At 42.8% G+C, this 57,671-nt stretch carries 51 protein-coding genes and 3 pseudogenes (2 of these 54 cut by a window edge); 19 read left to right on the top strand and 35 right to left on the bottom strand.

Annotated features, from left to right (window positions below; translation table 11 throughout):
* Window positions 1-982: the 3' portion of a LacI family DNA-binding transcriptional regulator gene (locus tag IGK14_RS04900; protein ID WP_081116594.1), read on the top strand. Its footprint begins 17 nt before the window's first position; the window shows 982 of its 999 coding nt (coding positions 18-999); its start codon lies beyond the left edge, outside the window; the stop codon is at window positions 980-982.
* A gap of 82 nt (window positions 983-1,064) precedes the next feature.
* On the opposite strand, the gene IGK14_RS04895 is transcribed toward IGK14_RS04900, so the two are convergent.
* The 17 genes and pseudogenes from IGK14_RS04895 to IGK14_RS04815 all read right to left on the bottom strand — a co-directional run bounded on the left by IGK14_RS04895 (window position 1,065) and on the right by IGK14_RS04815 (window position 22,063).
* Window positions 1,065-1,586: a GNAT family N-acetyltransferase gene (locus IGK14_RS04895; RefSeq protein WP_194185460.1), complete on the bottom strand. Its 522-nt coding sequence runs from the start codon at window positions 1,584-1,586 to the stop codon at window positions 1,065-1,067.
* 17 nt (window positions 1,587-1,603) lie between these two features.
* Entirely contained in the window at window positions 1,604-2,365 is a 762-nt protein-coding gene (locus IGK14_RS04890; protein ID WP_194185459.1) for a YibE/F family protein, read from the bottom strand.
* Window positions 2,362-3,393, bottom strand: a pseudogene (locus IGK14_RS04885) (YibE/F family protein). The gene IGK14_RS04890 and the pseudogene IGK14_RS04885 overlap by 4 nt, the downstream one beginning before the upstream one ends.
* 168 nt (window positions 3,394-3,561) lie before the next feature.
* Window positions 3,562-4,521, bottom strand: a complete 960-nt coding sequence (locus tag IGK14_RS04880; RefSeq protein ID WP_015509314.1) for a D-2-hydroxyacid dehydrogenase — start codon at window positions 4,519-4,521, stop codon at window positions 3,562-3,564.
* On the bottom strand, window positions 4,518-5,849 hold the full coding sequence (locus tag IGK14_RS04875) for an APC family permease (protein ID WP_010747783.1): 1,332 nt from the start codon (window positions 5,847-5,849) through the stop codon (window positions 4,518-4,520). Before IGK14_RS04875 ends, IGK14_RS04880 begins: the two co-directional genes overlap by 4 nt.
* A gap of 123 nt (window positions 5,850-5,972) precedes the next feature.
* The gene (locus IGK14_RS04870) at window positions 5,973-7,193 is read right to left on the bottom strand and encodes an MFS transporter (protein WP_010747782.1); all 1,221 of its coding nucleotides are present in this window, start codon (window positions 7,191-7,193) and stop codon (window positions 5,973-5,975) included.
* Window positions 7,194-7,381: 188 nt separating this feature from the next.
* Window positions 7,382-7,981 carry a YczE/YyaS/YitT family protein gene (locus IGK14_RS04865; protein WP_005225521.1) on the bottom strand — a complete coding sequence of 200 codons (600 nt, stop codon included), beginning with the start codon at window positions 7,979-7,981 and terminating at the stop codon, window positions 7,382-7,384.
* Between the two features lie 107 nt (window positions 7,982-8,088).
* A complete protein-coding gene (locus IGK14_RS04860; protein ID WP_438711710.1) occupies window positions 8,089-9,573 on the bottom strand; it encodes a response regulator transcription factor in 1,485 nt (494 codons plus the stop codon).
* Window positions 9,566-11,314 carry a sensor histidine kinase gene (locus tag IGK14_RS04855; RefSeq protein ID WP_074535017.1) on the bottom strand — a complete coding sequence of 583 codons (1,749 nt, stop codon included), beginning with the start codon at window positions 11,312-11,314 and terminating at the stop codon, window positions 9,566-9,568. The genes IGK14_RS04860 and IGK14_RS04855 overlap by 8 nt, the downstream gene beginning before the upstream one ends.
* Window positions 11,307-11,927, bottom strand: coding sequence for a DUF624 domain-containing protein (locus IGK14_RS04850; RefSeq protein WP_154694300.1), 621 nt, complete (start codon window positions 11,925-11,927; stop codon window positions 11,307-11,309). Before IGK14_RS04850 ends, IGK14_RS04855 begins: the two co-directional genes overlap by 8 nt.
* 278 nt (window positions 11,928-12,205) lie before the next feature.
* Window positions 12,206-13,675 carry an ABC transporter substrate-binding protein gene (locus IGK14_RS04845; protein WP_154694299.1) on the bottom strand — a complete coding sequence of 490 codons (1,470 nt, stop codon included), beginning with the start codon at window positions 13,673-13,675 and terminating at the stop codon, window positions 12,206-12,208.
* Window positions 13,676-13,702: 27 nt separating this feature from the next.
* The gene (locus IGK14_RS04840; RefSeq protein WP_005225516.1) at window positions 13,703-14,623 is read right to left on the bottom strand and encodes a carbohydrate ABC transporter permease; all 921 of its coding nucleotides are present in this window, start codon (window positions 14,621-14,623) and stop codon (window positions 13,703-13,705) included.
* 13 nt (window positions 14,624-14,636) lie between these two features.
* On the bottom strand, window positions 14,637-15,518 hold the full coding sequence (locus tag IGK14_RS04835) for an ABC transporter permease (RefSeq protein WP_086294872.1): 882 nt from the start codon (window positions 15,516-15,518) through the stop codon (window positions 14,637-14,639).
* Between the two features lie 240 nt (window positions 15,519-15,758).
* Window positions 15,759-17,150, bottom strand: a complete 1,392-nt coding sequence (locus IGK14_RS04830) for a glycoside hydrolase family 1 protein (RefSeq protein WP_438711706.1) — start codon at window positions 17,148-17,150, stop codon at window positions 15,759-15,761.
* A complete protein-coding gene (locus tag IGK14_RS04825; RefSeq protein WP_154694297.1) occupies window positions 17,143-18,018 on the bottom strand; it encodes an ROK family protein in 876 nt (291 codons plus the stop codon). Before IGK14_RS04825 ends, IGK14_RS04830 begins: the two co-directional genes overlap by 8 nt.
* A 3-nt stretch (window positions 18,019-18,021) precedes the next feature.
* Complete coding sequence (locus IGK14_RS04820) at window positions 18,022-20,700, bottom strand: alpha-mannosidase (protein WP_154694296.1); 2,679 nt, start codon at window positions 20,698-20,700, stop codon at window positions 18,022-18,024.
* Between the two features lie 73 nt (window positions 20,701-20,773).
* On the bottom strand, window positions 20,774-22,063 hold the full coding sequence (locus tag IGK14_RS04815) for a glycoside hydrolase family 125 protein (RefSeq protein WP_154694295.1): 1,290 nt from the start codon (window positions 22,061-22,063) through the stop codon (window positions 20,774-20,776).
* A gap of 155 nt (window positions 22,064-22,218) precedes the next feature.
* Between IGK14_RS04815 and IGK14_RS04810 the strand changes: the two genes are divergently transcribed.
* A complete protein-coding gene (locus tag IGK14_RS04810) occupies window positions 22,219-23,271 on the top strand; it encodes a GntR family transcriptional regulator (protein ID WP_154694294.1) in 1,053 nt (350 codons plus the stop codon).
* A 5-nt stretch (window positions 23,272-23,276) separates the two neighbouring features.
* Window positions 23,277-25,427, top strand: a complete 2,151-nt coding sequence (locus IGK14_RS04805; RefSeq protein WP_154694293.1) for a GH92 family glycosyl hydrolase — start codon at window positions 23,277-23,279, stop codon at window positions 25,425-25,427.
* 85 nt (window positions 25,428-25,512) lie between these two features.
* Here IGK14_RS04805 and IGK14_RS04800 read toward each other — a convergent pair whose 3' ends face one another.
* On the bottom strand, window positions 25,513-26,319 hold the full coding sequence (locus IGK14_RS04800) for an HAD-IIB family hydrolase (protein WP_154694292.1): 807 nt from the start codon (window positions 26,317-26,319) through the stop codon (window positions 25,513-25,515).
* 172 nt (window positions 26,320-26,491) lie between these two features.
* On the opposite strand from IGK14_RS04800, the gene IGK14_RS04795 reads away from it, so the two are divergent.
* The 5 genes from IGK14_RS04795 to IGK14_RS04775 all read left to right on the top strand — a co-directional run bounded on the left by IGK14_RS04795 (window position 26,492) and on the right by IGK14_RS04775 (window position 33,677).
* Window positions 26,492-27,487 (top strand): ROK family protein, encoded by a 996-nt coding sequence (locus IGK14_RS04795; RefSeq protein ID WP_154694291.1) that lies wholly within the window; start codon window positions 26,492-26,494, stop codon window positions 27,485-27,487.
* A 37-nt stretch (window positions 27,488-27,524) separates the two neighbouring features.
* A complete protein-coding gene (locus tag IGK14_RS04790) occupies window positions 27,525-29,366 on the top strand; it encodes an FAD/NAD(P)-binding protein (protein WP_154694290.1) in 1,842 nt (613 codons plus the stop codon).
* A gap of 191 nt (window positions 29,367-29,557) precedes the next feature.
* Complete coding sequence (locus IGK14_RS04785) at window positions 29,558-30,496, top strand: AAA family ATPase (protein WP_005225502.1); 939 nt, start codon at window positions 29,558-29,560, stop codon at window positions 30,494-30,496.
* Between the two features lie 2 nt (window positions 30,497-30,498).
* On the top strand, window positions 30,499-31,542 hold the full coding sequence (locus IGK14_RS04780; RefSeq protein WP_010747771.1) for a DUF58 domain-containing protein: 1,044 nt from the start codon (window positions 30,499-30,501) through the stop codon (window positions 31,540-31,542).
* Window positions 31,539-33,677: a transglutaminase-like domain-containing protein gene (locus tag IGK14_RS04775; RefSeq protein WP_438711702.1), complete on the top strand. Its 2,139-nt coding sequence runs from the start codon at window positions 31,539-31,541 to the stop codon at window positions 33,675-33,677. Before IGK14_RS04780 ends, IGK14_RS04775 begins: the two co-directional genes overlap by 4 nt.
* Window positions 33,678-33,735: 58 nt before the next feature.
* Here IGK14_RS04775 and IGK14_RS04770 read toward each other — a convergent pair whose 3' ends face one another.
* Entirely contained in the window at window positions 33,736-36,387 is a 2,652-nt protein-coding gene (locus IGK14_RS04770) for a cation-translocating P-type ATPase (protein WP_154694643.1), read from the bottom strand.
* A 349-nt stretch (window positions 36,388-36,736) separates the two neighbouring features.
* Between IGK14_RS04770 and IGK14_RS04765 the strand changes: the two genes are divergently transcribed.
* Complete coding sequence (locus tag IGK14_RS04765; RefSeq protein WP_154694288.1) at window positions 36,737-37,480, top strand: NADPH-dependent oxidoreductase; 744 nt, start codon at window positions 36,737-36,739, stop codon at window positions 37,478-37,480.
* Between the two features lie 119 nt (window positions 37,481-37,599).
* Here the strand turns inward: IGK14_RS04765 and IGK14_RS04760 are convergent, their stop codons facing one another.
* Window positions 37,600-37,950, bottom strand: a complete 351-nt coding sequence (locus IGK14_RS04760; RefSeq protein WP_005225497.1) for a hypothetical protein — start codon at window positions 37,948-37,950, stop codon at window positions 37,600-37,602.
* Window positions 37,951-38,110: 160 nt separating this feature from the next.
* On the opposite strand from IGK14_RS04760, the gene IGK14_RS04755 reads away from it, so the two are divergent.
* Window positions 38,111-38,419, top strand: coding sequence for a DUF5960 family protein (locus tag IGK14_RS04755; RefSeq protein ID WP_008378984.1), 309 nt, complete (start codon window positions 38,111-38,113; stop codon window positions 38,417-38,419).
* A gap of 128 nt (window positions 38,420-38,547) precedes the next feature.
* A complete protein-coding gene (locus tag IGK14_RS04750; RefSeq protein WP_438711699.1) occupies window positions 38,548-38,790 on the top strand; it encodes a hypothetical protein in 243 nt (80 codons plus the stop codon).
* 96 nt (window positions 38,791-38,886) lie between these two features.
* On the opposite strand, the gene IGK14_RS04745 is transcribed toward IGK14_RS04750, so the two are convergent.
* Entirely contained in the window at window positions 38,887-39,180 is a 294-nt protein-coding gene (locus tag IGK14_RS04745; protein WP_438711697.1) for a hypothetical protein, read from the bottom strand.
* Between the two features lie 310 nt (window positions 39,181-39,490).
* On the opposite strand from IGK14_RS04745, the gene IGK14_RS04740 reads away from it, so the two are divergent.
* Window positions 39,491-39,946 (top strand): type II toxin-antitoxin system HicB family antitoxin, encoded by a 456-nt coding sequence (locus tag IGK14_RS04740; RefSeq protein ID WP_081116579.1) that lies wholly within the window; start codon window positions 39,491-39,493, stop codon window positions 39,944-39,946.
* Window positions 39,947-40,108: 162 nt separating this feature from the next.
* Here IGK14_RS04740 and pepV read toward each other — a convergent pair whose 3' ends face one another.
* Window positions 40,109-41,533, bottom strand: a complete 1,425-nt coding sequence (gene pepV / locus IGK14_RS04735; protein WP_154694287.1) for a dipeptidase PepV — start codon at window positions 41,531-41,533, stop codon at window positions 40,109-40,111.
* A 159-nt stretch (window positions 41,534-41,692) separates the two neighbouring features.
* Here pepV and IGK14_RS04730 point away from each other — a divergent pair, with 159 nt between their 5' ends.
* The gene (locus tag IGK14_RS04730; protein WP_034857687.1) at window positions 41,693-42,529 is read left to right on the top strand and encodes an NAD(P)H-hydrate dehydratase; all 837 of its coding nucleotides are present in this window, start codon (window positions 41,693-41,695) and stop codon (window positions 42,527-42,529) included.
* Window positions 42,530-42,603: 74 nt separating this feature from the next.
* On the opposite strand, the gene IGK14_RS04725 is transcribed toward IGK14_RS04730, so the two are convergent.
* The gene (locus tag IGK14_RS04725) at window positions 42,604-42,819 is read right to left on the bottom strand and encodes a Beta-galactosidase C-terminal domain (protein WP_267913025.1); all 216 of its coding nucleotides are present in this window, start codon (window positions 42,817-42,819) and stop codon (window positions 42,604-42,606) included.
* Between the two features lie 9 nt (window positions 42,820-42,828).
* Window positions 42,829-44,106 (bottom strand): annotated as a pseudogene (locus IGK14_RS04720) (extracellular solute-binding protein); the annotation flags it as partial.
* A gap of 77 nt (window positions 44,107-44,183) precedes the next feature.
* On the opposite strand from IGK14_RS04720, the gene IGK14_RS04715 reads away from it, so the two are divergent.
* A complete protein-coding gene (locus IGK14_RS04715) occupies window positions 44,184-44,864 on the top strand; it encodes an IS6-like element IS1216 family transposase (protein ID WP_174131310.1) in 681 nt (226 codons plus the stop codon).
* Window positions 44,843-45,349: a transposase gene (locus IGK14_RS04710; RefSeq protein WP_309301521.1), complete on the top strand. Its 507-nt coding sequence runs from the start codon at window positions 44,843-44,845 to the stop codon at window positions 45,347-45,349. The genes IGK14_RS04715 and IGK14_RS04710 overlap by 22 nt, the downstream gene beginning before the upstream one ends.
* A gap of 197 nt (window positions 45,350-45,546) precedes the next feature.
* On the opposite strand, the gene IGK14_RS04705 is transcribed toward IGK14_RS04710, so the two are convergent.
* The 6 genes from IGK14_RS04705 to IGK14_RS04680 are packed head-to-tail and all read right to left on the bottom strand — an operon-like array spanning window position 45,547 to window position 50,305.
* Complete coding sequence (locus IGK14_RS04705; RefSeq protein WP_104866401.1) at window positions 45,547-46,143, bottom strand: YdhK family protein; 597 nt, start codon at window positions 46,141-46,143, stop codon at window positions 45,547-45,549.
* 20 nt (window positions 46,144-46,163) lie between these two features.
* Window positions 46,164-46,370 (bottom strand): hypothetical protein, encoded by a 207-nt coding sequence (locus IGK14_RS04700; protein ID WP_002307659.1) that lies wholly within the window; start codon window positions 46,368-46,370, stop codon window positions 46,164-46,166.
* 14 nt (window positions 46,371-46,384) lie between these two features.
* The gene (locus tag IGK14_RS04695) at window positions 46,385-47,779 is read right to left on the bottom strand and encodes a sensor histidine kinase (RefSeq protein WP_194186270.1); all 1,395 of its coding nucleotides are present in this window, start codon (window positions 47,777-47,779) and stop codon (window positions 46,385-46,387) included.
* On the bottom strand, window positions 47,779-48,459 hold the full coding sequence (locus IGK14_RS04690) for a response regulator transcription factor (RefSeq protein ID WP_002294790.1): 681 nt from the start codon (window positions 48,457-48,459) through the stop codon (window positions 47,779-47,781). Before IGK14_RS04690 ends, IGK14_RS04695 begins: the two co-directional genes overlap by 1 nt.
* 27 nt (window positions 48,460-48,486) lie before the next feature.
* Window positions 48,487-50,070, bottom strand: coding sequence for a multicopper oxidase family protein (locus IGK14_RS04685; RefSeq protein WP_002375819.1), 1,584 nt, complete (start codon window positions 50,068-50,070; stop codon window positions 48,487-48,489).
* 10 nt (window positions 50,071-50,080) lie between these two features.
* Window positions 50,081-50,305: a heavy-metal-associated domain-containing protein gene (locus tag IGK14_RS04680; RefSeq protein ID WP_002294786.1), complete on the bottom strand. Its 225-nt coding sequence runs from the start codon at window positions 50,303-50,305 to the stop codon at window positions 50,081-50,083.
* A 181-nt stretch (window positions 50,306-50,486) separates the two neighbouring features.
* Here IGK14_RS04680 and IGK14_RS04675 point away from each other — a divergent pair.
* Window positions 50,487-50,606: pseudogene (locus tag IGK14_RS04675) on the top strand (transposase); the annotation flags it as partial.
* 340 nt (window positions 50,607-50,946) lie between these two features.
* Here the strand turns inward: IGK14_RS04675 and IGK14_RS04670 are convergent.
* The 4 genes from IGK14_RS04670 to IGK14_RS04655 are packed head-to-tail and all read right to left on the bottom strand — an operon-like array spanning window position 50,947 to window position 54,596.
* Window positions 50,947-51,156, bottom strand: coding sequence for a heavy-metal-associated domain-containing protein (locus IGK14_RS04670; RefSeq protein ID WP_002325575.1), 210 nt, complete (start codon window positions 51,154-51,156; stop codon window positions 50,947-50,949).
* 16 nt (window positions 51,157-51,172) lie between these two features.
* On the bottom strand, window positions 51,173-53,617 hold the full coding sequence (locus IGK14_RS04665) for a heavy metal translocating P-type ATPase (RefSeq protein ID WP_438711691.1): 2,445 nt from the start codon (window positions 53,615-53,617) through the stop codon (window positions 51,173-51,175).
* Window positions 53,601-53,966 (bottom strand): BlaI/MecI/CopY family transcriptional regulator, encoded by a 366-nt coding sequence (locus IGK14_RS04660; RefSeq protein ID WP_104866399.1) that lies wholly within the window; start codon window positions 53,964-53,966, stop codon window positions 53,601-53,603. Before IGK14_RS04660 ends, IGK14_RS04665 begins: the two co-directional genes overlap by 17 nt.
* 15 nt (window positions 53,967-53,981) lie before the next feature.
* Window positions 53,982-54,596 carry a TIGR01906 family membrane protein gene (locus tag IGK14_RS04655; protein ID WP_002319974.1) on the bottom strand — a complete coding sequence of 205 codons (615 nt, stop codon included), beginning with the start codon at window positions 54,594-54,596 and terminating at the stop codon, window positions 53,982-53,984.
* 155 nt (window positions 54,597-54,751) lie between these two features.
* On the opposite strand from IGK14_RS04655, the gene lgt reads away from it, so the two are divergent.
* Genes lgt through IGK14_RS04640 form a run of 3 tightly spaced genes read left to right on the top strand, consistent with a single transcriptional unit; the run spans window position 54,752 to window position 55,945 of the window.
* Window positions 54,752-55,555: a prolipoprotein diacylglyceryl transferase gene (gene lgt, locus IGK14_RS04650; RefSeq protein WP_002294779.1), complete on the top strand. Its 804-nt coding sequence runs from the start codon at window positions 54,752-54,754 to the stop codon at window positions 55,553-55,555.
* Complete coding sequence (locus IGK14_RS04645; protein WP_002307648.1) at window positions 55,539-55,763, top strand: DUF2933 domain-containing protein; 225 nt, start codon at window positions 55,539-55,541, stop codon at window positions 55,761-55,763. Before lgt ends, IGK14_RS04645 begins: the two co-directional genes overlap by 17 nt.
* On the top strand, window positions 55,760-55,945 hold the full coding sequence (locus IGK14_RS04640) for a DUF2933 domain-containing protein (protein WP_002307645.1): 186 nt from the start codon (window positions 55,760-55,762) through the stop codon (window positions 55,943-55,945). The genes IGK14_RS04645 and IGK14_RS04640 overlap by 4 nt, the downstream gene beginning before the upstream one ends.
* A gap of 600 nt (window positions 55,946-56,545) precedes the next feature.
* On the opposite strand, the gene IGK14_RS04635 is transcribed toward IGK14_RS04640, so the two are convergent.
* Window positions 56,546-57,671, bottom strand: partial view of a hypothetical protein gene (locus IGK14_RS04635; RefSeq protein WP_005237611.1) — the 3' portion only. 158 nt of this gene lie beyond the right edge of the window; 1,126 of the gene's 1,284 nt are visible here — the last part of the coding sequence; its start codon lies beyond the right edge, outside the window; its stop codon occupies window positions 56,546-56,548.

Raw genomic sequence — 57,671 nt, 5'->3', positions numbered from 1 at the left:
AATTGCCGAGCAATCAGGCTTTTCACAAGCGACTGTTTCCCGATTATTGAAAGGCGACGAATCGTTGTCGATCGCTGCCGATACGCGTCAAAAAATTATTCATACCGCTTTATCACTAGGTTATGATCGCTCAAAAATAAAAACAACACTAGAAAAAATCGCCGTCCTTTTCTGGCTGACAGAACAAGAAGAGCTGCAAGATGTCTATTTTCGACAATTGCGTATCTCTTTAGAAAAATATGCGAAAATCAACAATTTGGAAATTCAACTGATCACCCATGAAGATGATGTTTTAGAAACACTGCAAGAAGTCGCCGGATTTATTGGGATTGGCTCTTTCACTGAGAAAGAAACGCAGCAGTTCAAATCCGTTTGCCCCTATGGCGTCCTTTTGGAAATCAACCCCTGTCCAGAGTTGTTCGATACGGTCAAACCTGATACTGATCGAATGACGCAACTGGCGATCGATCTATTTTTAACAAAAGGATACCGAAAGATCGGCTTTATTGGTGGTGCTTATCTAAATCCTGATACCCAACGTGCAGAAATGGATAGTCGCGAGGTCATCTTCCGTCAAACGCTGGCTCGTCGAGATGCGCTCGATGAGGCGTTCTTATTTAGTGGTGGCAATTTTTCCGTTGAAACCGGCTATCGTTTGGCGAAAAAAATGGTGGAATCCCTTGGTGACAATTTGCCAGAGGCGCTCTTTGTGGCTTCTGACACCATCGCAGTTGGTGTGCTCCAAGCGTTAAACGAACGATCCATCATCATTCCTGATCGCTTGGAATTAATCAGTATCAACGACAATGAGATCGCAAAATTTGTGGCTCCCCCTCTAACAACCTTTAAAATTGATGTGGAGGAAATCGCCAAAACCGCGATCGATTTATTGGTGGATCAGATCGTTCATCCTCGAGCGATCACCAAAACAGTCCTTTTAGGGGCTGAACTCATCGAACGAAAAAGCTTTACGCAAGCATAAAAAACGCCCCTAGAAAGTTAGAAAAAGCTAACTTTCTAAGGGCGTTTTATTGTCTAAATCGAAAAAAGCACTCTTTCGTTTTTCACATCTCTTTCGCCACAGCATACACAAGATGCGGCATGTCCACTTGCCGATAGTGTTTGACAAAGCGATCCACCAGCTTCATTCCATTGCGCAATGCCACATTTATGGAGGCTTGATTGGTCTCACGAATGATCGAATAAACACTGGCGGCATTCAGCGTTGCAAACGCATAGTCTTTACAAGCCTGGGCGGCTTCTGTGGCAAACCCATGATGCCAGGAGTTCTTTTGAAACAAGTACCCAATTTCTAAAACGGCTTCTCCCTTGACGTCTTGCCATGTCAACCCGCATTGACCGATCGCTTGCCCGGATGCTTTCTCAATCACTAGCCACAAGCCAATGTGATCGTTTTGATAGCGTTGCAGCTGTTTGTCGATCCAACCAGTGACTTCTTGCTCACTGAAGGGTCCTTCATAGGCAATCATAACTTCTGGATCTTGCAAAATCTTTTCAATTGCTGGTCGATCGTCGTGACTCATTTCTCGCAGGACTAATCGCTTAGTTTCAATTAGTGGTTCCATGGTGGTTGCGCTCCTTCCTATTCCATTCGGTTTCTTTTCAAAAAATACCAACTTGCTGCCCATGCGGTGATGGGTAAAATAATCACCGCTGCCAGACCCGTGATCAAACAAACGACCAATTCTGAGACGAACGCCTTCGAATTGATCATTTCACCAAAGGAGATCGACAAATCTTGAAACCACGCAATCAACGCCAGATTACTTCCCATAAAGGCAAACAATAAGGTATTGATCGTTGAAGACAATACGTCTGATACCACGGTCATACTACTTTTACTTAATGCCTTGATCGAGACTTGCGGGTTTGCTTGAAAAAGTTCATAGGTCGCAGTGCTGATCGCCATACTCCCATCTGCCACCGCCCCCGAAAAACTCATCAAAATGATCGCAGTCATCAATGTCTTAAAATCGATGGCTACATCAAAGGAATACATCGCCAACTCATCCAGTTCCTCTGCCGAAAACCCATGCAGATTCATTGCAGAGAGCACAAGCGGAAATAGTAGTAGAAAAATCCCTAGAAAGACCAACACACAGACAAAGGCAATTTTGGTTTTCTGATTGACGCCGTTCACGAAAAACAAGGTGATCGCCGCCACGGTTAAAAAGGCAACACAAGCCGCTGGTAAAATCGGTGTCCCTCGGTCAATCAGGACCAGCAGCGCTAGAAAGACAGCCACATTCATAAACAGACCAGTGACTTGAAACAGCCCTTCGATCCGAAAAACAGCGAAGGTCAGCAAGAGAAAAAGCAAGCTCAACACAAACAAAACATTCATTTTGCTTTCCTCCTTTGTAGTTCAAAGCAAAGGAGCGTCAACGGTACCGATAAAACCAGCGCAAAGCCGCCGCATAATGTACGCACTATTTCTAAAGAAAGATGCATCGGCAATGCTTGCGACAGCAGCCAGCCATTTGCTAGGTAAAACAATAGCGCTGGCATACTCCCACTTAAATAAGCAAACAACAAGACATTGATCATCGAAGAAGTCGTATCTTGCGCGATGGACCGACCGATCGCTAATCGTTCCTTGCGGCTAGTCTGGGGATTGATGCGCTGGATCTCATCTAGACTGGCAATCAGCATGACAATATTGTCCATGCTGGCACCAATCGCGCCAATCAGCAGACTCCCTAGATAGACACTGCGATACGGACGGGTCAGAAACGACATTTCTTCATAGCGCAACCCATGATCTTGCAAAAGATCCATGGCGAACCGACAGAGAAAAAACGCCAAGAGGACGCTGGCTAACGAGGCAATGATTTTACGGCTGTCGATCGTACGAAAGCCATAGGAAATCCCCATCGTCAAAACCAACGAGACGATCGTAAAAACGATCATCAAGAAGACCAATGAAAAGGAGCTGTTGCCTTTGTGAAACCAAAGAAAAAGGAGCAGCAAGCCAGTATTCACAAAGATACTAAGTAAAGCCCGCAAGCCCTTTTTGCCACCAATTGCGACTACTGCCATCAAAAATAAGGCAAGGAAGAAAAAGAGATACCCATCCCGTTTTTGTGCTTGTACCTGCCAGCCATCCCCTTCTTTTTGCAAAAGCAGCTGTTGTCAGGTCTGATACAATGGATGAATCGCACCGTTGGGGGTGTATTGCGTAGTGACTGTCCGTAGTACCCCAGCTTCTTCTCCGTTACGAACGATCCCTTGGATCTGCTGCTGGTCGGAGGTGACTTGAACCGTTTGTACTTCTATGATCGGCTGTGCATAAAAGCGGCTGCTTTGGGTTTGGATCAGCCAGCTCAAGACCAGCACGCTAACAAAGGCCGCTAGATAATAATACTTTTTCAAGATCGTCTCCTTTCATTTTCAGCAAAAAAAGACTTAGACAAACCCCCAGTCCTACGACCGATCACCTTGTGAGGCTGGATGACTGGTCGAAATGGTTACTGTGTCGGCGAGACTAACTGCTTTGCTAGTCGCCTGTTTTGTTAAAGTCCTTTTACTTGCTCGTTTTGCTTACACGACATTTTGCGGTGTACCTGCTTTAAAGCCGCTTAAGTTCGCCACAGCAATCCCCATCAAACGACGCCGCGTTTCGACGGGTGCCCAAGCGATATGCGGTGTCAAATAGCAATTTGGCGCCTGTAATAAGGGATTGTCAGCTGCGATCGGTTCTTTTGAAACGACATCTGCCGCCAAGGCTGCGATCTGCCCTGTTTGCAGCGCTTCAGCAACTGCCGCTTCATCGATCAAGCCGCCACGGGCGGTATTGATCAGGATCGCAGAAGATTTCATTTGTGCCAATGCTGTGCGATCGATCATTTTTTCTGTCTCAGGAAACTGCGGAACATGAAGGCTGATGATATCTGCTTCTTGATACAATTCCGCCAGCGAAACTTGTTTTGCCCAATCCGCTTGTGCTGGTTTTGGTCGATGATTAAAGTAGATCACCTTCAACTGAAACGCATGAGCGATCGTGGCAACTGCTTGAGCAATTGCACCATATCCAATCAGCCCAATCGTTTTGCCTGCCAATTCCATCAATGGTGTCTGCCAATAAGAAAAATCTTTGCTGGTTTGCCAGTCGCCCTGATGCACGGAACGATTATGGTGTCCCACTTGATTCGTCACTTCCAGCAGCAAAGCAAAGGTCGCTTGTGCCACTGCATTTGTACTGTAGCTAGGAATATTGGTCACGGTGATTCCCTGTTCCTTCGCTGCTGCCAAATCAACGACATTGTATCCAGTTGCCAAGACCCCAATGTAGGTCAATTGCGGACATGCTTTGAGCACATCTGCGGTGATCGGCGTTTTATTTGTCAAAATTGCTTCGGCATCGCCGATTCGCTCAATAATTTCTTGTTTATCTGTATACGAGGTACGATCATACACCGTCACCTCTCCTAATTCTTCAAACCCTTGCCAAGACAAATCTCCTGGATTCAACGCATAGCCATCAAGTACAACGATCTTCATTCTTTCGCTCCTCTCGCTTTTCCTTTTGCTTTTCCATAAAAAACGGGAATTCCTAGTAATGTCACGCCAATTCCCACGACTGCTAACCACGTGTCAGTGATCAAGGTCATGATCAAGATAAAACAGCCACCTAAGATCGCAATCAAGGGAATGATTGGATAGAAGGGAACTTTATACGGACGCTTCATCTGCGGTTCTGTTTTTCGCAAACGAAAAACTCCTACAAATAATAATACACTAAAGAACCACATAACAAAAACCAGCATATCGGTCAAGAGATCAAAGGTGCCTAAAAGCATCATGATACACGCGATCCCTAATTGTAAAAAAGCCGCCGCATAGGGTGCATTGGTGGTTTTACTTAAAGTGGCAAAGGTCTTGCTGAAAGGAATCTCATCTTCCAACGCCATGGCATAGGGGACCCGCAAGCCAGTCATTGTATAGCCGTTCAATGCGCCATACACAGAGATCAGGATACCGATCGTGACCAGTTTTCCGCCAAAGCTACCAAACAAGGCCATCGCAGTTTCTGAAGCACTGTTCAAATTACCAGCGATTTGATCGATCGGCAATGTTTTTAAAAAGGCAACATTGATCAACACATACACCAAGGTAACAAAACTCAACCCAAAGATGATGGCTTTTGGTAAATCTTTTTCGGGTCGCTTCATTTCCCCAGCGACATTACCGACTCCCATCCAGCCGTCATAAGCAAAAAGGGTTGCTAAGAGGGCACTACTGATGCCAGCTGCAAGCGATCCTTGAGTATTGGAAGAAAAATCCACCAATGAGACCGATACTTGCCCTGGTGTCAACAGGCCCGCCACGATGATCACCGCAATCGGAATCAGCTTGACTGCTAACGTGACGGACTGGACTTGAGCAGCGGCTTTTGTTCCCAAAAGATTGATCAAGGTCACACTCGTTCCGGTCAAAATCGATAAAGGAAGCAAATAATTGCTGGGTAGATGAAATAAGTTCAAACACTGGGTCGCAAAAATAATACTTAAAGCCGCCACGTTTGCTGGAAAGTAAATGATACTTTGTGCCCAGCCTAATAAAAAGGAGGGTAATTTCCCATAAATTCTTTCAATATATCGAATGGGTCCGCCAGTCTCAGGAATCGCCGTCGCTAACTCCGCCACCGTCAAACCGCCGCAAATCGTTAGAAAGCCGGCAAGCAGCCAGACCAACAATGTCAAACCGGTGGATTGGGTCTGCTGGACCACAGCCGCTGCTTTGAAAAACACGCCGGCGCCGATCACCGTTCCCATTACTGTCGATAATGCCCCAAAAAAACTGATTTCTTTTTTCAATTGACTTTTCACAACATCACTTCCTTTTTAAATGAATAAGTCAAAGTATAGCGGATAGAAACTATCTTGACTAGAGGAATTTCAGAAAACAAAAAGCAAATACCATGAAAAGACGGCATTTGCTTCAAAATTTTTTTATTCTTTTGTGGATTCTTGAAAAACCAGCAACGGAAGCTGTCGTTTTTTGTGCATTTGTTGAACCAAATAAATTCCTGCCAGCAAGATGATCGGGAAAACGATCGCCCCTAGAATCCCAACCTGCAGCTGTTGTCCCGTCCATTCGACGATACTGCCGACGACAGCGGGTCCGATTGAACACCCTAAATCTCCTGCTAATGCCAAATAAGCAAATAGCGCCGTTCCGCCGTTGCGAATGTATTGCGCAGAAAGACTAAAGACCCCTGGCCACATGATCCCTACGGCAAAACCGCTTAAGCCGCAGCCAAGGAACCCGATCAATGGCAATGAAGCAAAGCCGATCATCATATACGCCAGTAGGCAAAGCAAAACACTCAAAAACATAAAGCGTTTCAAATCGATGCGTTCCCCAAACTTGCCGTAAAGCAAGCGGGAGATCCCCATCATCAAGGCAAAAACCATTGGCCCTGCTAAATCGCCTAGCGTCTTACTAACGCCTAAGCCCTGTTCGGCAAAGGTCGATGCCCATTGGCTGACTGCTTGTTCGCTGGCTCCAGCACAGACCATCATCACCAGAAACAGCCAAAAGCTTTTCAAGGAAAAGAGCTGCCGAGTGGTCAACCCTCGTTCTCCTTCGGCAACGATTGGCGCCAACGGGACTTTGGTAAAGAAAAACAAATTGACCAACGGGATCAGTGCCCAGATGATCGCCAAAATCGGCCACTGTTGAATACCGAACACCATGAAGAACGCCGTTGAGAACAAAACGACCCCCACGTACCCCCAGCAATAAAACGAGTGCAGCATGCTCATCGTTTTTTCCTTATGTTCCGTTGGACAGGCTTCAACGATGGGACTGACTAAGACTTCCAGCAAGCCACCGCCAATGGCATACAACAAAACCGCTGCTAACAATCCGCTAAACGGGGTCGGAAACCATAAGGGAAAAACGGCTAGACCAATCAAGCCGATCGCTGCAAAAAAATGCGCGGCTACGATCGACACTCGATAGCCGATGCGGTCTACAAAAAAGATTGCTGCAAAATCGACGGCTAACTGGGTCAAAAAGTTAAAACTAACCAGCAAAGTAATCTGGCTGATCGGTAGCTGGTATTGGCTTTGAAAGGTCAAAAATAATAAGGGGGCAAAATTATTGATGACGGCTTGAACGATGTACCCTACAAAGCAAGCCGCAATCGTCGAACGATAACTTTTCATTTTCACTTCTCCTTTACTCGTCTTATCAGTATACCAAGTCCAATAAGACAGTAACCATGGAGAAAACACTTTTTTTACCCAGAGAATCTTAAGGAAATCAGGATTTTTCTTCCCTCAGATAATTCCCTTAAATGGAAGCAGCAAAAAAGCTGTCCTCACAGACAGCTTTTTCCGACTTATTCTCAAGGCTAGGCGTTTTTCTTCCGAGCAGCGATGGTTTTCATGGTGGCTTCAAAGATTGGGCCAATAAAGACGATACACAAGAGAGTACCTAACCCAACACTGGCGCCTAGCGCAAAACCGATCAAGACCATGGCTGCATCCAAGCCGATACGGATCGTTTTTTGCGTCAATTTGCTTCGTTTGTAGATCAAGGCAGTCAAGGCTTCTAACGCCGCTGATCCCTTGTTGGAAGAAACGTAGATACCAGCGCCGATCCCAAATAAGATCGGTGCTGCGAAAATAGCGATCCAAGGATAAAAAGGCAAATGAATCGATACTTTGTCCATCACTGGTTCAAAGATCCCGATCAACAGGCCTAAGCCGATCCCGTTGATAAAACTGCCAATGCCTAATTCGGCACGATCAAAGACTGCAACAATCAACAAAACAATAATATTAAAACACAAACTGGCAATCCAAAAAGGGACATCGACGAAATTCAAAATTCCTAGTAAAAACGTACTGATCGTATCATATCCTTGATGGGCGGTGATCAATAAGGAAATGGCCAACGCAATCAGCCCGGTACCTATCAAAACTTGTGCAAATTTTTTGGTTTCTTTCACAACATCACGCTCTCTTCTTTATTTTTCCTCTCTTAGTTTACCGTGAAAGCGTCACAATTACTATCATTTAATCACAAAAACCAGATTTTTTTTGAAGAAATCTAAATTCAATCAAGAGATTCATAATGCTGTTCATAGGTATCGCGAAACTCTTTGGGGGTCAGACCATTCAATTTCTTAAACATTTTGGAAAAATAATTGGTATTGTTGTAACCAATACGATCGCCGATCTCACTGATCGTGGCTTTCGAATGAAGCAGCAGCTGCTGGGCTTGCTTGATCCGCACCAGATTGACGTACTGATTAAAACTCATTTCCGTTTCTTTCTTAAAGAGCTGCCCCAAATAAACGACACTGACATGCAGTTCTTCAGCCGCTGATTTGACCGTCAAATCATGGGTATAGCCTTCTTCGATCAACTGGATCGTCTTTTGAACGATCTCTGAATAGCGTTTTTGCGGCGGCTGCGATTTCGCCAACTCCAGCACATCATCAAAGAGCTGCCGCAAATCTGCCAGTGTATTAGACTCACGAATCCGTGCCAAAATCTGTTCATGGTTTTCGTGGGAAAGTACTGGCAGCTGCCGATAAATATCATTGAACAACAAGAACGAAACATAGCGAACATGCTCAGGGTCTGCTTGGGTTTGTTCCAAAATAGCGAACATTTTATCCAGCTCATGTTGGATCGTTTTGACATCCCCAATGGTCAGTGCTTTGTTAAAAGATAGAAACGGGAGTTCTTCGTTTCGCTCTAAAATATCCACGTGGATCGTCTGTTCTTGTAAGAACAGATCTGGGTAGAAGGCTTGCAGTGACTGAACCTGCTTGATTTTTTCATAGGCTTTATACAAATTCTCCCACTCGTTGATGGTCTCGCTCATAATCAACTGCCAGTCAGTACTATTGAGCTGCTGTGCCAGTGCTTTTAGATCAGCGTTGATTTGCTGCCTTGGTCCAGCAGCAGTAATGATCACTTGGTTTTCATCTAATCGCCCTGGTAAGATCAATGGCTGATCGTGTTGCTGAAAAAACGTCGTGATTTTTTGTAAGATCTCAGCAGTCCCATTGAACTGCAAAACGGTAAAGGGTGCTGCTAGTGGCACCCGCTGTTGCGCCAGCAAATGGAGGTACTCGCTTTCGTTCAATTCATCATTCAACCAAAGCAGCAGGCTTGATTCTTGATACAGTTCTTTTTCTGCCAACAGTTTTTGCTGCTCCTCTAACTCAGCTGCAATTGCTTGTACACTGCTGCGTAGTTCTTCTTTGTTAACAGGTTTGACGAGATAATTACGCACACCTAACGCCATGCCTTGTTTGACAAAGGCAAACTCCTGATAGCCTGATAGAATGATCGAGAAAAATCGATTCCCAAACGCTTGTGCTTGGCGGATCATATCGATGCCGTTCATTTCTGGCATCCGAATATCCGTGATCAGCAAATCAACGGAATGCTCTTGCAAGTACTCGAGGGCTTCACTAGCACTTTTCGCTGTATGCACCACCTCAAAGCCCAGTTCTTGCCAAGGCAAGATCATTTGCAGCCCCTGCAAGATCATGTATTCATCATCAACTAACATTGCTTTATACATCTGTCTCATGCCCCCTTTGCAAACGTTTCTCATCTAAGCGGATCTTGACCGTAAACCCAGCACCTGCCTGAGATGTAACGTCCATTTGATAGGCGCTGTTGAACATACCCCGCAACCGTTCGTGAACATTTTTGATCCCGATCGAGGTTTGGGCTCCGATCTCCTGATTTTGCAGTTCTTCTTGGATCATCGCCAACTGCTGTGCATCTGCGCCTTTGCCGTTGTCTTTGACCTCAATCACGATCTGATCGACTTCTTTATAAGCCTTGATACTGATGGCATTATCATTGCGCTGATAATCGATGCCGTGAACAAAATAGTTTTCGACAAGCGGCTGCAGCGTGAACTTCGGCAATTCCAACTGTTCTAATGCCGAATCGATGGTTACATGATAGGCGATCTTATCTGGGTAGCGCATCTGAAACAAGTAGACATATTTTTCACAAAAATCGATTTCTTCTTTTAAGGTCTTCGTCTTTTCTTGCGTCGTATTGTTCCGTAGCAGTGCCGAAAAGGCATAGACGACATCCGCCAGCTCTTCTTGGTTGCGACTCAAGGCATACATTCGAATGTATTCTAACGTGTTATACAGAAAATGCGGATTGATCTGTGCTTGCAGCGCCCGCATATCGGCGTCTCGCTGCTTGATCTCTAACGTGTAGATGTCTTTGATATACTCGTTGATACTGTAAGTCATTTGATTGATGGCTTCTGCGATTTCTTTCAGCTCTTGTTGGACATTGGCGGTATCGATCCGCTTATCAAAATTCCCTTGACTGACTTCTTTCGTCGCATAGACGATCTGCTGTACTTGCGAGGTATAGCGCTTGAAGGTCCGATGGAGCACCCATAGGACTAATAAGAGAATCCCAATCCCAAAGCTAAAGATCCAAATGGCGCTAGAAAAAATATCCCGCCAGATCACACCTTTTGACAACAAGATCAGTGACAACTCTCCGCTGACGGTCGTTTGTTTTTTGATATAAAAGTCTTTCGACAGAGTGTCGTGAATAGTTCCATGAGCCACCGCCTGATCAATTTTCGCTAAGGTCTGCTTGCTAAGGTTCGCGGCATCCTTGTATAGCCGCTGACCATTGGAGGTATACAAAAAACTGTTAATACCATGCGCTTGGTTGTCTTCTTGTCGATTGGCTAAGACATCGTCTGAGTGAAAAATCACGTAGACTTGCCCTAACGGTTGCGCATAATTACTTGGTTGGGCGATCGAACGAACAAAAAACAGACGATTTTTCAAATCGATCTGCTTGCCGCTGCGTTTTTCTCCATAAGGGGTATCTGGGGTTGCCACTAGTGTCTCATTGCTTTCATCCAGTTGAATAATGATCTCTTCGATACTAGGATGATTACGGATCAAGCGATAGAGGATGTTTGGCAAATACACACTTTGACCCGTCTGGCGAAAAATATCATTACTATAGGAAAAATAGTCTGGCAATGAAAGCTGTAAATAATTGCGCAGCGATTCAAAAGCAGTATCCGAACTGGTAAATTCGCCTAATACCGTTGAGACGACCGCGTTTTGATCCTGCACGTATGCATCCAGCTGCATACTGGTGGCTTCCACGAGGCGTTCGCTGCTATTGAAGCGGTCTGCCCCAGTATATGCCGTCAGAACCAGCATGATAATAATCGAGATGATCACCAAAAGGACGCTATACAACTGCATCAACTGATTGATCAAAAAGTCATGTTTAAACAAACGAAAGCGCTGCTTAGTCATGTGCCAAGTCCCGATCAATGACGGTTTTTTCCTGACTGATCGCCACATGGCACCACAAAATCAATAGACTAAAGGTTCCAAAGAGCAAGAGCCCTTTCATCATCCAAGTAAAAGCGAAAATACTGGCAATCCCCACTAACAATTTTAGAAAGGTCGCCATATGAAGAAACAGACACACGAAGGACAATTTCAGGTTATTCCACAAGGAAATCTCATAGGATGTGTCAAAAACCACACTTAGTAAGTACAGTAAGATACTCAATCCGCTGACGACAACTAAAACAAAAGTGATCATCAGCCAAATCAAGCCTTGGATCTGGGTAGCTAAATACAAGTTATACACTAAGAAACCTGTCAGTAGGAAGAAAAGATAAAACTGTTTATTGGCTTTGACAAAGACGCTGCGCCAAATGCGCCATGCGCTGCGAAAGCTTTGATGCTCATAATTTAGTCCGTCTTCATGGATCAAGGTACTAATGGTATGAAACGCTGGACCGATCCCTAAGATTCCGCCACCTGCCAATGTCAATACGACGAAAAACAAATTCAACTTCACGATCGCCCAAATCAAGCGAAAGCCCTTGACCAACCCACTATTTGCTGTTTCTTCCATTTAAAATTCCTCCCTTATTTGTTCCCTATCGAAAATGTAGCATGATTTTAGCTTCCTACTCAAGCTACCTGAGAATCTTTTAATGCTATGTACGTTTTAGAGGCACTATGCTTGCTGCTTGAAGGTTAAAAAACAAAAGTAACGTTATTTTTTCATCAAAGATTTCGCTACTTACTTTAAAGAAAAAGCAGCCAGAAGCTAGACGTGGGAACCATTGGTCCTGATGCGTTTAGCCTCCGGCTTACTTGATCTATTGATTGGTGAGCGGCGCCTGTTGCTTATTCTTGGCTTGCACGATACTCATCAAATTGTTTTTGCATTTCATCGCGGACCTTCTCCCAGCCAGCGGTTTTTAATTCTTCGTTTAGTTTCGGAACATTTTCTTCTGGATCGATCGTTCCCGTTGCTAAACTTGCTTTGTAACGGTTCATGACATTGGCGATATTCGTGATTTCTGTTTTCACATTATCAGTCTTGAAGTTGAACCCTAAGATTGGTGATGCTTCAGCGTTAGCAATATTTTCATCACGCTCTTTGATCATATCGTCTGTGATGGATTCTTGTGTATAAAGGATCATGTTGTTCCCAGTGTTCCAAGCAGCCATCCGGGTATTTGGCAAGTAGCCATCAAGGAGACGGATTTTGTTGTCTTCGCCCTCGATTTTTTCCCATGCTTCGCCTTCGACACCCCAAACCAATCCATTCAACAATTCAGGATCGCTGTTCAACAAGCCCAACACTTCCACTGCTTTTTCTTTGTTTTTCGAAACATTCGCTACGACAAAGTTTGCCATTTGCGCTTGGCCTGTTGATTTTAATTGTTTCGTGATTGGGCGTGAAACCAATTCATGACCTGCGGCATTGCTTAAGATCGTATCGCCGTAATCCATTGGTCCTTGGGTTTCTTCACGCATGAACCATGTGTTGCCTTCTAATGGGTAACCAGTCGTATTAGTGGCTGCATCAGTTGGGATCAAGCCTTCGTTGTACCATTTGTGCATCAATTTCAAGTTTTCCATTTGTTCATCATCTTCGAATTGATTGATGATCTTCGTTGTATCGCCGTCCAATTTAACAGCAAATGGGTAATCTTTCCCGATCACATAATCATAGTTTCCAGAAACATTAAAGGTTTGTCCGATCGCAAACGGTGCGATGTTTGGTTCTTCTTCTTTAAACTTCTTCAACACGTCTTCGGCATCTGCATAAGATTCGATCCCGCTAATATCCAAATCATATTTATCTAAATACTCTTTATTGAAGGTCAAGACTTGTTGGGCATAAATATTGCCGTTGACTGGAAAGGCATATAATTTTCCGTCGATCGTATTGCCTTTGATATAAGATTCGTCTAATTGATCATACGCTTCTTTGGCATATTTTGGTGCTAACTCCGTCAAATCTGCATACGCGCCTTTTTGCGCATTCGCAACATAGTTTGAGGCAAAGGAAATATCGTAGTTTTCACCCGATGAAATGATGGTACTCATTTTTTGATCCCAATCACCCCAGCCGATATACTGCAGATCGATGCGAGCGTTGGTTTTTTCTTCAATGCGTTTATTGGCGATCTCCATTAATTGATCAAAGTTTTCTGGCTTGTCCCCGACTTGATACATCAATAAAGTCGTTACGCCGTCTGCATTGTTTTCTGAATTGGATGTTGCGCCGTTCGACCCACAGGCAGCCATTCCCAAAGTTGCCGCTGCGGCCATCCCAGCAAAAGCTGTTTTTTTCCACAAATTCATTTTTGTTTCCTCCCTATACTTATTTGATTATTCTTTGACGCCACCAATTGTCAGACCACCGACAAAATACCGTTGGAAGAATGGATAGGTGATCGCAATCGGTAAGGTTGCAACAACAACGATTGCCATGCGAGCAGTTTCGCTTGGCAAAGCGGCCAAACCGCCTTGGATCTGGGCAGCCATGCCGGAGCTTTTGGCTAGATAGTCCAAATTGCTTTGAATCCGCATCAAAAGTGCTTGTAACGGCACTAAAGAGTCTTTTTGAATATACAACAATGCATTGAACCAGTCGTTCCAATAGCCAAGAGCGGCAAATAGACTGATCGTCGCGATCCCTGGAACCGCTAACGGCAACACGATGGATAGAAAAATCTTCATTTCGCTGGCACCGTCGATGCGCGCAGATTCTATAATACTATCTGGTACCGTCTTTTTAAAGAAGGTCCGCATAACAAGGATATTAAAAGGCCCTAAGGCAAGGGGTAAAATCAATGCCCAAATCGTATCTTTCAATTGGATCAAGTTGACCATCACTAAGTAATTGGCAACCATCCCTGGCGCAAACAACATGGTGATCAAAGCGAAGATCGTAAAGAACCGACGGAATGGAAAATTTGAGCGAGAGATGACATAGGCATATAGCGAAGTCATCGTTGCATTGACGAAGGTACCAAAAACAGTGATAAAAATAGATACGCCAAATGCTTGGAAAATTTTGCTGCTCATTTGTCCGCTAAACAGGTAGGTATATGCTGCGAACGAAAATTCTTGTGGCCAAAAGCGATAGCCGTTTTCTGCCAAAGAGGTTTCACTGGTCAATGAGATCGCGATCACAAAGAGAAACGGCAAGACACAGGAAATCGCGAACAGACCGATCACGATATTAAAAATCAGGTTGACCGTTGGGTTAAAGGAGCGGATCTCGACTTTCGTTACTTTTTTCTTCATTTATCCATCCTCCTTAGAATAATGCTGAATCTGGTTCTAGTTTACGAACAACCAAATTCGCTGTTAGTAATAATAATGCCCCAACAACTGATTGATAAAGGCCGGCAGCTGCGGTCATCCCGAAGTCGCCTGTGGCAGTCAGTCCATTATAAATGTACGTATCTAAAACGGAGGTGACTTGGTACAACGCCCCAGAGTTTCGTGGGACTTGATAGAAAAGTCCGAAGTCGGCACGGAAGATCCCACCGATGTTCAAAATCAACAAGACGGAAATCATTGGAATCAGTTGTGGCAACGTCACATTTTTAATCTGCTGCCATTTGCTGGCACCATCGACCATCGCGGCTTCGTAATACGTTTGATCGATCCCGACCACTGACGCATAATAGATGATGCTGTTGTAACCTAAGCTCTTCCAGACATTCATAAAGACGAAAATAAACGGCCACCATTTCGGATCAGCATACCAGTTGATTCCTTCACCGCCCATACCCGTGATCCATTGGTTAATGATCCCTTTGTCTGGACTCAAAAAGGCATAGACAAAGTACGAAATAACCACCCAAGAAAGGAAGTACGGCAACAGGGACATCGTGTGATACACTTTTACCAAGCGCTTATTGCGCAGCTCACTCATAATAATGGCAAAGGCAATCGCAAAGAATAGGTTGAATGCTAAAAATACGATATTGTAGAGTAGGGTATTTCTAGTGATCAGCCATGCATCATTGGATGCAAATAAAAATTTAAAGTTATCAAAGCCGACCCATGGGCTTTGTTTCAAACTGGCAAAAAAGCCGTCTGGTGAAATGTGGAAATCTTTGAACGCCACCACATTTGCGAATACAGGTATATAGAAAAAAAAGATAAACCAGACAACACCTGGCAAAGCCATCAATATTAACGCTTTGTATTGCCAGACATTCCTCCAAAACCCCTTTTTCTTCACATCTCATCATCTCCTTCATGCTACTAGAATAACGCTTTCATCCCTAAAAAATAAGGAACAAACTAAAGATAAAATGAAACAAATTAAAGGTCTTTGTTTATATTTTGTTTTTATTCTCTAAAAACCAGAAAAACGTCCTACCTTTTGCAAGATAGGACGCTTCATTGAGTTGTTTTTTACAAAGGATCAATCGACAAAGCCGTTTTGCTGAATCACTTCGCGGAACCACTCACCTGACTTTTTGATGGTGCGTTTTTGGGTAGCCAAATCAACGGCAATAAACCCGTAACGATTTTTGAATTCATTCAGCCAAGACCAATTATCCATGCAAGTCCACATGTGATACCCGCGGCACCGGCTGCCTTCTTGGATTGCTTGGTGAACATACCGCAAATGATCTTTGATAAAGGTGATGCGGTACTCGTCTTGGATCTGACCGCTGGCATCGATAAAGCGTGTTTCATCTTCGACTCCCATGCCGTTTTCTGAAATATAACAAGGGATATTGCCGTAGTTGTTTCGTAGGTTGATCAAGGTATCATAAATGCCTCGTTCATAAATTTCCCAGCCTCGATGGGGATTGATTTTCTTTTCTGGCCAATCATAAACATCGAAGTAATCTTCTGGCATTGGAGTGTCCGCTGTTTTGGCAGAACGCTTTTGCTGCACCCGCCGCGGCTGATAATAGTTGACCCCCAAGAGATCGACCGTGTTTTCTTTAATGATCTGCAAATCTTCTGCTCTGGTTTCTGGCATGATCGCCAACTCGTTTAAGACAGTGATCAATTCTTCCGGAAAGGTGCCTTTGACCGCTGGATCTAAGAAGGAACGGTTGAAAAAGGCATCTGCCAGTTGCGCCGCTTGGCCATCTTTTTCATCATTCGGATCTTTCGGATAGGTCGGTGTCAAATTCAAGATGATGCCGATTTCGCCTGATTGCTGAGACTGACGGAAGCGTTGGATCGCTAAAGCGCTGGCGAGTGCTTCATGGTAGCCGACTTGCACCGCATGTGCCAAGTTGATTTCTGCTGGGTAATGCTGTTGATACAAATACCCCATCTCCACTGGCACGATCGGTTCATTTTGCGTGAACCAATGACGGACTTGATCACCGAACAACTCAAAACACAAAGCGGCATAATCTGCAAATGCTGTGACAGTCTCGCGATTGAGCCAGCCGCCTTCTTTTTGCAGTGCCATCGGCATATCAAAATGATACAAATTGATGAAAGGCTCGATGCCATTTTCGATCAAAGTGGCGAAGTACTCGCGATAAAACGCCACCGCTTGTTGATTGACCGCTCCTCTTCCTTCTGGCAGCAAGCGACTCCACTGGATCGAGGTTCGAAAAGAATTAAAGCCGATCTCTTTCATCAATGCTACATCTTCTGGGTAACGCTGCAGCAGCTGGACGGTATCTTTGGGTCCCCGTTTTTGATAAAAGCGTTCTGGTTCCGTTGCGTACCAATAGTCCCAAATCGAATCGCCTTTGCCATCATCGGCCGTTCGTCCTTCAGTTTGCGGACCGCTGGCAGCGGCTCCCCACCAAAAATCTTTAGGAAAATGCAGGTTAGTCATGGGCAGTCACCTGCTCTTTGCCTAACAAGAGACAGCCGATAATGCCACTTTTGTTCGGCAAGCCCCAAGTGACGATGTAGTCTTCCACTGGTGGTGTCTCCATATAGCCTGCCATTTGTTTCAGGAAGGCTTGTTGGATTTGAGCGAGTAAATGCGGCTGATTCATGACCCCACCGCCTAAAATGATTATCTCAGGTGCTAAAGTTAACGTGATATTGACCAGCGCTTGCCCTAGATAAAAGGCCTGCAACCCCCAAATCTCGTGCGCTTGCGGCAAGTCTTGTCCTTTGATCCCCGTACGTCCTTCTAAAGAAGGCCCTGCGGCTAATCCTTCCAGACAGTCGCCGTGATATGGGCATGTACCAGCATACGTATCTTCACTGTGACGTTTGACATAGGTATGACCGATTTCTGGATGACCGATCCCCTCGAAAATCTTTCCTTCACGAACGACTCCTGCGCCAATGCCGGTTCCTACTGTCAAATAGACACAGCTGTCTTTGCCTTGCGCCGCTCCTTGGCGTAATTCGCCATAAGCGGCAGCATTGACATCTGTTGTCCAAGCAAATGCTGTCTCTGGGTAGCGCTTCTTCAATGCACCGAGAAAATCGAACTGCTGCCAGCCCTGTTTCGGCGTCGCTAGTATGTGGCCATAGGACGCTTGGGTTGGATCGATCCCGATCGGACCAAAGGAACCGACCCCTAATGACACGAGATCGTAGGGATCGAAAAAGGCAAAGATCGCCGCTAACGTTTCCTCCGGTGTTGTTGTTGGGATCGACTCTTGGGCGATGATCGTCAACTGTTCATCGGCAACGGCACAAATCATTTTTGTGCCGCCGGCTTCAATTCCTCCATAAACCATCATTACTCACTCCTTTACTCCAATGGTACGAATTTCATATGGGTGTAATTGCTCATTGACGGTCGATGCTTGTTCTTCCTCTAAAAGGTTCAACAGACAGAGCGTCGCCTGCTCTTTTTGCACGTGAAAGGCAGTGGCTTGATCCGCCAAATTATAGCCCCGCAAAACGATCTGCTGGTCTTGGCGATTGCGTTTTAAGGCGGTGATAGCTACCGTCGTTCCATGAGCTTCCATATATTGGTTGCTGCTGGCTAGCATACCTTGATGCTTGTCGGTCTGACTTGCCGTCCAAGGAATTTGGGCAGCTTGTGCTTGGCGATACGTTTCATAACGTTCTTCAGGAGCCCCATGACAGGCTACGCCGTATTCAAAGGTGTGGCTGCCTAAGCATTGCGCTTCTGGTGTTGGGAAGTAGCCCCAATCGCCTAGCTCTCCCGTACAGCGCAACAAGGTCAAGCAGATCTGATCCTTCACGATTTCATATTCGTTCAAACCAAAATTAGAAACCGTCATGCCGCTAGTTTCATCATGCAAGTTGACAAAGGCGTGCTGATGCTGCGGATTTGTTGGGTTTTCCCAATGACTAGAAACCTGATTCGGCCGTTTTACGACTTCATAAATGCTGTCAGCTTCATGGAAATCCGTGATGATCCCTGTTGGGAATAACACCCGTAGTCGGTGATCTTTGCTTTGGTTGTTGACGGTGGTTTTAAATGCCAGGCGGTTGCTGGTTCGTTCTAAGCGAATCTCCGTCTCGATCTTGAAGGCAACCAATTCTTGACTCCGCTGTGCCTTACGGAAACGGAAATCGACGACAGCTTTTTGTTCTTCTAACAAACGGTCATCTGCTGAAACGGGAATCTGCAATTCTTGCGTCAGTCGCACGATCCCCACCAGTGGATCGTTTTGTTCAATTGTCACGTGATGCGGAAATTTCGTCGATAAGATTGCTTGATCCCCTTCTGGTTGTTTGAAGATGTACTCATTGGCGATATCCCCCACATCCTCGAAAACCAGTAAATTGCGATACGTTTTTTGGGTTGCTTTGTCTGTAATCGTCAAGCTGCCGTTTTCAGTAATGACGGCTTCCAAATGTGCGTTGGCAAGTTTACGCCCTCCTTCTGAAACGATCGGGGCGCTCTCTACTGGCGTAGCGGCTTTTTCCACTAGAGCAAAGGTCTGCCATGAAAATTCTGGCAACTGGTTTGCTTCAACTTGGACCGTGACAAAGCGTTTCATGAAAGGAATCCGAAAGGCATCTTTAGGCAATTCATAGTCAAAAAGGACCTCTTCTTCACTAATGATCGCAGCAACAGGGTTCCCCTGTTCATCGATCACCGAATAAGAACCTTTTGGCTTCGCCAACAATTCGTGGTAAAGCTTGCTTGGCAATCCTTCACGGAATGTTTTACGCTCAAGTTCGATCACGACTTCCACTAATCCAGAACGGGTGCTGCCAGTGGTGTTGAAGACCACGAAGGGGCGACTCTCCTCAGGAAACTGGCTCGTGTCGATGGCGGCTACTAAATTGCGTAACGCTTCATCTGCCACGAACTTGCCGATTTCATTGGCTTTTTCAAAGCGCGGCATCATTTCTCGGTGTACTTCGTCCACTGAACAGCCGCAGATACTGTCGTGAGGATGATTTTGCATCAGGGTTTTCCACGCATGATCCAACATATCGTGAGGATAGCTGCCGTTTGCTTCATAAGCCATAGTTGCTAATGGCTCCGCAACATTTTCTAATTGGCGGGAAACCTTTGTATTCCATTGTTTTAGATAAACTCGGGAAGAGGCGGTATTGGCTAGAGTATACCAACCATCGGTTTCTTGACTGGTCAATTCACCTGTGACAGTTCCTAGGTCATCTGGCAGATCTGCTTGCACTGCTTCAAGGTATTCGGTAAAGCTGGCGTGTTTGAATTCATACTCTGGGAATAGCTCGTTAGCTGTACGAATCGCTGCCGAAATGTCTTTTTGGACGGGTTGATGATCGACCCCATTCATCATTAAGTAATGATTGGTGGCACCAAATTTTTCTACATCTTGCAGTTTTTGTGTCCAAAAAGCTTTGGCTTCTGCTTTATCCACTGGAATCTCATTGCCATTGGAGTACCAGTTGGCAAAGAGTAGACCAAAGATTTGACTGCCATCTGGACCTTCCCAATGCATTTCAGAATATTGGGAAGTAAATTGATCATCGGGTAAAACTTCGTTGTCAAAGCCGATCGGTTTGACGCCACGCCCAAATGCAGCACTTTCAAGATTGGCTTGCAGCATCATTTGCGGGGTTTGCCCCATATTGCCGAAAGTATCTGGGAAATACCCCAACATAACGGGGGTGCCCCACTTTTTGCTTTCTGCCATTCCAATCAGCATATTACGGGTGTTTGATTCAGCACTTATCAAAAAGTCATCTTGCAAAATATAAAACGGACCGATCTGTAATTTCCCTTGTTTGATGGCCGCTTTGACCGCTTCGTGTTTTTCAGGTCGCACTTCTAAATAGTCATCCAAGATGATCGTCTGCCCATCTAGGTGGAAGCTGTGGAACTCAGGGTCATTTTCAATTAATTCTAAAAGATCATCCATCAATTCAACTAGCCGCATGTGATGCTGTTCGTAAGGCATGTACCATTCCCGATCCCAGTGGCTGTGTGAGATGATATATACTTGTTTCTTCATTGGTTTTTACTCCTCGCTGTTTGCGTCGTTGGACTGCTTTTTGTGTCACTCGAACGGTCGTGGGTCGTGCTGCTTATTTTTCCACTCGGATATCGAAATAATCCATGACCAATTCACAAAACATCATGTTCGCCCAAGAGAACCATTCTCTCGTGTATTGCGAAGGATCATCGACATCGAACCCTTCATGCATCAAATTTGTACCCGCATCTGTCGCCACTAACTGATCCAAAATTCGTTTCTTTTCTTCTTTGTCAGTGGTGGTCATGCCTTCCATTGCCATGGCGATCGGCCACACATAATTTTCTGGCGTATGAGAGCTGCCAATGCCTTTAGCGTATTTGCCTTCATAGAAATACGGATTTTCACTGCTCAACAACGTTTTACGGGTCTGAAGATAAAGGGGATCTTCCATACTGCCATACCCCAAGTAAGGGGCGGCGATCAAATTCGGCACGTTGCTGTCATCCATCAGTGTGCCATTGCCGAATCCATCCACTTCATACGCGTAGACTTCTTCGCCAGCTTGATTTTTGGTCAACCCGTATGCTTTAATCCCTGCTTCGATCTCTGCTTGCAATTTTTTCGCTTGTGCCACGATCGCTGCGTCTTCTAAAACCGTCGTAAAGATTTCTTGGATATAGCCTAAGACCACCACCGCAAACATATTGGAGGGAATCAAATAGCCGTATTTGCAGGCATCATCACTTGGTCGAAAGCCTGACCAAGTCAAGCCGACAGGTTTCACTGGCGCGCCTTTGCCGTCATGAGTCAAGGTATCTTCTTTCCGCCAGGTATCCCGTTCAAAGCGATATGGAGACTCCTCATGGTTTTGTTCTGTCACAAACACCTCCAAGGCTTTTTTGATGCCTGTTACAAAATCATCATTGAACTGATCGGTTCTGCCTGTGTTTTTATATAGCATATAGGCCAGTTGGATCGGATAGCATAAAGAGTCGATCTCATATTTGCGTTCCCAGATCCAATCGTTCATTTCTGTATCGTCTGTTTGGTGGCCAGCGCCATTGGCTGATTCGTTAAAGGCATTTGCGTAAGGATCGATCGTAATATAGTAGAATTGCTTCTTGACTAACCCGCTGATCATGCTTGCTAAGTCTTCATCTTCTTTGGCGATCACCAAATACGGACGAACTTGTGCAGTGGAATCTCGCAGCCACATCGCTGGAATATCCCCCGTCAGTAAAAAGGTCGTGCCATCCTCATGACGCTTGACCGTCGTTAATAGTGTATTGGCGAAAGCTGCGTTAAAATTTTTCGCCCAATCGGCATGCGTTTCTCCGCATAGATCCGTAATCGTTTCCATAAATGTTGCTACTGAAGTTGGTATTTCTTTATAAACCATTCCATCACCTTCCCTGATTTGATATATCAATTTACGAACCTAGTATATCATGAATTAATTGAATGTCTAGCGCTTTTTCAAAATAATTAAAGGGTTTTCATTTTTACTGGTTTATGGTATGCTAACAAATATGATATATCAAAAGGGGTTTTCTTATGAAACAACCATTATATAAAAAAATTTACGCGGAGCTTCACGAAGCCATCGTTGAAGGGCGATTAGCGCCTGGCAGTCGTGTCCCTACTGAAAAAGAACTATCTGAACAATACCAAGTCAGTCGGATCACCTCTAAAAGAGCCTTGACGGAACTGGAACAAAATCAGCTGATCTATCGCGTGCAAGGCAGCGGCAGCTTTGTCCGAGAATTGAAGGAAAAAAAAGCGACTGGACGAATTTTGTTTGTCTTGCCCTTTGCCAATGATCTCTCTTTAGGAAACTTTACCGAAGGCATTTACCCCGTGATGCAAGAACACGGCTTTGAACTTTTGATGACACCAGTGGATTATTTGGAAAAAACGACGGCAGCTGAGCTGATGCAAGAATTCGACGGCCTGATCTATTACGCCAGCAATACGTTTTCTTACTATGACTTGCTGTTCGAATGTGCTGAAAAGCACTTTCCTATCGTGACCTTAGATAAAAAGCTGCATGAGTTTGATTTTCCAGCGGTGATGCCAGATAACTTTCAAGGTGGACAGCTAGCCACGGAGCATTTACTTGCGTTGGGGCATCAACGGATCGCTTATATTTTTGGTGATACCCATCATCCGCAATCCGTCCGTCAGCGTTATCTAGGTTACATCGATGCGCTGAAAAAAGCCCAAAGAACCTTTCGCACCAAGCTCGACGACACGGCTGCCAGCATCGCAAATGCGCTTGTCTACCTGGAAGAACATCAGGTCACGGCAGCCGTCTGTGAAAATGACTTGATCGCCATTGAATTGATGCGGGCATTGCGCCAAGCAGATATGCACGTCCCTGCCAACATTTCCCTGGTTGGTTTCGATAATATCCAAGCCGCAGCCCTCATTGATCCAGCACTAACGACTATCGGGCAGAATTTTGCCGAGATGGGGCGCTTGGCAGGAAACCAAGTGATTGAGAAAATCAACGCTGCGAAGGCAGCAACCCCAGTACCAACGGAGACGACCACCCATTTAGTGGCGGTTTCTTTGATCAAAAGAGAATCAACCCAATTAAAGGAGTGAACCAAGTGAACGTATCAATGATCGACACACGACACGGAACAGACAACCAATATAGTTTTTCCCATGGCAACTGCCTGCCTTATACAGGGGTTCCTTTTGGCATGAACTACTTTGCCCCGCAAACCAGCGATCAACGCGGCAGTTGGTGGTTTCATCCAGAAGATCGAACCTTTCAGGGCTTTCGCATCACCCATCAGCCTAGCCCATGGATGGGGGATTTCAGCCATTTGACGATGCTGCCGCTAAACGGCACGCTTTCTGAAAATACCCTTTTCCATGCGCAAAGCTCGTATCGTCCCGAAGAAAGCACCTTTAATCCAGCCTTTCTTAAAATCAAGACGCAGCGGTATTTAACAACAACGACTTTGATCCCCAGTATGTATGGCGGTGTGCTGACTATTGAAAACTGCGGGGATCAGCCAGGTCTTGGCTTGTCACTGCCGGGTGACTATGTCTTAGAACAGTTGGATGAACAAACAGTGGCTGGTCAACTGATCGTATTTTCAGGGTGCGAAGATGAACGCTTCACCTTCCATTTCGTCTATCATTTTGAAACACCCATCACTGCGATCGAAGGTGCCTTGACAGGCAAAAAAGCCTTCGTCGTTCTCCGCTTTGGGGCTTGCCAAACACAGACGATCCGTTTTGCGACCTCGTTTCTCAGTCGCGAACAAGCTTGTTTGAACTTGCAACGGGAACAGCAATGGGCTCCTGCCGATTATCTGGCTTCTGTCCAACAGCAATGGAATCATTTTTTGCAAAAAATCGAGATCGAGCATCACGATCAAACACAAGTTTCTACTTTTTATCATAATTTTTATCGCTTATTCTTGTTTCCTCAAACCTTCTTCGAAATCGATCAAGAGGGCCGCAAAATGCATTGGGATACCTTGGCAAAAGCAATCAAACCAGGACCACTGTATACAAACAACGGCTTTTGGGATACGTATAAAACTGTCTACCCGCTCTTTTCACTCTTGGCTGTCGAACAATTGGAAGACATGCTGGAAGGCTTTTTGAACAGTTATCGCGAAAGCGGCTTTTTACCAAAATGGCTATCGCCAGATGAGCGTGGATTGATGCCAGGGACGCTGATCGATGCCGTGATCGCTGATGCCGCAGTAAAAGGCATTCGTCCTGATTTGATGCCCGAATTTTTAGCAGCGATGAAAAAAGGCGCCACCGTCCAAAGTGAAAATCCCAATTATGGTCGGCGCGGCACGACGGACTATTTGACTTACGGGTATGTGCCATTGACGCATCATGAATCGGTCAATCACACCCTTGATTATTGTTACAGTGATTTTTGTATCTCACAAGTCGCACAACAGCTGGGTGACGAGCAAGCAGACTATTATCAGCAGCAATCGCAAAACTACCGCAACATTTTCGATCAGGAAACTGGCTTTATGCGGGCAAAAGATCCCGATGGTGCCTTTCGTCCAGAATTCAGTGACATACGCTGGGGCTTAGATTATGCAGAAGGCAGTGCGTGGCAAAGCAGTTTTGCTGTTTACCATGATTTCGCTGGCTTGATCGCCGAACACGGCGGCAAAGCGGCCTTTGAAGCAAAACTGATCGACTTGTGCAATCAAGAACCTCGCTATACGACAGAAGGCTACGGCTTTGAGATCCATGAAATGAGCGAGATGGCTGCACTCGATTTTGGTCAGCTGGCGATCTCCAATCAACCAAGCTTCCACTATCCGTATCTATTCAGCTATTTGGGCAAACCAGAAATGGCACAGCCCTTGATCAAGCAGCTATTGACACAATGCTTCAATGACTCGCCCAAAGGCTTTCCTGGCGATGAAGACAACGGTAGCATGGCTGGTTGGTACATCTTCAACTCCTTGGGCTTTTATCCAGTCACACCAGGGACGGGGGAATATGTCATCGGCATGCCATTATTTGATCAAGCAACACTACATCTTGCTTCAGGCAAAGACTTAGTGATCAAGAGCACGCCCAATGCGCCGCAACAGCTCTTCGTGGATAAAATCACATTGAACGAAGAACCCTTCGAGCGATTGTTTTTCACCCACCAAGAATTGACTGCCGGTGGTACATTGAACTTCCAGCTAGGTATCGTCCCTCGCAGCAAAGAGTGGTCAGCCGATGCCTATCCTTATAGCGTCAGTCAACCACATGCATAACGAAAAAACCGCTCCTTAGCAACAGGCAGCACTCTACTTTCAGTCAAATGAAAGTACGTGCTATCCCTGCTAGGGAGCGGTTTTTTTATTGGTTCATTTGTAGCGGTAACAGACGTTCGATGGTTTTCAGCACGCCATTTCCATCGTTTGACTTGGTCACAAACGCTGCCGCTGCCTTGACTTCCTCAAAGGCATTGCTCATGGCGAAACTAAACGTGCCAGCTGCCATCAACTCCAAATCGTTCAAGCCATCGCCGAAGACCATAGTCTCTTCTGGTGTGACGTGCAGCAATTCTTGCAAGTGTGCCACAGTCGTTCCTTTGTGGACGCCTTGATTGGTGATATCGATCCAAGCGGCTTCCGAAGCCACGATGTAGGCGTTGTTTGTAAACTCGCCTAACTGTTGGACATGCTCAAAGCAACGTAGTTTGGGATCAAAAATAGTGAGCTTCACAAAATCTTCGGTGATGGTTTGATAATCCGCCACCGTTTTGACCACCCGATAAGAGCCGCGAACTTTCTGGGCATCTGCTTCATTGGTCGTTTCCGCAATGTACGCCGCAGTCGGTGTACAGGCGATGATCACATGATCTTGCGCAATCGCAGCGAGCTTCGCAATGATCCGCCGCCCTAATTCGTTTGGCAGCAGTGATTCAAAGATGTATTCGCCTTGATGTTTGATGCGGGTCGCGCTATCCCCAAGAATCCAAACATCCGCTGCTGCTTCACCAAACAGTTCTTCCACTCGTTCACACTGTTTGCCGGTACACGCAGCAAAAGCAACACCCGCTTCTTTCATTTGTTGGCTGACTTGTTCATAATAAGGCCGATCAAAACTGCCTTGGCTGTTCAAAAATGTACCGTCTAAATCTGTGATGACTAATTTGATCATACGTTTCTCTTCCCCTCTACCTCGTGTCCTCTTTATGGCGAATCACTTAATTAACATTGTTAATTAAGTATACTTATTTTCAAGTTTTCCGTCAAGTCAGTCTTTTAAAAACTTTACATCGTTCCATCCCGTCGGTATACTTAATTAAATCACTTCATTAAGGAGAACACCTATGGCTTCTACCACCCATTCCATTCGCCAGCAAAACAAACAGCTGGTTTTAAAAACCTTATTTCAAAACGGGGCATTATTCGCCTCCGATTTAGTAAAGAAAACCGGCATCAGCATGGTCACCACTAACTCATTATTAAAAGAATTGTTGGCAGAGGGGGAAATCACTAAAGGTCCGCTGGAGCAAAAAGAGCTAGGGCGGCCTGCTGTGACCTATCAGCTCAACCAAGACCGAGGTCATTCTCTTTTGCTTAGCTTTATTGATCACGATGGTTCCTTGGCTCTTTGGTCCATGCTAATCGACCGCAAGGGAAAGGTTTTGGCAAAACACGACCAGCCCTTTCCTGATGTTGCCCCCCATCGCTTTCAAGAATGTGTAACGAACGAGCTAGCATTATTTCCCTCTGTGGAACAGATCGCCCTCTTTTTACCAGGAAAAATCAGTGGAGGAACCGTGACTTCCAGCTGGTATGAAAAATTCAATGGCTGGCACCTGGCAGCCCTCGTGGCAGAGATCACTGCACTGCCCTTCTACTGTCAAAACGATGCCCATATTTTAACGATCGGCTATTGCATCGCCCAACAGATCTCTTTGCAGCAAACCATCGTCGGCATGTACAATCCCGAAAAAAGCATGCCTGGTATCACGCTCCTGGTCAATGGTGCACTTTTAGAAGGAAAAGATGCCCTAGCGGGAGAGGCAAAATTTTTGCCCGGCTACTTGGATCAAGGGGCACCGCAAGACCGCACGGCTTTGGTTCAGCGCCTGACAAGCTTACTGCCATTTTACAATGCAGCTTTTGCCCCCCACTGTATTATTTTAGCCAGCAGTGATGCAGTAAAAACCGATCTCTTAGACGCGATCCAAAAAAATCCATTGCTGCAGCAACAACCCAATCAGCCTGCTTTTCATTATATCGATGCCATCGAGGAAGCCATGGTGCTAGGCATGCACTGGCTGATTTTCCGCAAGACACCTTTTGACTTAGCCCGTTGATGACACAATGACCATAGAATAATAGAGGCGGTGTGATATGAAAATAGCTATCATTGGTGCTGGTCCTCGTGGACTTTCACTTTCAGAACGACTGATCGCTCATAGCAAACAAAACAAACAAGCCATCAACTTGCTGCTGTTTGATCCCTTTCTTCCTGGGGCAGTTTGGCGCACGGACCAATCGGCGGATCTGCTATTGAATTCTGTAACCAGTCAAGTCACCCTTTTCACGGATGACACATTAAGCACCGGCGGTCCCGTGGTCAAAGGACCTACCTTATACGAATGGGCAGTGACAGAAGGGAAACATTTCGCAGCCACGCATGCCCCTGAGCTCGTTACGGAATGCACAGCACTTGATTCACTTGATCCTAACGGGCATTGCTCGCGGGCGTTATATGGCCTCTATCAGCAGTGGTTTTATCAGCAGCTATTAAAAGAGCTGCCTGAATCCATTACCGTCAACCATCTGTCAGACAGTGTCAGCTCCTTGACCCCTCTTTCCAAAAATCGCTACCAGTTGACGACGGCTCACCAAACATTTCTTGTTGATGCCGTCGTCTTAGCTACAGGCCATTCACAAGCCCAACTGTCAGCAGCAGAACAACGATTGGCGGCGGCCGCAGAAAATAATGGCTGGTTTTATGCACCGCCAGCCAATGCGGCAGATACGGATCTAACGGCGGTGAAAGCTGGCGAACCTGTGATTTTACGGGGACTAGGACTTGCCTTTTACGATTACGTCACCCGCTTGACCAGCGGTCGGGGCGGCACCTTCGTCAAAGTCAATGGATCCCTCGTCTATCAACCTTCTGGTGAAGAACCACAAATCATCGCAGGTTCTCGTCGGGGTGTCCCGTATCATCCTCGTGGCCGCAATCAAAAAACACCGACGCAGCAGCGAAAGCCCGTTTTTTTGACCCCTGAACGCCTCGCTGCTTGGCAAGCAGCTAAAACGGTTGCTGGCAAGACCCTACTCTTCTATTTAAAAAAAGAGGCAGAACTCGTCTATTATCAGACGCTGCTTTTAGAAAAACAGCTGCTGGACAAAGATCAGCTTGCCGCTTTTACCGCCGCCTTTGTTGCCTCTGAAGGATCTGAAGACTTGCTGAAAAAATGGCAGCTTCCTACGACGGAGTGGTGGTCATGGCAACAACTAGCCGACCCCTTTGCTCAGAAAAAGCAACAGTCGTTGCAAGACTTTTTCATTGCACTATTACGTACCCAAATCCAAGATGCCGAAAAAGGCAATCTAACAGGACCTATCAGCAGTGCCTTGGAAGTCTTCAAAGATCTGCGGGACCCGATTCGGTTTGTTCTCGATCATCAGCTAATGCCAGTACAAGACTTGAAAACACTCTTTTGGCAGTCTTTCGTTCCCTTGAACAGCTTTTTATCGATCGGACCGCCAGTTCAGCGACTGCAGGAACTGGTGGCATTGATGGAAGCGGGAGTGGTGACCTTACTAGGTCCTGACATGACTGTTGAGATCGAGGAGGCTTACTGTACGTATTCAAAGCGATTTGACGACACACGCTATCACGCGACGCAACTAATTGAGGCTCGCATTCCATCGACAGCGATTCGTCGAACCAACAATTCCTTGTTGCGGCAACTGCTAAACGATCGGATTATTCACCCGCACCAGTTGGCGATCCCCAATGAGGTGCCTTTTGAGACGGGTGCGATCGCCATCGATCCTGAGACCAATCAGATCCTCGGACCAGATGACCGCCCTTACCCTACCCTCTATTGTTTTGGGATTCCCACAGAAGGCATCCACTGGCTGACGGCTGCCACTGCTCAGCCAGGAACCGATGCTTGGAATTTACGGCAGGCGGACCAGATCGCCGCTGACCTCTTGCACCACACCTTCTAGTCCCTTCTGTTCTATCAAACGCAAACTTCCGAGGAAACGCTTCGGAAGTTTTTTGTTTTTCTTTCGCAAATCCGCAGAAAGGATTTCTCTTTTTTGAATATTCTTGAAATTTTCTTTAATTGTTACACGAAAATTGCGACAGTCCTAGAAAACCGTTACAATGGAAGAAACGAACGTAGGGAGGTTATCAGATGACCGCTGAATTACAAAAAATAGATGCCTTGATCGCAGAAGTGGAAAAAGTGATTTTAGGCAAACGAGATGTGATCCAATTTACCGTGGCTGCGCTGCTTGCTGGCGGACACGTTTTATTCGAAGATATCCCTGGTGTTGGGAAAACGATGTTGGTCAAATCGTTAGCCAAAGCCATTCAAAGTGACTACAAACGGGTACAGTTTACCCCAGACCTTTTACCTAACGATGTGTTAGGTGTGTCGATTTTTAATTCCCAAAGCCACCAGTTCGAGTTTCGTCCTGGCCCGATCTTCACCTCCGTCCTCTTGGCAGATGAGATCAACCGAACCACACCAAGGACGCAAGCCTCACTCTTAGAAGCCATGTCAGAAAATCATGTCACCATCGACAATCAAACGTACCCATTGAGTCCCCACTTTTTTGTTTTAGCCACGCAAAATCCAATCGAGTATGAAGGAACGTATCCTTTGCCTGAAGCCCAATTGGATCGTTTTTTGTTCCGCCTGCATATCGGTTACCCAGATTTTCAAGATGAGCTCGCCCTCTTGACTGGAAAACGACAGCAAAGCTTGGATCAGATCCAAACCATTTTACATGCTGATGAAGTGACTGCTTTAAAAGCGATGGTCGATGACGTGTATGTCGATGAGCGGGTCGCCCGTTACGCATTGCAGCTGGTTCAAGCGAGCCGTCAGCATAATGCCATTGACCTTGGTATCAGCCCTCGTGGTGGGATCGCCTTCTTAAAAGGGGCAAAAGCGTTAGCGTTGACGGAAGGTCGGACCTTTGTCACGCCGCAAGACTTGCAGCGAATTTTACCAGCAGTCTTCGGTCATCGTTTATTACTGAAAGGTGGCGTTCATGCCAGCACGGAGACCCTTTCAGACTTGATGAAACAGATGATCCAACGAGTGCCTGTCCCAACGAGGAGATAGCGATGAAGAAAAAGAAACTTGAACGCCTGCTGCGCCTCCTGTTGTTTAGCGCTGCCTATTTTCTGCTGCTGGCTTATTGTGTGATCTTCAATAATAATGCTGGCTGGAGCCTTTGGTTTTTACTGACTTTGTTATTGTTGCTTGATGCAGTATTCTTGCTCCCCTCCCTCAAGAAGGTCCAAATCATTTTAGAAGAATCGATCCAAGCTGAAACACACACAGCGATCACCTTACCGCTGCAAGTCTTCAAGTATCGCCCGACGCTGCTGCCGCTGGTCGATTTCACCTTAAAATTTGACGATCGTTTCAAGGAAAGTCATCACAGCGCCTTTTATCGAGGCAATCTGATTCGGCTGCAGCTGCCTTGGACCCCAAAGGAGCGAGGCATCTATGAAGAATTGCCCGTTCAATTGTACAGCCATGATCTCTTTGGCTTTTTTGAAAAAAGCTACGCTGCAGTTGCGAAACAATCGATTTTGATCCTGCCTAAATTGGCGCCAGAAGCCGTTACCCTGCTGCCATTTTTTAAACAGCAAGTCCGCAGCCAAACCCACGGGGAACCCAATTTTTCTATTCGACAGTTCCGTCAATACCAGTTAGGGGATTCCTTAAAAAATATCGATTGGAAATTATCCAGCAAACAACAGGAATTGATCTATCGCGAACGAGAACATGAAGAAGAACAAGACATCGTTCTGCTCTTTTGGGGAGAAGATCATCCTGCTTTTGAAGAGACTTTATCACTGTTTTATTCGATCCACCATTTCTCGCAAAATCAACGACTTTTTCAGCCGCTCTTGATTGGTGACGGATTGACTTCTCCTTACCAAACGGATGCCGCTGCCTATGCCCAGATCCTTCCCTTCGAGAAAGTTCCTGAAGGGGTACCGCTTTTGACTGGCAGCCATCTTGTCTTCATTACCCCGGTTTTTACCCCACAACTGGAAGACTACCTCAGTCAGTTGGAAGCAAAAAACAGCTGCCAAGTGTTTACCTACGCTGATTTAATGAGGCAGTTGAATAAACTTGAGGAGGCGGTAGGATGAGATTTATTAAGAAAGCGCTGATTGGTCTTCTGACCTTTCTCAGTCTATCACTGGTGATCTTGCCGTTTATCGCAGTTTATGACCTTGGCAATCAGTTCACCCTTTTAACTTATGCCTTTAGTGTCTGTTTGATTTTGACCGTGGTGCCGAAAGTCCGTTACAGTTTGCCTTTGCTGGCAGCCGCTTGGCTGATCGTCTTGTATCGGATCTTTCCTTATGGGACTGCCTTTTCTTTTGATTGGCTGCTGCGTTTTTGGCTAGACCTGCACCGTGCCTTTCAAGAGATCCTCAGCGGTGAAGTCGGCTATATCACCGAACTGGCGGCGGTGACATTGATCGTTAGTTGGGTTTTGTTTTTAGCGATCTTACCGATCGCTTATCAACGCTTTTTCTTGATTTACGCTACCATGATCGGCTACTTGCTAACAGTCGTGATTTTTAATCAATTTGATCTGACGTGGCATTTGATGGGTATTTTTCTTTGTGCCTTGGCTTCTTCACTGATCCAGCGCAGCGTCTTTCAATCCAGTCAAACGATCGCTCCCTGGTTCGCTGTGATGCTATTGATTGGTGGACTAGCCGTCACTGCTGTCTACTTGCCGCAAACGAGCCTGCGGGAACAGTTGGCAGCCCGTTCCACGCCTATACGGACAAATCTGAATCAGCTGGGTTTTTATCAATTTATTGAAGAACATGGCACGCCCAGCGGCTCTCGCACTGGATTCAGTGAAAACGACCGTCAATTAGGCGGACCACTACTGAATGATGCGACGATTTTATTTGAAGCGCAACAAGAAACCCCGCATTACTGGCGGGTGGAAAGCAAAGATTTTTATTCTGGTAAGGGCTGGATCAGTACGAGCCGCGAAGAGGCTCGCTTAGAAGCAGAGGGCGTCACGATCGCGGATCAAAGCTATCAGCAAGCCTATCTTGAGAACGAATCCGTTCGGGTCCAATTTCAAAACCATGGAGACTATGTCCCATTGCCCTATGGACGCAGCACGTTGTCCCTTGAAAACGGTGCTCGCGGATTTCAGATCAGCGACGCCATCCAGCGGGTCGATCTCATTGATCCACTCCCAGACACCACCTTGACCCTCGATTGGGACCATCCAGACTTTGCCGCAGAAAATCTCCAAAATCTGCCTTTGATCTATCCGGATTCTCTGATCGATTATATCCAGTTACCCGTTTCTTTGCCGCAGCGGGTACGAGATCTCGCAGCTGAGATCACCGCTGAAAGCAACAGTCTGTTTGATCAAGTCACGGCGGTTGAAAGCTATTTGAAAGATCCGCTCGTATTCCGCTATTCCAAAACCGATGCCGTCGTGCCTGCAGAAGAGCAAGATTATGTTGATCAATTTTTATTTGAATCACAAGTCGGCTACTGCGACAATTTTTCCACGGCAATGGTCGTGCTACTACGGAGTTTAGAGATCCCTGCTCGCTGGGCAAAAGGCTTTTCTCCTGGATCTCCTGCAACAGAAAACGGCATTACTACCTATACCGTTCGCAACTTGAATGCCCACTCATGGGTGGAAGTCTACTTTGACGGCTACGGTTGGGTACCTTTTGAACCGACCCCTAGTTTCCAAAATCCAGATCGTCCCGTGTTGACTCAAGAATCTACTAAATCCGAAGAAACACCGACCGCTAGCAGCGAAACAACACCATCGAGCAGCAGGGAAACAGAAAGCAGCGAAACCACGACCAGCAGTTCTGCAACAGCCGCGGTTTCCGATGACGTTTGGTTGACTGAGGAGTTGAAACAAACGCTGCGCAATGGCTTCTTTGGAGGCTTAGCTATCCTAGGACTTGGCCTACTTTTCTATTTCCGCCATTCGTTTTTCCGTATTCATTTATGGTTGATCTGCCGCTTTACCAAACAGCCGCTAGTTGCTGCCTATCCTTTGTTTTTACGGCAAACGACGAAAGTTCTGTACCGTAACGAGGCGGAGCCGTTGATCGATTATGCCCAACGACTCGAAGCATTCTATCCACTGTTCCATGGTGATTTTATCCGCTTGACGCAGCAATACGAAGCCTACCTTTACAGCCAAGAACAGCCGGCTGGTCAAGAAGCCTTCTTGAAGCAAGTCGCTGCCCAAATCAGTCAGCTGAAAAAAATCAACTAAGCAGTGAGGATAAACGACAAAAAAACGTATCGATCAAACGATCGATACGTTTTTTGCTTTAGGCGTTTCCTTGACGTTTTTGAACGGCAATAATAATCAGTTTCGTGATTTCCATCAAAACAACTGCCACAGCAGCCATTGCGATACATAGACCGACATGTCCTAAAGTGAAGGTTGCTGGAATCGCAAAGACTTCACGGATGCCAGGAATCAAGGTAATGCTGTATAGTCCACCACAAACGACGATCGCCAACCACACCATTTTATTGGCAAAAAGGCCAGCTTGCCAAGCAGTCTCAGTGTTTGAGCGTGCTGGTAATGTTTGCAATGTTCGGCTCCAGATAAGTGTTGAGAAGGCCATCGCTACACCTAATTCAGGTGATTGGTTCATTCCTAACCATTGTGCCAAAATCACGACAGCGGCAATCAAAATACCACGATACGTTACTGAGATCAATGTTTTTCCAGTGAAGATACCAGCATTTGGATCTCTTGGCTGGCGCTGCATGATCGTTGGTTCGGCTTTTTCCATTCCTAGAGCAATCGCTGGTAATGAGTCGTTGACTAGGTTGATAAAGAGCAGCTGCAAGGCAGTAAATGGATTGTCCCAACCCATCACTAAGGCAAAGACGATCGCAATGATCGCACCTAAGTTTCCAGCAAACAAATACGAAATAGCTTTTTTGATGTTGTCAAAGACGTTTCGGCCAACTTCTACGGCACGAATGATCGAGGCAAAGTTGTCATCCGTCAAGACCATCGCCGCTGCGTCTTTGGCAACGTCCGTTCCGGTTCCCATTGCGATCCCGATATCCGCTTGTTTCAAGGCGGGTGCATCATTGACCCCATCCCCGGTCATGGCAGAGATCTTGCCTTTGTCTTGCCAAGCCCGCACGATACGGATTTTGTTTTCTGGCGAAACACGAGCATAGACTGTGATTTTGTCTAATTGATCCGCTAGTTCGGTTTCAGAAAGAGCATCCAATTCCGTACCGGTCAAGGCTAAGTCGCCCTCGGCTGAAATACCGATCTCTTGTGCAATCGCCACGGCTGTCGTTTTGTGGTCCCCTGTGATCATTACTGTTTTGATACCAGCAGATTTAGCATCCGCTACGGCTTGTTTGACTTCTTTACGAGGAGGATCGATCATCGCCATCAAACCAACCAAAATCAGCTCGTTTTCATCTTCAAGTGTCAATTCTCGTGATTGGGCATCGGTCAATGGACGGTAAGCAAACGCCAAGACCCGTAATGCCCGTTTTGAGAATTCTTCGTTTTGATGTTGTAATTTCTGCTTGATTTCATCTGTTAAAGGCACGACTTGATCATCGATCAAGACTTTGGTACTGCGCCCAAAGACGATGTCTGGCCCACCTTTGGTCAACAATAAATGTTCGCCATCGATCTCATGTAAGGTAGACATCAATTTACGATCAGAATCGAAAGGCAATTCTTGCAAACGAGGAAACTGTTGACGAATTGCCCGATAAGGCTGATTTAGTTTCTCACTGTAATCCAGAAAAGCAATTTCAGTAGGGTCTCCTAGCTTCGCCCCATCTTCACTGATGGCAGCATCATTGGCCAAGACACTGATCTCTACTAAGCGTTTTTCAGGCAATGTCCAGGTGGTTGGCTCATCGGAGAACGTGCCCGTTTGCCCATTTGGTAAATAGTAGTCAACAACGGTCATTTTGTTTTGGGTCAAAGTCCCGGTCTTATCGGTACAAACGATACTCGTTGAACCCAATGTTTCAACCGCTGGTAGTTTTCGAATGATGGCATGACGCTTCGCCATTTGTTTTGTTCCGATCGAAAGAACGATCGTCACGATCGATTGCAAGGCTTCTGGAATCGCTGCAACGGCTACGGCTATCGCAAACATAAAGGCGTTGACTAAGTCTTGTGTCATATCACCTGTTCCGTCACCTAAGAACAACCGTGCGACTTGAACCCCTAAAATAATCAATGAAAGGACTAAGATCGCCAAGCTCAGTTTTTTACTGAAGCTGTCTAATCCTCTTTGCAATGGTGTTTTGTGTTCAACTGTACTTTCCAATAAGCCAGCCACTTGACCGATTTCCGTCACATTACCAGTCGCAGTTACGATAAACCGACCACGTCCATAAGTGACGATCGTTCCACTGAAGACCATGTTGTCACGGTCGCCGATCGGTGCGGTACGATCGATCACCCCTAATTCTTTTTCCGCTGGCGTTGATTCCCCAGTCAGCATTCCTTCATCGACCTTCAAAGAACCCTCTTCGATCAATCGACCATCTGCTGGTACATAGTCCCCAGCTTCTAAAATAACGATATCGCCGACAACCAATTCTTTCGCCAGCACACTTTGTTCTTTGCCATCCCGAATGACGTTAGCATCTGGTGCCGACAGGCTTTTCAAAGCGTCTAACGACCCTTCGGCTTTTTTCGTTTGAATCACACTGACGACGGAATTCAACAAGAGTACTGCGAAGATAACGATCGACTCAACGTGGGCACCCATAACCATTTGGATGATTGCCACGATCAGCAAGACGATCACCATCGCATCTTTGAAGGTATCTAAGAATAAGGCAAAGCTAGATTTCTTAGGTGCTTCCTTCAGCTGGTTCAAGCCATTTTCTAACCGCTTGGCTGCCTCTTGCTGCGTCAACCCCTCTGGACTGCTCTGGACCTCTGCCATAATTTCCGAGATTTCTTTTTGATACATTTCTTTCGCCAATTTTTTTGCCCCTTTTAATTTTATTTTCCTTAGGCACTCTGCTAGAAAAAAAGAGACCTAAGACAAGTATACGCTTGTCTTAGGTCTCACCATTTCAAATAATACCAGAAAGCTGTCGCCAGCTTACTTACTGTTGATATTATCGCAGCTTGCGCCACCGGTTACTCCCCTAAGGAATAATAATAAGAATGTATCATTATCATAACGGAAACTTTTGTGCTTGGCAACTATAAAACATCAATTTGAAAATTTTTTGAAAACATTCTTTTTGTTCCCATTCCTTTTTTTCTGTTACACTAAGGAAGAAAGAAATTTGTACGTTACAGGAGGAAAAACGATGGATCTTTTTGATACTTTTACCCGCCACAGCTCTGTCCGAGATTTTCAACCCCGCCCACTATCAAAGGAACTCAAGCAAAAATTAGTAACGGTTGCCCAGAGCGGTTCCAGTTCGAACTTTGTTCAAGCCTATTCGATCATTGAGGTCAGTGATCCTGAAAAACTGGCTGCCATCGAAGAAATTGCCGGTGCCCCAAATTACATCACTCGAACGGGCGTCTTCTATCTTTTTGTCGCCGACTTACATAAACACCAGCAGCTGCTGACCCAAGCAGGGGTGCCTGATACCCACTTAACCACGATGGAACCATTTATTGTGTCTGTCGTTGATACGACCATCGCTGCCCAAAACATGGTAGCTTCCGCTGAAGCGCAAGACTTAGGAATTTGTTACATCGGCGGCATCCGCAATGATTTGCCTCGTATCGCAGAACTTGTCGGCTTACCAAAATTGACGTTTCCGTTATTCGGTTTAACGATCGGCTATCCGCAACACAGAAATGAGCCGAAAGTCCGCTTGCCCCAAGAAGCGATCGTAAGTGTCGATCAGTATCAACCGCTGACGCAGGAGCAAACAGCCCAGTACAATCAAACGACAGAAGCCTATTATGCACAGCGCAGCAGCAATCAACAGCAAACCAATTGGCAAACGAAAATGACGGAATTTTTCCGTGAACCGCGACGTCCAGATGTCGCGGCCTTTATGAAACAACAAGGCTTCTCAGACCACTTCGGCGAATGAGGACACTAATTACCACGGGAAAATAAAAAACGATCTTTGGCAAGGAATCTTGTCAGGATCGTTTTTTGCTTAGTGTAAAAAATCAGGTTCAGGCGGCTCTTGTATCTTTGTCATGCTAATCAACGTGCGGCTTCTTGTGCGGCTTCGTTGACGGCAACTGCCTGCTCACATTTTTCCATTAATGCTACTAACGCTTTATCTAACACTGCTTCATTTTCGGAGGTTCGCTGACTGATTTGCGTCATAGGCTGCGCCGCAAGATCCAGCAAATAGGTAGGGATTGCTTCTTTTTCAGCAAAAGTGCCCTTGATCAGCGGCTGGTAGACAGACTCGCCACAGGGTCCGGTTTTGATAAAGGCTAGTTCGAACTGCGCCTTCCCTGACAAACGCAACCGATAGACCCCTTCTTTGGTCAGCAGTTTTTCATCGGCAAAGCGTGCCTGTAATCGTGCGAAACGTTCGTAATCCATGGTATCTGCTCCTTTTTGATTCCTTCTTTTCTCTAGTGTAGCAAATTTCTTGTTAGCATAACATCTTTTTCATAGAGAACGCCTCCTTTTTCCTCGCTTGGTAATTTTTCACTTTACAAACAGAACAAACGTTCGTATAATTCGAGTGAGGTGAATGTGTATGCCAGCTGCAAAAATTGCTTATGCAAAACAAGAAACCTATGCATTTGAAAAACACTATTATGAATTGGTAAACTTTCCCACACCAGTGGCGCTTTTGTTTGATGAATTCGCACTGACGATGGAGCGCAATCAAAAATCGTATATTGCGATCCCCGCGCGCTATTCCGTCTTAAAGGTTCCGCTCGTCTTTGTTTTTCGACTAGAGACTAAGGATGCGCCTGTTTATTATTATGAGCACGTACTCGCTGAAAATAAGATCATTCGCCGCTACAACCCCGAGCGTAACTATTTGCCCGGCGGAAGATAGACCAATGGTTCAACCCGTTTGCCATACTTAGCGGTTGCACTCTCCTGATGCATATCACTGAGCAGCAGTTCGAATATTTGTCATCCAAACGAAACCCCTCTATACTAAAAAGAAAGGGGTTTTTCACAATGACGAAAAAACCGCCGCAAACGTCTGAAGAAAAGGAAGCCGCTTCTAACAATATGGGACTGGGGATCGGTGTCGGAATGGCATTAGGTGCTGCGTTTGGGATGCTGTTTTTTGACAATCTAGCATTAGGCATGGGTACTAGGTGTAGCGATCGGTGCGGGCATGGATCAAAAAAGCAGCAAAGACAAGAAATAGCTGCAGCAAGGAGCTGTGTTTATCTGTCACAGCTTGCTGCCCAGTAAATACCAAAAAAGCCTAGGTTCTGCACTTGTTGTGCAGGACCTAGGCTTTTTTGCTACTTCGAGCAATATTCTCGAAAGCAGCTGCTTCACAGTTGGTTACAACAGATTTCTTTTCACCATTTCTGCGCGATACAGTTCATAGACCGCATCACTTTGCTTTGCATGGCTGCGGTAAAAGAGCCCATAAGAGAAAATCGCTTGGAAATTGCTTCCTTGATTTGCTCGTGCTACAGCGTGGTACAAATTCGCCAACTGCTGATCAGACATCTTCCCGCTTTTGATTCGTTTGGCAACTGCTTTTTGGGAAAGGGTAAATAAAATCGTCGTAAATACTTGATAAACCACCCAAATCGCCAGAATAACCAAAATAAATTTCACTAAATCAGGCATCACTTTTCAACTCCTTACAAAAAGTAAATCATTCGGATGATTTGATGTCAATAACAAAATATAACATTTTCATTAATAATAGACACAAAGATTTTTAAATTACCACAAAAGATGATGTTCTTTCAATCATCAGAATTTCTGAATTGATACTCTCCTCTTAAAAAAATATTGCCTATTGTTCAGTATTTATGACACTGGTACAATAAAAAAGCAACAACTCTTGCTTAAGACTACTAGGTACTAGTGAAAAATAAGAGCGCTACCATTGCAATCAGATCTGTAGAGAATCGCGAAAAAGGAGTTGTACACTATGTTAGCAAGTTACCCTGCATTGTTTTATTACACCGATACAGACGAAAGCGAAGTGAAGTATTTTATTTCTTTTCCTGATTTTCCTGAGCAAGTCGGCACTCAAGGCTTAGACATCGCCGATGCTTTATTCATGGCATCCGATTGGCTCGGAATCGTTTTGGCAGATTGTATTGAAAATAATCGGGAGATTCCGCTCTCTACCCCCATTAATTGTTTATCACTGGAAGCGAATAATCCGTTTATAGACGATTTAGATTTTGAATTCGATTACGACAAAGAAAAATCATTTCTATCGATGGTCCTTGTTGATGTTTCAGAATATTTAGAGAATCAAACCTTCGTCGAGAAAAAACTGGCGATTCCTCAATGGGCGGATAAACTAGGACGAACTATGCATTTAGATTTTTCAGAAATCCTCACTGACGCAATCCTAAAGAAAAAATGTAAAGACTAATTGCTTCTACACCTCATCACTATGAGGTGTTTTTTACTACTCATCCCCCTGTTCCATACTAAAAAAGTGCGGCATTCTCTCACATGAAAAAGATACGAGAATGCCGCACGAAACGTTCAATTGTATTTATTTAGCGAGTGAACAGACCCAATCAATCTCTCTTTATTTCGCCAAACGGTAGATAGCATCTGCATAGATCACCGCTGCGTTGAATAGGTCATCCAAGCTCATGAATTCATTGGCTTGGTGCATGGTGTCAACATAGCCAGGGAACATTGCGCCATAAGCAACGCCGCGTTTCAATAGACGGCCGTATGTGCCGCCGCCGATGATTTGTTCGAAGCCTTTTTCGCCAGTATGTTCTTCATAAACCGCCAATAAAGTTTCTACCAATGGATCATCTGCTGGCACGTAGTGAGGTTCCATGTTGCGGTCATTGCGGGTAACGGTTGCCCCTTCCATACCGACGGTGCGTTCCACACCGATTTCAAGTCCTTCCGCAGTTACGCCTTTAGGATAACGGAAGTTCAATGCGATAAAGTTGTCTGCTTGCGTTCCTGCTTGGTTCGCTTTAAAAGCAAATAAACCAGCATTCATAGTCAATTTACCCATTTTTTCATCTTCGTACGCCACACCTAATTTTTCACCGTAGAAATCTTCATGGACATAGGCTGCTGCTGCATGGATGAATTGTTTTGCGCCGCCGCCAAAGGCATAGTTATCTAAGAAGACTGCTAAGAAAGTCCCCGCATTGATTCCTGATTGTGGGCTGGCACCATGAGCACCTTTACCGACTAATTCGATCGTCACTTGTTCATTTTCTGTTTCAATCGTCCCCGTCACTGGATTGGCTTCAACGTAATCGAAAAAGGCTTTTTCGATCGCTAATGCTTCTTCTGTTGATGGAGCAATGAAGCTTGCTGTTGCCGTTCCTGGTACCATATTTTCTCGCAAGCCAGCAGTAAAGCTTTGCAGCGTGAAGTCTCCTTCATTGTTGCCTTGGAAATGGATCCCTAATGTCGCATTTCCTTTTTCTCCATTAATGATTGGGAAATTGGCATCTGGTGAGAAGCCAAAATCAGGCTTTTCTTCATGCTCAAAGTAGTAATCCATATCTGCCCAGCCGCTTTCTTCATCAGAACCAACGACAAAACGGATTTTTTTCGATAATGGCAAGCCCAATTCTTTGATGATCTTCATCCCATAATAGGCAGCCATTGAAGGACCTTTATCATCAGAAGAACCACGAGCATAGATTTTGTTGTCATTGATGACTGGATCATAAGGATCGGTTGACCAGCCGTCACCTGCAGGAACAACATCCATGTGGCCGAAGATCCCTAATGTTTCGTCTCCTTCACCAAATTCGATGTGACCAGCGTAGTTATCGACGTTTTTGACTGTGAAGCCATCACGTTCGCCATAAGCTAGCATGTGTAGCAACGCATCACGAGGTCCAGGACCAAATGGCGCATCCGCAGTCGCTTTATCATCTTCTCTTTCACTTTTCACTTTCAATAGATCAATCAAGTCGTTCAGCAAATCGTCTTTGCGGGCTTCGACCTCTTTTTTCCAATCGATTGTCATAGTGTTCCCTCCATTTCTGTTCTCGCTATTTATGATAACACTCTTAAACCAAAAAAGGAAAGAAAATTGCGCCTTTTTCCATGGGTCTTTTCTATGAAATTTCTAGGAAACAGGTATAATAAATATAACTCGATTTTGATTAACGAAAGGAGTCATTGCATGGAGCAACTTGATTCTGCAATTTTATCCAAAGTGATCCAACAGCGCCCGACAAAAAGCCACAAAGGCACTTTTGGCCGAGCCGTTTTAGTAGGGGGCAACCGCCAATTCGGTGGGGCGATCTTAATGGCTGCGCAAGCCTGTGTGTATGGGGGAACTGGTTTGACCACCGTGATCTCCGATGGCGTCAACCGAACCGCCCTGCACGCCCGCTTGCCTGAAGCGATGTTTGTCGATTGGCAGCAAACAGAACTGATCGATACGGTCACCGAATCGGCGGACGTCCTACTGATTGGTCCTGGATTAGGCGAAGGAAAAAGCAATTTTGATCTGCTGCAGCGGATCGTTTCTGCCCAAAAAGAACACCAATGGTTGGTGATCGATGGTTCGGCGATCAATTTGGCTGCCAAATATCCGCTGATCATCCCCTTTCCTGAACAAGTCGTCTTCACGCCGCATCAGATGGAATGGCAACGGCTCAGCGGACTGGCAATTGCCGACCAGACAGAAGAAAACAACCAGCAAGCCCAACAAAAACTCGGAAGTCTGGTAGTCTTAAAAAGCCATCGCACACAAATTTACGGCAGCAACATCGCCCAAAATCCCCTCGGAACACCCGCAATGGCGACTGGTGGGATGGGTGATACGCTGGCAGGCATGATCACCAGCTTTTTGGCACAGTTTGAAAAAACAGAGGAAACGATCCAAGCGGCTGTCTATCTCCATAGCCTGATTGGCGAAGCATTGGCAAAAGAGCACTATGTCGTTTTGCCGACACAAATCAGTGCCGCATTGCCTCAATGGATGAAAAAGCACCAAGCATCCGATCCAGAATGATTTCTGATAAACCATTCATCAAAAAAACGTCCCTTTCTGCATTTGTCGAAAGGGACGTTTTTTCCAATGGTCAGCTAATTGTTAAAATAAACCACTCGCACTTCATACGGCGCCAAGGTTGCTGTTTGAGGGACTGCTTGATTGGTCTCTAAATCAACGACTTCTTTGATCAAGTGTAGTGTCTGCTCTTTCTCAGAAAAATTCATGATGAAAAAGTACGTTCGTTCTGGACTGATCCTGCCTTGGATCGAGACTGCAGGATTGGCATGCGCGATCCTTTCCTCTGCCAAGGACAGCTCACGGACCAAAGAGGCATAAAACTGTTCGAAAAAGTCATAGTTGGTGCGAGCCGCCAGATAGTAGGCGGTGCCGGCACCAAAGGTATGTTTGGTGATCGCAGGTGTTCCTTGGTAAAAATCCGCTTGATACTCCCCTAGTACCTCCGCTGTTTCGGCTTCGATGATTGCAGAATAGTCCCGTGTTTCAAAGGGCTGTCCTTGAAAAACCAACTGATTGTGTTCAGTGTCAAAAAGAGTTTCCAGCTCCAACACGTTGATGCCTAATAATGCTCGCAACGGCTGTGGCAAGCCCCCCAGATACAACAAGTCGGTTTCATTGACCATGCCGCTAAAGTAACTGGAAATCAAGGTACCACCGGCTTGTGTATACTGGCAAAGTTTTGCCATCGTCTCTGATGTCATCAAGTAAAGCATTGGAGCGATCACCAACTGATAGTCAGAAAAATCTTGCTCTGGCGTCAAAATATCGACAGCGATGTCTTGTTCCCAGAAATAACGATAATGCTCCTGCAACGTTTGCGGATACCGTCTGGTTGGTCGACCAAACCCGCCGCCCCATGACCAGTGACCAGAGCCGCTTTCTTTTTCAGGAATTTGAATGACCCCAAATTCAAAGTCATCTGGTGCATTTTCCGCCAAACTTGAGTAGTAGTTGATGTTTTGCGCACGCATCGCCACTAATCCAGAAATGAATGGATCGGCAACCCCTGAACCAAATTCAGCTTCTAAGCGATTGATGGTATCTTGACCATAATACTCTTGCCAGTCTAAGATCCATTCCAACGCTTCCACTTTGTTGTCTGTATCGATTTTGACGTTCTCATCCTTGTCAAACCAGCTGACGCCATCGTCGGCATTCAACGCCCACACGTCAGCGCCTAGATTCCACAATGGGTAAAAGCCGATCCGCTCAAAGTCATCACCGTTTTTGACATCTAATTTACGAGCAACTGTTTCTAACTCCTCCCACGTTTGTGGCAGTTGCTCTTCACTGATACCAGCCTCTTTAAAGAGTGTCTTATTGTAGAAAATCACTTGCGTATCTGTATTGAAAGGAACGGCATAGGCATCCCCTTCGTATTCCACTGTATCCCATAATTGCGGATAAAATTCATCAGAAAAGCCCTCTTCGATATACTCACTTAAATTCGTTGCTTGCTGCGCTTCTGCCCGCTGAGCAACAGAATTGATATCTTGTACAATAACATCAGGCGGATTGCCAGCAGTGATCGACGACAGTGATTTTGTCCAAATATCGCCCCAAGGCTGGTAGCTGTATTTGGTTCTGTTGCAAAGTTTTAAATCTACTATCAAATAAGGTAGAATAATAGAAAAAGATAGCAGGAGGAATGACGATGAATCCTTTTAAAGGAAAGCAATTTCAGCAGGATGTGATTATTGTAGCCGTGGGCTACTATCTTCGTTATAACCTTAGCTATCGTGAAGTTCAAGAAATCTTATATGATCGTGGCATTAACGTTTCTCATACGACGATTTATCGTTGGGTGCAAGAATATGGCAAACTACTCTATCAAATTTGGAAAAAGAAAAATAAAAAATCCTTTTATTCATGGAAAATGGATGAAACGTACATCAAAATCAAAGGAAAATGGCATTATTTGTATCGAGCCATCGATGCAGATGGTTTAACCTTGGATATTTGGTTACGTAAAAAACGGGACACACAAGCAGCCTATGCTTTTCTTAAGCAGTTAGTGAAGCAGTTTGATGAACCGAAGGTTGTAGTCACAGATAAAGCCCCCTCTATTACAAGTGCCTTTAAGAAACTAAAAGAATACGGCTTTTATCAAGGGACAGAACATCGTACCATTAAATACCTGAATAATTTGATTGAACAAGACCATCGTCCAGTAAAGAGACGCAATAAATTCTATCGAAGTTTACGCACTGCCTCTACCACGATTAAAGGCATGGAAGCCATTCGAGGATTATATAAGAAAACCCGAAAAGAAGGCACTCTCTTCGGGTTTTCGGTCTGTACTGAAATCAAGGTATTATTGGGAATCCCAGCTTAAATCATAGATACCGTAAGGGATTTTATTCTTTATTTAAAACTTTGCAACAGAACCATCTGGATAGTTCCGATTATCAATATGATCGATCCTTTCGCAGACCAATGACGCAAAAAGCGATGGTCGATGAGCTTTTGAGTTACGACGAGCAATTAACCAGGGCTTACGAGACTTGCCAGCTCCTCCTCTATCACTTTAAACACAAGGACAACCAAAGTTTTTTCGATACGATCAACAGCTTAGATCAATGCCTTCCACAATGGTTTTGTAAGAAGCTGACGTTTTTAAATAAATACAAATTAGGGATTCAATATGCTTTAAAACCCAGGTATAGTAATGGTGCATTGGAAAGAACAAATAATAAGATAAAAGTGATAAAACGAGTAGCCTACGGCTATCGAAATTTCCACAACTTTCGAGCAAGAATTTATCTCATTCAAGGCTTGATCTTCCAAGTAAAACAAAAACCAGTTAAGCACTCTGCCTAACTGGTTATGACTAAATTTTCAGTTGTCTCTCTACCAGCACTAAATGTCGAAGAGCCAAAAATCTGAGCCAGAATGAGGTTCGTTCTGACCCAGATTTGATTTTGCACAACTCATCAGTCCTTATTAACAAAGAGCTCATATTCCTCATGTTGAGAATACGAAGGCCATGTACCAGCTTATTGGTTTAGTATATAAAATTACTCATTATTTCCGTCATATTCCATCTCATCTTCAGTTACCCACATATGATTCTTAACTTCTTCTTGACCATCGGTTGGAGTGTAATTAACAACGTAAACAGTTCCTGTAATAGATTTATCTACTTTTGCTTCAGCTCCCATCATCCCATCCATGTGATCGGCATTCAAGATAACAGTATCGCCCTCATTTGCTACAGTCTCAGTATCTTTTAACTCTTCTTGTACTACCCATCGATGATTGTTAACCATTGGTCCCCCAGTTTTTGGCTCATAGCTTACTTCATACATTGTAGTATCAAAGGCCCCTACAACTTGAGCATTTGCACCTTTCATCCCTTCCATATGATCGCCTAGCAGTATAACATTACTTCCCACCGGGAATTTAGGGTTCGCAGCATCTTTCATTGAAGAAGGAACCATACCTTCGTGATTCATTCCCTCCATACTATTCATTTCACTAGACGCTGTAGAAGTCGATTCCTCGTTTGTGCTTTTAGAATTATTCGATTCACTTTGATTGCTACACGCTCCTAAAAATACAATAATTCCAAGACTTGCAAATACTAATTTTGTCATCTTTTTCACTGTCTTCATCCTCCTTTAATTAATCACATTTAGGTCATCTCATAAATTTGTAATCCAAAAACTTCTTTTTTAATTGTAGCTATTGATAAGTCCTTCTTAGAAAAGATTACTACAGAATTTGATAAGATATCTAAATGAACTTTTTCGACACTATCTATCGAAATCAGTTGAAAAAATATTTTTTTTGCCCAACATTCACATACTAGTTTAGCAATTTTTATCTGTTTTTGAAACAAATAACTCTCCTCCTTTATTGAAATGGTAACTTTATAACAAATTTAGTTCCTAGACCTAATTTACTTTTTACAGTTATACTACCTTTATGCGCTTCAATAACGCTCTTTACAATAGCTAATCCGATACCTTGCCCCCCTAAAGCTCTACTTCTGGAGGGGTCAGCCATATAAAATCTATCAAAAATATGAAGTTGCTGATCTTTTTCTATACCAATGCCGTTGTCTTCAACAATTAAAAGAACATGGTCTTTATTTTTACTTATAGAAAACTTAATGGTTCCATCCTTTTGCGTAAATTTAATAGCATTACTCAAAAGATTGATAACAACTTGGTTCATTTTATCTTTATCTGCAAATATATTGATGTTATCCCCTTGGATTTCAACATGAAGGTTTTTTGACTCAAATTTGCTGGAGAAATTTTCAATAACGGATTCGATCAACTTATATATGCTAAACTCAGTTTTATTTAAATGATCATACTTTGCTTCAATTTTGTTGATTACTTCTATATTTCCAATTAAACGAGTTAGACGATCTATTTCATCATAACAAGATTGTAGGCGCTCGGGAGTTATTTTCCAGACTCCGTCAATCATTCCTTCCACATTGCCTTTAAGGGTAGCTAATGGAGTTCTTAATTCATGTGAAATATCAGTAGTTAATCTTTTTCGAAGTCCATGCTGTTTCTCCAACTGATTACTTAAATCATTTAGGGAATCAATCAAGGAATTAATTTCAATAATTGAAGTTTCTTGTGGGATTTTATCAGTATATTCCCCACGGGTTAATTTATGTGTAAAGTCGCTTACATGCTTTAGTGGTAATCCTAATCTAGCAGAGATCCACGAAGCAAGTATAAATGATACAAGAAGAGCTGCAATAGCAACATACATTAAACTTTGTTTCATACTGGAGATAAACAAGGCATCGTGCTCTGTATAAGCAAAAGGTCCGAAATAATAAAACGTTACTTTTCCAAACTCGTTTCCATCATTAATTAACTTCTTTTTCGCTTCTATTGTTTCGTCTAGTTTCACACTTTTTTTCTCAGAAACTTTCAAGGCATTTTTTTTCAGTTTGTCCTGTGCTGACTTCAAATTTTTTCCTTTAAGTTCCCAAACCATGTTGCCTTGTTCGTCTTCTATAGAAAAATAAATATTATTTTCTAATGCTTTCTCAGATAGTGCTGCAAGTTCCTCGCTGTTCCATGTTTCTCCACTATTTAACCACAATAAATCAATTGTATATACATACTGATTCAACAAATCTTCTTGTCGCTCTTCTACGTATTTACTAAAATGATTGTTCGTCAAACTTAATGCGACTAAACTAATCGATCCTATTATTAATGTTGCGATTGCTAAAAAGGAAAGAACTAATTGAGTTTTTATCGTTCTTTTTCTCATTAGTGGCCACCAAATCTATATCCTGTACCATGGACTGTCAAAATATACATAGGTGATTTAGCATCATTCTCAATTTTATGTCTTAAGTTTTTTATATGAGAATCGATGCTCCTATCTAGTCCATCAAATTCTATTCCCTTAACTTTCTCTATCAAATCACTACGAGAAAAGACTTTATTAGGTGTGGATATTAGGGCGTGTAGAATATCAAATTCAGTTGTTGTGAGGTTTAATTCCACTTGATGTAGATAAACTTGGCGACTTTCAGGATATACTATCAATTCCCCATTACTTGAAGAAAGCTTATTAGGATTTGATAAGGTCTCAGTTCTGCGCAATACAGTTTGTATTCTCGCAACTAATTCTTTGGGACTAAATGGTTTAATCATATAGTCATCGGCACCTAACTTGAGACCAGTAAGAATATCATCCTCATCAGACTTAGCTGTTAACATTATAATTGGTACATTTGATACTTCTCTGATTTTTCTACACACAGTCAATCCATCAGTATCCGGAAGCATTAAATCTAACACAACTAAATCAGGATTATTTTTCTCGAACTTTTCCAATGCCATTGCGCCACTTATTGCTTTATAAACTGAATAATGATTAGCAACTAGATAGGCATCAATAATTTCTAATATTTTTTCTTCATCGTCCACAATAAGAATTTTCATAGACAATCATCCTTCTTAAATTATTTTCTATTTAATTTCCATTTGTCCCATCATTCCATACTCTTCATGTTCTAATATATGACAATGATACATGAAAATACCTTCACGGTCGAATTTCACAAGAAGTTCTACTGTTTCATCCGGATTTACCAGCACAGTATCTTTCCATCCTTGCTCGTTTAGTGCGGGCTGATTTCCATCTCTAGATAAAATTTGAAACTGAACACCATGGATATGGAACGGATGAATCATGCCTCCCATCATACTACTAATATTGTTAACTTCCCAAATCTCTTGAGTACCTAATTTTTTATATAAATCTATTCTTTCCATATCAAATTGCTTATTGTTGATGTTTACCATGTGAGACATTCCTCTTAAATTAATACTTTGTCTTGCTAAATCTTCCAATTTCTTTTCATCTAAAGTACTAATAGTATTTAGACTATCAGAGGGAGTAAACTCTTTGTTTTCTATCGTATTCTCAATTCTCATTGTCAAGGCAACCAAATTATTTGCTAGTAAATGAATTACCTCACCTTTTTTATAATTCTGAGTATCCACTAATATTTCTGCCCTTTCCCCGGGGGCTAAAAGTAGTTTACTAAGTTTAACAGAAGTATTCAGAAAACCACCATCTGTAGCAATTTGGTAGAATGATTCATCTTTATCCAAAGTAAAAGTGAAGTTTCTTGAATTAGATCCATTAACAATTCTATACCTCATCCATCGGTTTTTTATCTCAATATATGGATTGATAGTGCCATTAGTAAGCAACGTCTCCCCTTTTGTTCCATCAGAGTTAAAATCATTTTCATAGTTAATTTGATTAGTGGAGCTGAAAGATTTATCTTGCACAATCAAGGGAATGTCGTCGACACCATATTTGGAAGGTAAATCTAATGATTTTGAGTTGTCATCATCAATATACATCAAACCTGCTAAACCCTTATAAACTTGAGATGCTGTTTCTCCTTCCGGATGGGGATGAAACCAGAGTGTAGAAGCTTCTTGATCAACCTCGAATGTTACACTTTTTTTCTGTCCTGCTTCTATAATCTGATGTGGACCTCCATCTGCATCAGAAGCTACTTTCAAACCGTGCCAATGAAAAGATGTGCTAGCATCAAGATTATTGTTTGTATTGATAGTAACTTTTTGACCTTTTTTCAGTCTAATAACTGGTCCTAAAAAATCCCCGTTATAGCCTAATGTTTCAGTTTTTTCTCCATCCATTATTTGAACTTCTCCGTTTTGAGCAACTATATCATATATCACATTTTCTTTGCTTTTTGAAGATGGTTCAAGAACAGGGGGAATCAATAGTTGTCTCTCCGTTTGGTGTACTACCTTCAAATCAGCTTCTTGATTATCCCCCATCATATTGGACATTCTACTTGAGATTTGTCGTTGTTCTTCTTGAAAGACAACTTCAGCATGCTCCTCCTTGTTCTGCTGTTGAATCAATATGAAAACACCGCCTAGGGTCAACATTGATATTGTTGCTGCTAACCAAATATATTTATTATTCTTCAACCCATCATCTCCCATATCTATTATGTAGTTACCATAAAAAAAATATGTGGAGATTTTGTGTTGATTCCCCCACATATACTTATACTTATATAGATATATCCCTAGTTACAGTATACTTTGTATTTTTTAGTAGTTGATTTAAGAATGTTAAAGTTAATTTTGAATCAGCATCGAAAGTAACTGTACCTCTAGCCAAATCAACTATTTTTACACTGACTGTTGGCTCTGCTTCCAAAGCATTTCTTACTTTTGATGCACACCTTGAGCAATTCATTCCGTCAATAACCACTATTTGCAAATATTTCATCATAAAATTCCTTCTTTCTTAAAAAAGTCGCCTATATTGGATTTACTAATCTAATCAATCTTTTAAGAATTGTCTTACAAGTATCATAAGGAAAATTTATGGAGAAACCATGTATAGAGTTTGTTTTAGAGCTTTTAAATATAGGATAGATACAGATTGATTTGTTTAGTGTATGATTGCATATCATGTACATATATCGCTAAGTATCGCGCCCAAAACATAGGTTTCGAGTTTCATGAATATCCTAACAGGTAGAAGTGCTATGATGATATTCGATAAGCATCCTAATATGAAATATAAGTTTAGAACTGCTATTTTGGATAGTTCTTCCTCCTATTCAAATAAATAATTGTTCTACATAAGAATTTCACAATCCTCTCTACCCTCCTCTACTACCAAGTGAAAATCCATTTCAACTAATACCAAAAACCTACATTGGGATTCCAAAGGATTTTTGAGTTCAAAAAAACATGAAATGCCTCTCAGAAATCCGTCCATTGGATTCAACATATACTTATGCACAAAAAGCAGTGAATAAATTTAAAAAACTGGTTTTTCTATATATCTCAATTTGAAAAAAGTAGAATATAGAGGAACTTTCTTACCATAAGAATTCACATATTTAATGTGATGATTCACCAAACTTATAATGCCTTATAATTCGTATTTTTCAACAATTGATTAATAACGCTAATTGATAAATCTGTCTTTGTTGCAATAGTTACTAAACCTTCTTCGAGATTTACTTTCCTAACAGAAATTGAGGGATTCTTTTCTAATGCATACTTAATTTCTCCGGCGCATCCTAGACAAGCCATTCCACTAATAAATAAGGTCTGTAAATGTTCAGTCATAAGACAATCACCTTTCCTATTTGACTTTGAAGTTTTTTAAGCGAAGTGAATTTAAAAGTACTGTTATTGAGCTAAAACTCATAGCAACGCCTGCAATTAACGGGCTTAATAAAGGCCCCCAAAAAATGTTCAAAACACCCATCGCTATTGGAACACTTAACATGTTATAAGCAAATGCCCAGTACAAATTTGACTTTATATTCCAAATTGTTTTTTTGCTTAAATCAATCGTGGACATTAGCAATTGCAGATCGTCGTTCATCAATATTATATCCGCAGATTCCATCGCTATATCAGTACCAGAACCCATCACAAAACCTATATCCGCTTGAGCGAGGGCAAGTGCATCGTTTATCCCATTACCTACCATTGCAACCCTATGTTCTTTTGACTGCAACATTTTAACATAATAGGCCTTTTCTTGAGGTAATACCTCACTAATAACGTTGGTGATCCCAACTTGATTAGCTATTGCCTGTGCAGTAAGTTTATTATCACCCGTGAGCATAACCACATTGAGGCCAAGTTTATTCAACTTTTGAATTGCTAATGCACTTGCTGGCTTTATAGTGTCTTCAATCGCAATTATTCCGAGAAAGATACGATCATTTGCAATATACACTGGTGTCTTTCCTTTAGATGCTAAATTATCTGAAATTAACTTAAATTTACTAATGTCTATATTCAACTGCTTAAAGAACTCTTCATTTCCTAAACTTACTTCGGTACCTTTCAATATAGCATTAATACCCAATCCAGAGAAAGATTCGAATATACTAGGTTCAACCAGATCAATCCCCACGATTTTGGCTTCTTTTACAATTGCCTCCCCAAGCGGATGCTCGGATGCTTTTTCAGCAGAGGCCGCTAAAAACAAGAGAAAGTTTCTATCCATATTTTCTGCAAGTATTATATCTGTTACCATAGGTTTTCCTTTTGTAATCGTACCAGTTTTATCGAATAATATTGTTTTTACGTGATGAGTTGTTTCTAAAGCTTCACCACTTTTAATTAAAATACCATTTTCAGCGCCTTTTCCCATACCGACCATAATAGCTGTCCGTGTAGCTAAACCGAATGCACAAGGACATGTTATAACTAAAACTGAAATTAAGACTGAGAATGAAAACGAAATACTTTGTCCAGATAGCACCCAAAGTAGACTAGATCCAATCGCAACTAGAATAATGATATATACAAAGTAACTTGAAATGATATCAGCCAGTTTTTCGATTGGAGCTTTCGAAGATTGTGCATCATCCACTAGTTTGCTTATTTGAGCTAAAGTGGTGTCTTTACCAATATGAGTTGTTTCATATCTTATTACGCCATTTTTATTTTTACTGGGTCCTATTACTCGGTCATTAGCTTTCTTTTCAACAGGAAGATTTTCACCTGTAGGCATAGATTCATCAACTAAAGACTTACCACTTATTACAATACCATCCAGTGGCAAACGCTCTCCTGGTTTTGCTATGATCACATCTCCTACTAAAACTGATTCAATAGGAACAGTCTGTTCCTTATTATGTCTGATAGTTTTCGCTGTTTTGGGAGTCATCCTCATTAATTTTTGTATTGCTTCAGATGTCTTATCTTTCGTCACCAACTCTAGGTATTTCTCTAGTCTGATTAACGTTAATATCACTGCTGATGCTCCAAAGTAGAGCTCTTTTGTATAGAGATAATTTCCGAATATAATCTGTATTGTTGCAAAGGTGCCGTATAAAAAAGCAATACTTGTACCTAAAGCAATTAATGTATCCATATTCGGATGTTTTTTCATGAGTGCGGAAAATCCAGTTTTATAATAGTCTTTATTGGCCAATATAACCGGAGTGGTAAATATCAATTGCGTCAGCGAAAAAAAACTAGGGTTTGTCGTAGAATCAATTATTTCAAATAGGGGTAACTCAAGTATATTTGCACTAGCAACATATAGAACAGGAATTGTAAATAGCATTGACGTGATAAATCTTCGCCTTAGCTTCTGTTGCTCTTGTTCTTTTGTTTTATAAATTACTTGTTCCTCCTCTTCAGAAAGAGCATATAGCTGATATCCAAGAGTTTTGACAACATCACTTATTTTTGCAACCGCTGAAGGGTCAGTTGATATTACCGAGAGTTTTTCTGCTTCAAAATTTACGTTGGCATATTTGACATAAGTCATTGATTTAACTACATTTTCAATTTTGTTAGCGCAGGACACACAAGTCATTCCACTTATTCCAAATACCTTTATCTCAGTTTTTTTTCGAATCTCAGCGTCATAACCAATGTCTTGAATAGCTGTTATAACTGTATGATTAGACAAAACACCTTCATCATATTCCAATTTTAGAACCTCAGTTGTTAAGTTAACTTTAGCGAAATATACTCCATCCAACTCATGAATTTTTTTCTCTATTGTTGTTGCGCAAACTGCACAAGTCATTCCATAAAGATTATATTTTGAAATCATTGAATTCCTCCGTGTCAGAACGTTTAACCAATCCGTTTAAATAGTAGCTTACTTCTGAGATACAACCTTCATCCATTCCAGAAAGTAACCTTGGTATTTCGGTTTCTAAAAATTCTTGCTTCTTAATCAGTGAAGTGTAGTATCTTTGGTTTTTTGAAGTGTTAAACGTGATCACATTTTTATCTAACAACCTTCTTATTAACGTTTTTGTTGTGGAGGGATGCCAACTATTACGCTCTTGCATTCCATGTGTTATTAAACCACATGTTACCGGTTCATATCTCCAGATAAACTTTAAAACATCTAACTCTGAATTCGATACCTGTATTTTGCGTTCGACCAAGACCATCCCTCCTTAGGCTATTCATAAAGTACGTTCTTCTTTATTAAACAAATGATGAATTGTTGTCAAAGTAGAAACACTTATAGTTACAATTAATAAAAAGCATAAAAAGAAAAATGTTTCCGGTAAAAAACTGATAATTGGATCTGTACGATAGTCAAACATCCAATCATCATTGTCAAAAAATACTTGATGAAAAAGCACAAATGCTTTATCAAAAAACAGAAGTGCCATTACACAGACTGATATTATCATCCACTTGATTAAACTAGTGATTTCTCTGACTTGATCACGCGTTACTAATTTTTTCCTGTTTAGGTATAAAAGAACGCTACTCGTAGAAAGAAGCAATGAATAGTTAAGCTGGAACAAAAATTTAACATCTTTAAAATGGTTTATACCGCGATCTGAGACGTATAGATTATCAAAAACCAATTCTTTTTGAAAAGGATTATTTAAATAGCCCATTAAATTTCTAAAATCTTGATTAACTTGAGATCTACTCCAGTTTTGAAAATTTATATCGCTTTGAAAGAATAAATTGATTTTGAGCAAACCAGGGAAGTTGATTGTCAATGTAATCGCGAGGGATAAAGCAAAGACAAAAAATAATAGAAATAGCATGCTTTTTTTCATTAAATTAATATTTATATTAGATCACTCCTTTTAATATAATGATAAAAAAACTTGTGTAGAAAATGTGTACTAATGTATCTGTCAAAAAGTCTACATAAAATTTCCATAATAGCCTGCTATAGTCAAAACAAGTTCATTAGGAAGGAGGGAAGAATTTGAGAGAACCCTACGACAGAGTATTTATTTCGTTTGGTCCATTTACTATTTATTGGTATGCCATTTTCATAGTGTTTGGGATCATAATCGGATATTTTGTTGCTAATAGAAGAGCAAAGCGTGCGGCATTGCCTGAGGATACAATTGTTGATCTGTTGTTATATGGATTGCCAGTTTCTATTATATCGGCCAGATTATACTATGTACTTTTTGAATTACCTTTGTACATTGATGATCCTTTAAGTATCTTAAAAATTTGGGAAGGTGGTCTAGCAATACATGGTGGATTAATTGGTGCTGTATTGACAGGGGTTATTTATTGCAAGAAGAAAAATCTTTCTTTTTGGAATGTTGCTGACGTAGTTGCTCCCAGTATAGTAATTGGACAAATCATTGGACGATGGGGAAATTTTATGAATCAAGAGGCCTATGGAGAAATTGTAGACATAGAGTTCCTGCAATCTCTGAAACTCCCATCTTTCATAATTGATCAAATGTATATTGATGGGGCCTACCATCATCCGACTTTTTTATATGAGTCTTTATGGAATATAGGAGTACTCATTATTTTGCTTCTGGTGTCTAGAAATAGAATGTTCTTTGGGCAAATATTTTTAATTTATGTTTCACTATATTCCGTCGGGAGATTCTGGATTGAAGGATTACGGACCGACAGTTTAATGCTAACAGCAAACTTGAGAATGGCTCAAGTCCTGTCCATAGTCCTATTAATTGGCTCTATATTAACTTACATCTATCTCAAAAAATCTAAGGAGGAAGATTTACATGGAAGCATTACTTAATCTCTTACCACTACTATTACTACTAATTTGCCCTATCTCAATGATGTTTATGCATAAAGGGCACGGACATGCTGGGCATCATCATATGCATGGAGAAGATCATTCAAAACACACTGGTTCCGAAAATGATATAGCAAGTTTAAAAATCCAAACTGAGCAATTAAAAGAAGAAGTTGCTACTCTAAAGAACTTAGTTAAGGAGCGATGACAATGCAGTGGTTATTACTTTTATTATGTCCGATAATGATGATATTTATGATGAGGGGTATGCACTCAGGATCGCATAATGAAAAAGATGACGAACAATTGAAACAGGATCTTGAAAATTTAAAAGAGCAAAATGATATCTTAAGTAGTGAACTAAGCGATTTGAAATCACGGTTAAAATAAGTTAAAGGAGTGTGATTTATATTTCACACTCCTTTAAAATTCACTAAATTCATGGTTCAGAATAGAATTGATTCTCTCAAAATATTTAGTCTAACTTTACTCTTTATAAAACGAATAAGGCATGCGTGGTTTATAATCTTTCTTTATGTATTTCTGACACCAAAGAAAATGATCCTCATCATTCCATCCACTCGTTGCATTCCACCAAGAGTACATAACATTCCCTGGTGTATGGGGTAGTCCATACACCAGGGGATTCTAGAAGTAAGATTTATTGTTTCTTTTTTAAGTGCAAATAAAACCATTATCTTCGATGAATATAAGGAAAATACCTTTTTAGATAACATTTCTAGGTTATGAATAGATAGTATTCACTCTATCCGCAATTTTCTTCAACGAAAAGTTACTAAAATGGAAGCATGGGCAGCATTAATATGATGATTTTCTTCTAGACGTTGCTAAGACATTCAATAGCAATGAGCGCCATTATAAATGTGGAAGCTACTCGTAAAAAAAGGGAAGATTGATTTCCAATTCTGCCCAAATGCTTATTTATACTACAATTAACCGTATTAATTTCAACTTCTTTGTCCAGAATAACTACCGAACTAGTTCACCACTTGGATAATGAGATATCGGGGCTAAAATTGTAAAATCTTTGCCAAATTTCTTCATAAAATTAGCATGTTTCTCTAAATCTGTAAATAGAATGTATCGTAAGTGATCATGCAAATTTTGATTACGCATATAATGTGGTCTATTAAATTGTGCTCGTATCTCCTCTTCACGTTGATCTGGTGAGACAATATACATCATCAAATTTTCTTGATGAATCGAATACAAATCATCCATTCGATTCATCCCAGAAATTATTGACGTCGATTTTTCAACCTCAAAAGCACATATCGGTTCCCCATTTTTTGAAAACCAAATAACATCAATCAAACCAATCGTCCTACTTAACGGATTTGGTAATTGATAGATTGTTTCTGGTAATAGAGGTATAGACACATCTCCTAAGCGATTCCCATCTACAATTCTATTATGATCGTTTGAGGCAATCCAAGCATGATAACCTATCTCATTACCTAAAGTAGCTAAGATATATTGGATTTTTTGGTGCACATTTTTGCCATCCTCTTTTTCCAACTTCTGTTTTATTAATTTCTGTGTGTTACTTTCTGAAATTCTGACATACTCTTCTTCATTTTCGCGAACAATATAATTTAGTTTCCCAATATCAAATAAAAAAGCTGAGATAGCACCCAAATCTTTCGAAAAAAGTCCTCCTAAGCAGTTGAGTTCAATCATACCATCACGGAGTTTAAAATAGTCCTCCCATTTACCTAAGCGAATTTTCGAGCCCGTAAGATAATTATATCCATTTACAATAGCTGTGTTAAAAGGAGGGAAAATGGTAGGTTCTAGAAAATATAAAATGTTTGCGACAGCTGGACCAAGCCCTCTGATTTTCTTTTCTGCTAGAATATTTATAGCAAATAACATTTTAATTTCTTGATTAGCTTTAAGAATTTGATCAAGACAAAGTGAAAAAGCTAACTGATTTTCCCTATTTTCATAAATATCCGGAATTCTCAATTTAGGTTTCCACATAAATGCATGCTTGGCTCCTTTAAAAATTTCTGTTTGTTCTGCAATTACATTCATTATGTCCTCTAGGGCTGAATTTTTAAAATCTGTTGGGAACGTTCCGTTATTGACATGT

Source organism: Enterococcus sp. DIV0970a (assembly GCF_051711265.1).
Classification (GTDB): Bacteria; Bacillota; Bacilli; order Lactobacillales; family Enterococcaceae; genus Enterococcus_D; species Enterococcus_D casseliflavus.
This window is presented reverse-complemented; position numbering and strand designations above follow the sequence as displayed.

Excerpts from the sequence above, each read along its gene's own strand:
- IGK14_RS04895 (WP_194185460.1), bottom strand. The coding sequence starts at position 1,586 with ATGGAACCACTAATTGAAACTAAGCGATTAGTCCTGCGAGAAATGAGT.
- IGK14_RS04890 (WP_194185459.1), bottom strand. The coding sequence starts at position 2,365 with ATGAATGTTTTGTTTGTGTTGAGCTTGCTTTTTCTCTTGCTGACCTTC.
- IGK14_RS04880 (WP_015509314.1), bottom strand. The coding sequence starts at position 4,521 with ATGAAGATCGTTGTACTTGATGGCTATGCGTTGAATCCAGGAGATTTG.
- IGK14_RS04870 (WP_010747782.1), bottom strand. The coding sequence starts at position 7,193 with ATGAAAAGTTATCGTTCGACGATTGCGGCTTGCTTTGTAGGGTACATC.
- IGK14_RS04860 (WP_438711710.1), bottom strand. The coding sequence starts at position 9,573 with ATGTATAAAGCAATGTTAGTTGATGATGAATACATGATCTTGCAGGGG.
- IGK14_RS04855 (WP_074535017.1), bottom strand. The coding sequence starts at position 11,314 with ATGACTAAGCAGCGCTTTCGTTTGTTTAAACATGACTTTTTGATCAAT.
- IGK14_RS04850 (WP_154694300.1), bottom strand. The coding sequence starts at position 11,927 with ATGGAAGAAACAGCAAATAGTGGGTTGGTCAAGGGCTTTCGCTTGATT.
- IGK14_RS04845 (WP_154694299.1), bottom strand. The coding sequence starts at position 13,675 with ATGAATTTGTGGAAAAAAACAGCTTTTGCTGGGATGGCCGCAGCGGCA.
- IGK14_RS04840 (WP_005225516.1), bottom strand. The coding sequence starts at position 14,623 with ATGAAGAAAAAAGTAACGAAAGTCGAGATCCGCTCCTTTAACCCAACG.
- IGK14_RS04835 (WP_086294872.1), bottom strand. The coding sequence starts at position 15,518 with ATGGCTTTGCCAGGTGTTGTCTGGTTTATCTTTTTTTTCTATATACCT.
- IGK14_RS04830 (WP_438711706.1), bottom strand. The coding sequence starts at position 17,150 with ATGACTAACCTGCATTTTCCTAAAGATTTTTGGTGGGGAGCCGCTGCC.
- IGK14_RS04825 (WP_154694297.1), bottom strand. The coding sequence starts at position 18,018 with ATGATGGTTTATGGAGGAATTGAAGCCGGCGGCACAAAAATGATTTGT.
- IGK14_RS04820 (WP_154694296.1), bottom strand. The coding sequence starts at position 20,700 with ATGAAGAAACAAGTATATATCATCTCACACAGCCACTGGGATCGGGAA.
- IGK14_RS04815 (WP_154694295.1), bottom strand. The coding sequence starts at position 22,063 with ATGGTTTATAAAGAAATACCAACTTCAGTAGCAACATTTATGGAAACG.
- IGK14_RS04810 (WP_154694294.1), top strand. The coding sequence starts at position 22,219 with ATGAAACAACCATTATATAAAAAAATTTACGCGGAGCTTCACGAAGCC.
- IGK14_RS04800 (WP_154694292.1), bottom strand. The coding sequence starts at position 26,319 with ATGATCAAATTAGTCATCACAGATTTAGACGGTACATTTTTGAACAGC.
- IGK14_RS04795 (WP_154694291.1), top strand. The coding sequence starts at position 26,492 with ATGGCTTCTACCACCCATTCCATTCGCCAGCAAAACAAACAGCTGGTT.
- IGK14_RS04790 (WP_154694290.1), top strand. The coding sequence starts at position 27,525 with ATGAAAATAGCTATCATTGGTGCTGGTCCTCGTGGACTTTCACTTTCA.
- IGK14_RS04785 (WP_005225502.1), top strand. The coding sequence starts at position 29,558 with ATGACCGCTGAATTACAAAAAATAGATGCCTTGATCGCAGAAGTGGAA.
- IGK14_RS04780 (WP_010747771.1), top strand. The coding sequence starts at position 30,499 with ATGAAGAAAAAGAAACTTGAACGCCTGCTGCGCCTCCTGTTGTTTAGC.
- IGK14_RS04775 (WP_438711702.1), top strand. The coding sequence starts at position 31,539 with ATGAGATTTATTAAGAAAGCGCTGATTGGTCTTCTGACCTTTCTCAGT.
- IGK14_RS04770 (WP_154694643.1), bottom strand. The coding sequence starts at position 36,387 with ATGTATCAAAAAGAAATCTCGGAAATTATGGCAGAGGTCCAGAGCAGT.
- IGK14_RS04765 (WP_154694288.1), top strand. The coding sequence starts at position 36,737 with ATGGATCTTTTTGATACTTTTACCCGCCACAGCTCTGTCCGAGATTTT.
- IGK14_RS04760 (WP_005225497.1), bottom strand. The coding sequence starts at position 37,950 with ATGGATTACGAACGTTTCGCACGATTACAGGCACGCTTTGCCGATGAA.
- IGK14_RS04755 (WP_008378984.1), top strand. The coding sequence starts at position 38,111 with ATGCCAGCTGCAAAAATTGCTTATGCAAAACAAGAAACCTATGCATTT.
- IGK14_RS04750 (WP_438711699.1), top strand. The coding sequence starts at position 38,548 with ATGACGAAAAAACCGCCGCAAACGTCTGAAGAAAAGGAAGCCGCTTCT.
- IGK14_RS04745 (WP_438711697.1), bottom strand. The coding sequence starts at position 39,180 with ATGCCTGATTTAGTGAAATTTATTTTGGTTATTCTGGCGATTTGGGTG.
- IGK14_RS04740 (WP_081116579.1), top strand. The coding sequence starts at position 39,491 with ATGTTAGCAAGTTACCCTGCATTGTTTTATTACACCGATACAGACGAA.
- pepV (WP_154694287.1), bottom strand. The coding sequence starts at position 41,533 with ATGACAATCGATTGGAAAAAAGAGGTCGAAGCCCGCAAAGACGATTTG.
- IGK14_RS04730 (WP_034857687.1), top strand. The coding sequence starts at position 41,693 with ATGGAGCAACTTGATTCTGCAATTTTATCCAAAGTGATCCAACAGCGC.
- IGK14_RS04715 (WP_174131310.1), top strand. The coding sequence starts at position 44,184 with ATGAATCCTTTTAAAGGAAAGCAATTTCAGCAGGATGTGATTATTGTA.
- IGK14_RS04705 (WP_104866401.1), bottom strand. The coding sequence starts at position 46,143 with ATGAAGACAGTGAAAAAGATGACAAAATTAGTATTTGCAAGTCTTGGA.
- IGK14_RS04695 (WP_194186270.1), bottom strand. The coding sequence starts at position 47,779 with ATGAGAAAAAGAACGATAAAAACTCAATTAGTTCTTTCCTTTTTAGCA.
- IGK14_RS04690 (WP_002294790.1), bottom strand. The coding sequence starts at position 48,459 with ATGAAAATTCTTATTGTGGACGATGAAGAAAAAATATTAGAAATTATT.
- IGK14_RS04685 (WP_002375819.1), bottom strand. The coding sequence starts at position 50,070 with ATGTGGGGGAATCAACACAAAATCTCCACATATTTTTTTTATGGTAAC.
- IGK14_RS04680 (WP_002294786.1), bottom strand. The coding sequence starts at position 50,305 with ATGATGAAATATTTGCAAATAGTGGTTATTGACGGAATGAATTGCTCA.
- IGK14_RS04670 (WP_002325575.1), bottom strand. The coding sequence starts at position 51,156 with ATGACTGAACATTTACAGACCTTATTTATTAGTGGAATGGCTTGTCTA.
- IGK14_RS04665 (WP_438711691.1), bottom strand. The coding sequence starts at position 53,617 with ATGATTTCAAAATATAATCTTTATGGAATGACTTGTGCAGTTTGCGCA.
- IGK14_RS04660 (WP_104866399.1), bottom strand. The coding sequence starts at position 53,966 with ATGGTCTTGGTCGAACGCAAAATACAGGTATCGAATTCAGAGTTAGAT.
- IGK14_RS04655 (WP_002319974.1), bottom strand. The coding sequence starts at position 54,596 with ATGAAAAAAAGCATGCTATTTCTATTATTTTTTGTCTTTGCTTTATCC.
- IGK14_RS04645 (WP_002307648.1), top strand. The coding sequence starts at position 55,539 with ATGGAAGCATTACTTAATCTCTTACCACTACTATTACTACTAATTTGC.
- IGK14_RS04640 (WP_002307645.1), top strand. The coding sequence starts at position 55,760 with ATGACAATGCAGTGGTTATTACTTTTATTATGTCCGATAATGATGATA.